Source organism: Aureimonas sp. Leaf427 (assembly GCF_001425485.1).
GTDB lineage: Bacteria > Pseudomonadota > Alphaproteobacteria > Rhizobiales > Rhizobiaceae > Plantimonas.
The window spans coordinates 1-55,509 of sequence record NZ_LMQW01000003.1 but is presented as its reverse complement, the minus strand read 5'-3'; the positions used below and the strand labels follow the sequence as shown (position 1 = coordinate 55,509).

The following is a 55,509-nucleotide window of genomic DNA, read 5'->3' as shown; positions in this document are numbered from 1 at the left end:
CCGATCACCCTCCGGTCCCGCTCGGCCAGACCCTCTTCCGTGAGGGAGAGGCGGCCGAGCCGGTCGTCGACATGGGGATCGACGCCGGCATTGTAGAAGACGAGATCGGGCACGCCCTCGGCCAGCCCCGTTTCCAGCGCGAAGGGCAGGACGGCGTGATAGGCGGCGTCGCCCGTGCCGTCGGGGAGGGGAATGTCGAGGTCGGAGGGCGGCTTCACGTCGGGGTAGTTGCGGGCCGCGTGGATCGAGAGCGTGAAGACGGCGGGATCGTCGGCAAAGATCCTCGCGGTGCCGTCGCCCTGGTGGACGTCGCAGTCGAAGACGAGGATGCGGCCGACATGGCCCTCCGCGACCATGACGCGCGCGGCGACCGCGACGTCGTTGAAGACCGAGAAGCCCGCGCCGCTTGCCGCCGCCGCATGGTGACTGCCGCCGGCCGTGTTGCAGGCGAGCCCCTCGGCAAGCGCCAGACGCGCCGCGAGCACCGTGCCGCCCGTCGCGCAGCGCGAGCGCATGGAGACGCGTTCGTCCACCGGAAAGCCGATCGCCTTCTCGATCGCGGGCGAGACGCGCTCCTCCAGCACCGCATCCACATAGTCCGGCGCATGGGCGAGCCGCAGCCATTCGGGGTGGGCGGGCACGGGCAGGTGGAAGCCGTTCGGCCCGACCACGCCGTCCTCTTCGAGAATCGCGGCGATGCGCGAGAACTTCGACATGGGAAAGCGATGCCGCTGGTCGAACTGCGCATCGAAGGCGGGGTGATGGACGATCGCAAGGCTCATGGCGTGCTGGATATAGGCGATCCTGCTGCGTGGGCGAAGGATCGCGCTTGCATTCGCCGCGACGAGATGGCACGCCTGATCTGGCGGGGAACAAGAGGGGAACATCCGGGATGGGCAGCGGCGATCCGGCGCTTGCGCCACGGCCGTTCGAGGTGACGAATGGCGAGGTCCTGCGCATCGCCGTTCCGATGACGCTGGCCTTCCTCACGCAGCCGCTTCTCGGCATCACGGATACCGCCGTCATCGGGCGCCTCGGGAATGCCGAGCTTCTCGCCGGGCTCGTCGTCGGCGCGCTGATTTTCGATTTCGCCTTCCTGACCTTCAATTTCGTCCGCTCGGGAACGACCGGCCTCACCGCGCAGGCCTTCGGCGCCGAGGACGAGGCGGAGATGCAGGCGGTGTTCTGGCGGGCCGTCATCCTGGCGCTCGTCATCGGCGCGGCGCTCGTCGTGCTCCAGCCTTTCGTCACCGAACTCGGCCTTCTCGCGATCTCGCCGGAGCCGGGCGTTGCGGAGGCGACGCGGGTCTACGTCTTCTGGCGCATGCTGGCGGCGCCGATGTCGCTCATGAACTTCGCGGTTCTCGGCAGCGTGCTCGGGCGCGGGCAGGCGACGCTCGGCCTTCTCCTCCAGCTTCTGATCAACGGCGCGAACATCGTCTTCTCGATCCTCTTCGGGCTGGTGCTGGAGGGCGGGATCGCCGGCGTCGCGCTGGGCACGGCGACGGGCGAGGCGCTGGGCGCGCTGATCGGCTTTCTCGTCGTGACCCGGCGATTCTCGAAGGCGCGGCGGCCGGGCCTTTCGCGCATTCTCGACGCCGAGGCCTTCGGAGCGATGATCGCGGTGAACCGTGACATCATGATCCGCTCCTTCTGCCTCCTCGGCGGATACGCGCTCTTCACACGGCTCGGCGCGGGCCTCGGCGCGCTGACGCTGGCGGCGAACGGCGTTCTCCTGACGCTCTTCATGGTCGGCGGCTATTTCCTCGACGGGCTCGCGAACGCCTCCGAGCAACTGGTCGGCCGGGCCGTCGGTGCCGACTGGCGGCCTGCCTTCGACCGGGCGGTGAAGCTCACCACCCTCTGGGGTCTGGCGCTCAGCGGCGGCCTGGCGCTGCTCTTCCTCGCGACGGGCGAGGGGGTCGTCGCGCTTTTGACGACCGATGCCGCGATCCGCGCGGCCGCCGAGCCCTATCTCGGCTGGGCGGCGCTCTCCTGCTTTTCCGGCGCGCTCGCCTTCCTGATGGACGGCGTCTTCATCGGCGCGACCTGGTCGTCCACCATGCGCAACATGATGATCGTCTCGACGCTCCTCTATGCCGCGCTCGCCTATGCGCTCCTGCCGGTCTTCGGCAATCACGGCCTCTGGTTCGCGTTCCAGGTCTTCCTCTGCCTTCGCGGCTTCACGCTCCTGGCCGCCCTGCCGGCCCGAAGGCGCGCGACCTTCGGGGCCTGATCCGGCGGCCCTGGCCGGGACCGCTGGTAATACCTATTCGGGGCCGGCCGCCAGGATCTCGTCGGTCCGGCGGTCGCGCAGGTCGGCGATGGAGCCGACGCCTTCGAGGTCGAGGATTTCGCGCAGGCCGTTGAGAATGCGCACGGGCAGGCGCGGGCCGCCGTAGACGAGGCCGGTATAGAGCTGGACGAGGTCGGCGCCGGCCTCGATCTTGGCCATGGCGGTCTCGGCATTCTCGACGCCGCCGGCTCCGATGAGGGCCATGTCGGGTCCGAGCGCGCGGCGGAAGGCGGCGAGCGTCCAGGTCGCGCGGCGAAAGAGCGGGCGGCCGGAAAGCCCGCCGGCCTCGTTGCGGTTCTGTGCCGCGTCGGGAAGGCCGTTACGCGACAGCGTCGTGTTGGAGACGATCAGCCCGTCGATCCCGTGCGTCGCCGCCGCGCGCGCGATTTCCGCGATGTCGTCGCGGGCGAGGTCGGGCGCGACCTTCAGGAAGATCGGCTTCTTGGCCGTCGCGGACATGGCCGCGAACCCGTTGCGCGCGCCGACGACGGCGTGGAGCAGCCGGTCGAGATCCTCGCCGGTCTGCAGCTTGCGAAGGCCCGGCGTGTTCGGCGAGGAAATGTTGATCGTGATGTAGCTCGCGACCGGCTCGAAGAGCGAGACGCCGTCGACATAGTCCTTGATGCGGTCGGCCGAATCCTTGTTGGCGCCGACATTGACGCCGACGATGCCGGGCTTGCGGCTGCGCGCCTGGAGCCTTGCCAGCGCCGCGGCATGGCCTTCGTTGTTGAAGCCGAGCCGGTTGATGACGGCGCCCGATTCCGGCAGGCGGAAGACGCGCGGGCGCTCGTTGCCGACCTGGGGCAGGGGGGTGACGGTGCCGACTTCGGCGAAGCCGAAGCCGAGGCGAAGCGCGGCGTCCGGCACCTCCGCGTTCTTGTCGTATCCGGCGGCGAGGCCCAGCGGGTTCGGTAGCTGAAGGCCCGCCACGGTCACGCGCAGCCGATGATCGGTCGGCACGTCGACGCGCGGGAGCATTCCGCGCTTCAGCGCCTTGATGGAGAGCGTGTGGGCGTTCTCCGCATCCATCTGGAAGAGGATCGGACGGGCGATGCGGTAGAAGGGGATCATCGGATGCTGGCGGGAAAGAGGTGGAACCCGTTGGGGCCGATGCGCAGCTCTTCGGCGAAGAGGACGGCGCCGAGATCGAGCGGCCCGTAGAGATGGGGAAAGAGCTGGCCGCCGCGGGAGGGCTCCCATTTCAGCGCCGCGCCGAGCCTGTCCGGGTCGATGCCGACGAGGACGAGATCGGCCTGTCCCGCGAAATGCTTGGAGGCGGTCTCGCGCACCTGGGCGGCCGTCGAGAAATGGATGTAGCCGTCGGCGAGATCGACGGGCGCCCCCTCGAAGCGGCCCTTGTCTTCGGCCTCCCGCCAGAGCGCCCGCGGCGCGATCTTGTAGATGGGTGCGCTGGTCATCGACGGGTGCCCTCGTCATATGGTTCGCGGCCTGCCGCTTCGGTGCGCCGCGAAGAAAACGTATAATCGTCGTGCCGGCCGGTTCGGTTCCCGGCCCGCCCGGTCGAACCGTCCCGCGATCCGGGCGGCCGAGGCGGCGCGCCATTCTCGCCGGATTTGCGCTCTACGACTGCGAAGCCCCGAGCCGGTTCGGTCCGGCGGAGGCATAGCACTGGAGGGATGTTCGATGAAGCCGAGTGTTGCACGTCTTTGGCGGCCCGCCGCCCTTGTCGGCGCCTTAGTCCTCGCGGCCGCGCCGTCCCTCGCGCAGACGCCGCCCGCTGGCGAGCCCGCACCCGGCCGCTACCAGTTCCAGCCGGTCGAGGGCGGTCTGGCGCGGCTCGACACGGCGACGGGCGAGATCACCATCTGCCGGATCGATCCGGCCACCCTGGCCTGCGACATGGAACCTGCGGCCGCCGGCGCCGCGTCGCCGCGCGCGTCCTCCGCGACGGCCCCATCCGTCGAAGGACGGGCTGAGGCCGCTGAGGACGAGGAATTCGAGCGCGCGCTCGGCCGCATGAAGCGCGTGTTCCGCGCTTTCGGCGACATCGCCAAGGAGATCGAGGCCGAGCCGCCGCCCGCCGCCGCGCCCGACCGGACTTGAACGATCAAGCGTCCACTGTCGCGCCCGTCCGGGCGCCGCCGGCGACGGTCTCGGCATAGCGGTGGCGGATGAAGGTCTCGATCTCGGCCATGGAGCGCACGCCCGCGGCCGAGGGAAAGGCTTGGAAGACGTGGCAGCCGGCATTGTGCAGCGACAGTTCCATCCCGTTGCCGGCGGCGAGCCAGCGCTGCGCCATGAAGAGCGTGTCGTCGATCAGGAGATCGCAGGTGCCGACCGTGAAGAGCGCGGGCGGCAGGCCCTTGAGACCGGCATAGAGCGGCGAGACGGCGGCGGAGCGGGGGTCCTCGCCGTTCTTCAGGAAGCGCTGGACGAACTGGCCGATATCCTCCGTGTTCAGCACCAGCCGCTCCTCGCCCCAGGATCGGACGCTCGGCGTCATCGACAGATCGTAGCAGCCGGCATTGAGGTTGGCGGCGCCGAAGGGCGCCAGCCCGTGGCGGTCGCGAAGCCGGATCAGCGTCAGGACCGAGAGATGCGCGCCGGCGGATTCGCCGCCGATGGCGAGGAAGCCGGTGGGAAGGCCGGGAATCAGCCCCGAAGCGAGGGCGAGCGCGACCTCCTCGCAATCGTCGGGCCCTGCCGGAAACGGATGTTCGGGCGCCAGCCGGTAATCGACGGAGGCGACGACGAGCCCGGTCTGCTGGGCGAGGCGGCGCAGGAACGGATCGAACTCGGCGGCCGCGCCGAAGACCCAGCCCCCGCCGTGGAAGTGGAGATAGGTGCCGCGCGGCTCCGTGCCCGCCGGGCGGAAGATGCGCAAGGGGATGGCATGGCCGCTTCGGCTCGTGAAGGAACCGGTCTCGGCGTCCGGGTCGGGCGCCACGGCGGGAAAGGTGCCGCGCCCGTCGCGCCGCGCCTGCCGCACGGTCTCGATCGGCAGCGTCCAGGGGCTGGGCTTGGCCTTCTGCATCGCGATGATGTCGGCATTGGTCGCGATCAGTTCGGGCTCGGCGCGCGAAAGGTCGAAGACGGCGGGGTCGATCGTCAGTCGTCGCATGGCCAAACTCTCCTTCGCGGGCGTTGAAAGGGCATGACGGACCGTCGCACGGAGATCGCGGCCGGCCGGCGCCTCGGTGGCGGCGGCCCCGGTCCGTGTCCCGACGGTCTGTCATGCCCTCCTGTTCCGTCACGCTGATTCGATGCCCGGCGAATCAAGCACGCGACAATGCGCCGTGATTAAGGAGAGACAGGCAAGTGTGCTTGCCCGTCCTTGCGGACGGTAGACGCCATTGCGGGCAGCGGGCGCGGCGTGAGAGAAACCATAAGGGCTCCGCCACGTTCGGCGGAGATCCGGGTCGGCGCTTCTTCTGCGCGGACCGGCAAGGCCGCGAGGGTTGATGCAGTTCATCGAGACATTGGCGATCCGCACCAGGGGGCGGTCGATGCTGGACATTTCGGGAGCCGTCGCCGAGCGCCTGAAGACGTTCGAGGCGGCCGACGGATTGCTCACCGCCTTCATCCGCCACACGTCCGCATCCCTCGTCATCCAGGAAAACTCCGATCCCGACGTGCAGGCCGATCTTCTCGACGCGCTGGATCGGCTCGCGCCGGCCGGTCCCATCTATCGCCATTCGATCGAGGGGGCCGACGACATGCCCGCCCATATCAAGGCGGCCGTCACCTCGACCAGCATCGCCATACCCGTCCTGCGCGGCCAGCTGATGCTCGGCACCTGGCAGGGGCTCTACGTGGTGGAGCACCGCGCCCGGCCGCACACGCGCGAGGTCGTTCTCCACTATTCCGGCACACGCACGGGGGCGGCCGGCGCCAGCGTGGCGCCCGCGCCCGCCCGCCGCTGAGCCCGGGACCCGAAAGGCCGTCGCCATGAACCGCACCTTCATCATCGCCGACGACCATCCGCTCTTTCGCGGCGCGCTCCGCGAGATTCTCTCGGCGCTTCCAGGCGAGCACCAGATCGTCGAGGCCAAGGATTTCGACGAGGCGGCGCTGGCCCTGCAGCGCCACCCGGAGGCCGACCTCCTGCTGCTCGACCTCGCCATGCCCGGCTCGGACGGCCTCTCCGGCCTCGCCCTGATGCGGGCGGAGCATGCGGGCGTGCCGGTGGCGGTGGTCTCGGGCAGCGAGGACAACCGGCTGATCCGCCACGCGCTCGATCTCGGCGCCTCCGGCTTCATTCCGAAAAGCTCCGGCTTCGACGAGATTCGCGAGGCGATCAGCCGCATTCTCGACGGCGACGTCTACCTGCCGCCGCAGGTCTCGCTGGAGGGCGAGGGCGACCCGGAAGTGGCCGAGATGATCGGTCGCATGCGCACGCTGACGCCGCAGCAGACGCGCGTCCTCACCATGCTCGGCAAGGGGCTTTTGAACAAGCAGATCGCCTACGAGCTCGGCATTTCGGAAGCGACGATCAAGGCCCATGTCTCCGCCGTCCTCGGCAAGCTCGGCGTCGATTCGCGCACCCAGGCGGTGATCCGGCTGGCGCGGCTGAACACCGGCCGCGACGGCGCTCCCGGCTGATCCGAGGCCCGCGGGCAGGCCGGTTTCGGCCGCATTTTGGGTGCATCCGACGTTGCCGGCTTCCCTTGCGGAGGTCGCCCGTCGGGCGGCGCGGTGCCGCTCCCGATCGCCTCCCGCCGCCCTCGACGTAGGTTTCGCGCCAGCCTGGAGGCCCATTTTAACGTCTTAGTAACGACGGGGCGCTTCGGTCCCGGCAACCCGGAATTGGCCCCGATGACCGCCGCTCGGCAACCCGTGAAACCCGTCCGCCTGCGCGGACGCTCCTTCCTCGCGCTCGTTCTTTCGCCGGAACTGCCCTTTTCCGATTGGCTGGCGAGCCTCGACGATCTGGCGGCAAGGTCCACCGGCTTCTTCCTCGGCCGGCCGATCGTGCTCGACGTCGACGGGCTGAACAATGACGGGCTCGGCTTCACCGCGCAGGAACTGTCCGATCTCGTCGCCGCGCTCGCCTCGCGCGGCGTGCGCATCATGGGCATCGAGGGCGCCGCGCCCTCGCAGCTCGGCCCCGGCATGCCGCCCGCCATGCGCGGCGGCCGCGAGGCCGGCGAGATTCAGCCGGAAGCCGCCCCGGTCGCCGCCGCGCCCGGTCAGGCGCCCGCGCCGTCCGCCGCCCCCGCCGCGGCGGCTCCTCTTCCGGCCCTCGTGCAGGCCGCACAGAAGTCCTCGCTCGTCATCGACGCGCCGGTCCGGTCGGGCCAGTCGATCATCTTCCCCGAGGGCGACGTCACCATTCTCGGCTCCATCGCTTCGGGCGCCGAGGTCATCGCCGGCGGGTCCATCCATGTCTACGGCTCGCTGCGCGGCCGGGCGCTGGCGGGCTCGGCGGGGCAGACGGATGCGCGCATCTTCTGCCGCAAGCTCGAAGCCGAACTCATCGCCATCGACGGTCTCTACAAGACCGCCGAGGACATCGAGCCGAAACTACATGGCCAATCCGTTCAGATCTGGCTGGACGGGGACAGGCTGAAGACCGTGGCTCTCGCCTGACCCGTAACGAACAAAGGATATCATCTATGACAGTCTTGGTGGTCACATCGGGCAAGGGCGGCGTCGGCAAGACGACGACGACGGCAGCACTCGGCGCGGCTCTGGCGCTCGGCGGACAGACGGTCTGCGTCGTCGATTTCGACGTCGGCCTGCGCAATCTCGATCTCGTGATGGGCGCCGAGCGGCGCGTCGTCTACGATCTCATCAACGTCGTCCAGGGCGACGCGAACCTCTCGCAGGCGCTGATCCGCGACAAGCGCATCGACACCTTGTCGCTGCTGCCGGCCTCCCAGACCCGCGACAAGGACAACCTCACCGTCGAGGGCGTCGATCGCGTCATGGCCGAGCTGCGCGAGCGCTTCGACTGGGTGATCTGCGACAGCCCCGCCGGCATCGAGCGCGGCGCCACGCTCGCCATGCGCCATGCCGACGTCGCCGTGGTCGTGACCAATCCGGAAGTCTCCTCGGTGCGCGACAGCGATCGCATCATCGGCATTCTCGACGCCAAGACGCTGCGCGCCGAACGCGGCGAGCGCATGGAGAAGTATCTCCTTCTCACCCGCTACGACGCGGCCCGCGCCGAGCGCGGCGACATGCTGAAGGTCGACGACGTGCTCGACATCCTGTCGATCCCGCTTCTCGGCATCATCCCGGAGAGCTCGGACGTGCTGCGCGCCTCCAACACCGGGTCGCCCGTGACGCTGGGCGAGCCGACCAGCGCGCCCGCCAGAGCCTATACCGACGCCGCGCGCCGGCTGAACGGCGCCGAGATCGCGATGACCATCCCGGACGACCGCAAGGGCCTCTTCGGCCGCCTGTTCGGACGGAGGGCGGCATGACGATCTTCTCTTCTTTCTTCTCCAAGCGCTCGACCACCGCGCCCGCCGCGCGCGAACGCCTCCAGGTTCTGCTGGCGCACGAGCGGGCGAGCATCGGCCAGTCCGATCTCGTCGCCGTGCTGCGCGAGGAGATCCTCGCCGTCATCGCCAAGCATGTCGCGATCGACCGCGATCAGGTGAAGGTCAAGATGCAGAAGGGCGACGCCGTCTCGACCCTCGAGGTCGACATCGAGCTTCCCGTTCTGGCCAGCCGGGCGAGCGTCGCGGACGCGCCGGACCGCACGAAGTTCGCACAGATCCGCCGGGCCTGATTTCCGGACTTCGGCGGTCCAAGGCGCCGACCGCTGCCCTCAAAGGGGCGGACGGCGCCTCTATCGTACCAGTGGCTTCGATCCCCGACCTGTCGGGATCGGCCGCCGCGCCTCTCGGCGCGGGATGACGGCGGTTTCGATCGGGGCCGCCGGCACGACTGGACCTCAGCCCCCGCGGACGGGGCCGTGAAACGAAGAGGAACGGAACATGACGAGAGCCGAACTTCTGAAGCGACTGAGCGATGTCGAGCACGCGCCGCAGCTCAAGGGCCGCGACGTGAAGACCATTACCGCCATGCTCGGCATGGATGCCCTTCGCAAGCATGTCGAGGTCTGCGAGGCGGCCGCCGGCCGCCGCTGACGGGCCGCTCCGGCCGAGGCCGGACCGCTTCGACGCCCCATCATCCGATGAACGCCCGATCGGCAACGGTCGGGCGTTTTCGTGTCCGGCGTTTTACTCCGCCGCCACGCGCCGCCCGCGCCCCTGCGCCATGGCCGCGCGTAAGGAAGCGGGCTTCACCGGCTTGGTGAGGAGATCGATGCCGGCCTGAGCGGCTGTCTCGCGCAGAGAAGCCGAGCGGTCGGCTGTGATGAGAATGGCGGGAAGGGCGGGGTCGATCGCCCGTCGCAGCTCCGCCACGACGTCGAGCCCGTTGGCCTCGCCGAGGTGATAGTCGACGAGGACGATGTCGAGCGAGGTCGAAGAGGCCCGTTCCAGGGCCTCGGCCGGCGTCGCCGCGAGCGCGACGCGGCAGTTCCAGCCGGTCAGAAGCACCTCCATGCCGGAGCGGATCGTCGCCTCGTTGTCGACGACGAGGACGCGCATGCCGTCGAGCTTCAGCGCCCGATGGACGCGCGCGGCAAGCGGGCGGGGCGGGGCGAGAAGCTTGGAGCCGACCTTCGGCAAGGTCACGCGGAAGCGCGTGCCGCGCCCGTGTTCGGAGGTGACGGAGACCGGGTGATCCAGAACGCGCGCGATGCGGTCGACGATGGAGAGGCCGAGGCCGAGTCCTTCGGCCGTGCGCGTGCCCTCGTCGAGCCGGATGAACTCCTGGAAGATCCGCTCCAGCTGGTCGCCGGGAATGCCGATCCCGCTGTCGACGACGGAAATGTCCACCGTCTTCGCCATGCGGCAGTGCCGGATGCCGACGACGACCTTGCCCTCGCGCGTGTACTTCACCGCGTTGGAGACCAGATTTTGGACGAGACGGCGCAGGAGATTGCGGTCCGAATGAACCGTGACCGTCGTCGGCACGAAGGTCAGGCGCACGCCCTTCTCGGCCGCGAGCGGCGCGAGATCGGTCTGGATCATGGCGAGCAGCGGCTGCAGCTCCACGTCCTCCAGGCGGGAGGGCATGGCGCCGGCATCGAGCCGCGAGATGTCGAGGATCGCGCCGAGGATGGCTTCGACGGATTCGATCGAGGAATTGATGTTGGCGGCGAGCGAGGTGCCGGGCAGGGTGGCATGCTTCTCCTGCAGGGCGGCGGCGTAGAGGCGCGCGGCGTTCAGCGGCTGGAGAATGTCGTGGCCGGCGGCGGCGAGAAAGCGCGTCTTGCCGAGATTGGCGGCATCGGCGATGCGCCGGGCCTCGCCGAGCGCCTCGTTCGCCTCCACGAGTTCTGCCGTGCGCTGGCGCACGCGCTCCTCCAGCGATTCGTTCATGTCGCGAAGGGCAGCGGCGCGGCGAACGCGCTCGGTCATGTCGGAGACGGTGGCGACGAGGCCGCCGCCGGGCATCGGATTGGTGCGGATCTCGATGACGCGGTTGGAGCGCTTCAGGGACATCTGGTGCCGGGCGGGGCTTTCCGTCAGGAACTCGAAGCTGCGCTGCAGCTCCGCCGCGTCGATCTCGTCCTGGGCCCGCAGCTCGTCGAGGATCGCGGTCAGCGGCGTTCCGACCTGGCCGAACTGCTGCGGCAGATCGAGGAGCTCGCGCAGCTGGCGGTTCCAGACGGTCAGGCGGAAGTCGCCGTCGAAGACCGCAAGGCCCTGGTCGACCTGATCGAGCGCGATGCGCAGGATGTCGCGATTGTACTGCAGGGCCTCGGAGGCGTCGTCGAGAAGGCGGATCGCCGAGCGGGTGCTGCCTTTGTGGCGCTGGAGAAGCAGCGACAGGACGAGGCGCGAGGAGGCCGAGCCGATGGCCGAGCCGAGAAGCTGCTCGGAAAAGCCGATGACGCGCCCGTCCGCCTCCAGCGTGTCGGGAAGGGCGCGCCGGTCCTCCGTCTCCAGCGTGCGGAAGGAGCGCTCGGTGCGTTCGGGGCCGAGATAGCGCGCGATCGTGGATTTCAGCTCGCCCACCGTCACCTCCGCCCGCGGCCGGCGGAAGGCTGCGCCGGCGCCGTCCGGCCGCACGAAGATCGAGGCCTGGATGCGCTCGCGCGGCGTCGCCCGCCGGGTCAGCGAGCCGATGACGAGGGCGGCCGAATTGGCGGAGAGGCTGACGAAGACACCGTGCATGAGCTGGTCGAGATCGAGCCCGAACATGGCCTCCGGCCGCAGCCACGAGAGGCCGAAGAGCCCGGAGCCGACGATCGCAGCTTCCGGCGAAACGGCGGGCAGGAGCAGCGTATAGGCCCAGGCTGCGATGCCGATGAGAAGGCCCGCCTTGGCGCCCCGCGCATTCGCCCGTTTCCAGAGAAGGCCGAGGAAGACGGCGGGCGCGAACTGCGCGATGGCAGCGAAGGAGAGGAGGCCGATCGCGGCCAGCGCCGAGCTGCCGCCCGCGACGCGATAGTAGAGATAGCCGAGAAGGACGATGGCGAGGATCGCCGAGCGCCGGATCTTCAGGATCAGCCGCGTCGCGTCCGCATCGGAGGCCGGCGCGTCGCGCTTGAGGATCAGCGGCAGGACGAGGTCGTTGGAGACCATGATGGAAAGCGCGACGCAGGCGACGATGACCATGGCGGTGGCCGCGGAGAGACCGCCGATGAAGGCGACGAGGGAGAGGACGTCGTGGCCCTCGGCGAGGGGCAGCGCCAGGACGTAGAAGTCGGCCTCCGCCGTATCGCCGAGGCGCAGGAGACCGGCGGCTGCGACGGGCAGGACGAAGATGTTGATCGCGACGAGGTAGAGCGGGAAGAGCCAGCGGGCCCGCCTCAGCTCCTCGCGCGTCCGGTTCTCGACCACCGTCATGTGGAACTGGCGGGGCAGGAAGACGATGGCGCAGGCGCTGAGGATCATCGAGGCGACGAAGCGCCCGTCGAGCCCGCCCGCGAAGGCCTCCGCGATCCTCGGGCTCGCGAGCGCCTCGCGCAGGAGGTCGTCCGGCTCGAAGAGGCCGAACGTCACCCAGAGCCCGACGGCGAGGAAGGCGGCGAGCTTGACGATCGATTCCAGGGCGACGGCGAGCACCAGCCCGTCCTGATGCTCGGTCGCGTCGGCGTGGCGCGTTCCGAAGAGGATGGCGAAGATGCCGAGCGCCAGCGCGATGTAGAAGGCGGCGTCGCCGAAGACGGGGGGATCGCTCGGGGCGCCCGGCCCGTAATGTTCGACGACGGTCGCGACGCCGATCGAGATCGCTTTGAGCTGAAGCGCGATGTAGGGCACGGCGCCGATCAGGGCGATCAGCGCCGCGATGGCCGCGACGGAGGTGCTCTTGCCGTAGCGCGAGCCGATGAAGTCGGCGATCGTGGTGATCTTCTCGGCCTTGGCGAGCGTGATGATGCGATCGAGGACGGGCGTCGCGAAGACGAAGACGAGGATCGGGCCGCAATAGATGGCGAAGAAGGCGAGCCCGTCCCGCGCGGCGACGCCGACCGAGCCGAAGAAGGTCCAGGAGGTGCAGTAGACGGCAAGGCTGAGCGCATAGACGCCCGGCCGCCCGCCGGCGCTGCGGGCCCGGCTCCTCCGGTCGCCGAAATGGGCGACGACGAAGAGGAAGAGGAGATAGGCGATCGCGACGACCGCGATGATCCAGCTCTGCACGATCCGCCCCCGCCCCTGCCTTCAACCCCAGCAGGCATCGCCTGTGAATGGTTCGCTTCTCGTATAGTCGAACATGCCCGGCAATGTTACCAAATGGACAGGCGCCGATCGGGCGCGACCTGGAGGGATCGGCATGTTGAAAGAATTCAAGGAATTCGCCCTCAAGGGCAATATGGTGGATCTGGCCATCGGCATCATCATCGGCGCCGCCTTCTCCGGCCTCGTCCAGTCGCTGGTCGCCGATATCATCATGCCGATCGTCGGTCTGCTCACCGGCGGCGTCGATTTCACCAACAAGTTCCTCGGTCTGACCGCCGGCGTCAATTCGGCGAGCCTTGCCGTCGCCCGCGAGCAGGGCGCCGTGCTGGCCTACGGCAACTTCCTGACCCTCCTCATCAATTTCGCGATCGTCGCCTTCGTCCTCTTCATGATCGTCAAGGGCATGAACCGTCTGAAGCGCAAGGAGGAGGCAAAGCCGGTCGAGGCGGCCGACATTCCGGCCGAGCAGAAGCTTCTGGAGGAGATCCGCGACCTTCTCGCCGGCGCCCAGGCGGAGAGCCGCCGCGAGCCCGCGCGCTTCGGCAGCTTCACCGACCCGAGCTGAGGCGGGTTGACGGGCGGGCGCGGAGGAGCGATGCGGGGGCCATCGAAGACCCCGTCATTCTCCCCCGAAGGCCGGCCTCCATGACCCATCTCGATCGCCTGCGCCGCGAAGCCCTCGCTGCGCCGGAAAGCGGCATCGTCGCCATCATGAACTACGCGCGCGGGCGCGAGGGCCTGATCCCGCTCTGGACGGGCGAGGGCGATCTGCCGACGCCGGCCTTCATCTCCGACGCCGCCACGAAGGGCCTTGCCGCCGGCGAGACCTTCTACACGTGGCAGCGCGGCATTCCCGAGCTTCGCCAGGCCATCGCGCGCTATGCCGGGCGCCTCTACGGCATCCCCGAGGTGCCGGAGCGCTTCTTCGTCACGCAGTCCGGCATGCAGGCGATCCAGATCGCCATCACGGCCATCGCGGGCCCCGGCGACGAGATCGCCTTCATCGGCCCGGTCTGGCCGAACTTCGAGGCCGCGCTGGCGCTGGCCGGCGGGGTGCCGCGCGAGGTCTCGCTCGACTGGGGCGAGGACGGCTGGCAGCTCGACATCGACAAGCTGAAGGCGGCGATCGGCCCGAAGACCAAGGCGCTCTTCGTCAACACGCCGTCCAATCCGACCGGCTGGACGGCGGATCACGACATGCTCCGCGCGATCCTCGGCCTGGCGCGCGAGGCCGGCCTCGTCGTCATCGCGGACGAGATCTACAGCCGCTTCCACTACGAGGGCGGCCGGGCGCCGTCGTTCCACGACGTGATGGAGCCGGACGAGGCCATCCTCTTCGTCAATTCCTTCTCCAAGAACTGGGCGATGACGGGCTGGCGCATCGGCTGGATCGAGGCGCCCGCCGAGCTCGGCGACGTCATCGAGAACCTCATCCAGTATTCCAGCTCGGGCGTCGCGGCCTTCATGCAGCGCGGCGCCATCGCGGCCTTGGACGAAGGGGAACCGTTCGTGACGAGCCAGATCGAGCGCGCCCATGTCGCGCGCGATATCTGGACGGAGACGCTGAAGGCCACCAACCGCGTGCGCATCGCGGCGCCGAAGGGGGCCTTCTACTCGTTCTTCGCGATCGACGGGCTGGAGGACACGCGCGCGGCCGCGTTCCGCATCGTCGACGACACGGGCGTCGGCCTCGCGCCGGGCATCGCCTTCGGCCCGGCTGGCAGTCCTTTCCTGCGCGCCTGCTTCCATCGCCGGATCGACGAGATCGAGACGGCGGCCGAGCGGCTGGCTTCCTGGATCGGCCGGCTTTGAGAGCATCATGACGCGGCGCTCCCTCGCGGCTCTCGCGGCGACGCTTCTCATCGCCGCATCGGGCGGCATGCTCGCCTGGCTGGTCGCGTTGCCCGTCGCCTGGCTTCTCGGCTCGGCCGCCGCCGTTTCCGTCGCGAGCCTTTCCGGCCTGCGCACGCATATTCCCCAGACGCTGCGCGACGCGACCTTCTTCGTGCTGGGCGTCCAGGCCGGCGCCGGGGTCACGCCCGACGTGCTCGGGCAGATCGCGCTCTGGCCGGTCTCCTTCGCGATCCAGATGGCGGGCGTTCTCCTCGTGATCCTGGCGACCTACGCTTTCCTGCGCGGGGTCTTCGGCTGGAATTCGGAGACGGCGCTCTTTGCCTCCGTGCCCGGCGCCATGTCCTTCGTGCTCGCGGCGGCCTCGGACACGAAGGCGGACATGACCCGCGTCACGGTCGTGCAGAGCCTTCGCCTGCTGCTTCTTCTCGGCGCGCTCGTGCCGGTGCTCGCCTGGCTGGAGGGCGGCGACGGGATCGTGCCGGTCGCACGCGGCGTCGCGGGCACGCCGGTCCAGTATCTCGTCCTGTTTCTGCTCTGCGCCGGCGGGGCCATGCTCGGCCATGTCTCGCGCCTGCCGGGCGGGCTGCTTCTCGGCGCGCTCATCGTCAGCGCCGTGCTGCACGCAACGGGAGCGGCGCCCGTCGCGGTGCCGCTCTGGCTCTCGGTGCCGGCGCTCGTGGTCCTCGGCGCCACGATCGGCAGCCGGCTGAAATCGGAAAACCGGCGGGCGATGCTCCAGCTTCTGCCGGCTTCGCTCGGGGCCTTCGCCATCGGCCTCGGCATTTCCACGGCTGCCGCCGTCCTCGGCGTCGCGACGCTCGGCATCGATTTCGGCAAGGTCGCGCTCGCCTATGCGCCGGGCGCGCTGGAGGCGCTGACGGTGCTCGCCTACCAGTTCGACCAGGACCCCGCCTATGTCGCGGCCCATCACGTCGTGCGCTTCATCTTCCTGGCGCTGCTCGTGCCGGTGGTCGCCAAGAGGCTGATGCGGGGAGGGGGCGGCGGGGCGGAGGGGTGAAGGGGTCGATCTGCTCGAGGGCGGGGCCTGTCGAGCAGTGTCGATCTCAGGCGTTTTGAAATGGTTGCGCCCTACGGCGCCCCCCTCTGCCTGCCGGCATCTCCCCCTCAAGGGGGGAGATCAGTCCAGTCGATCAACCGTCGAAGCCTCCGATCTCCCCCCTTGAGGGGGAGATGTCCGGCAGGACAGAGGGGGGCGCATCGCGCAGACCTCGGCAGACCACCAAGTCCGCCTGTCTCGTCAGTTCCGTCAGCCGCCTGCCTTCGATACGACCAGCGGCATGAACCCCGCCGAGCGGGCCTCCAGTGCGGGGCGCTCGCCGACGAAGGGAATGCCGATCGCCGTGAAGGTCTCGACCAGCGCCTCGCGCAGCGTGTCGATCAGCGCGTCGTCGTGAAGCGGGGTCGGCGTGATGCGCAGGCGTTCGGTGCCGCGCGGCACGGTCGGGTAGTTGATCGGCTGGATGTAGATGCCGTGCGTTTCCAGCAGATGGTCGCTCGCCTGCTTGCAGAGATCGGCATCGCCGACGAGCAGCGGCACGATATGCGTCTCGGACGGCATGACGGGCAGGCCGGCCTCCGCGAAGACGGCCTTGGCGCGGGCGGCCTGACGCTGCTGGCCGTCGCGCTCGACCTGGCTCGTCTTCAGATGGCGGATCGAGGCGGTGGCGGCCGCGGCGAGGGCGGGCGGCAGGGCGGTCGTGAAGATGAAGCCCGGCGCGTAGGAGCGCACGGCGTCGATGACGGCCTTCGTGCCGGCGATATAGCCGCCGAGCACGCCGAAGGCCTTGGCGAGCGTTCCCTCGATCACGTCGAGCCGATGCGACAGGCCCTCGCGCTCGGCGATGCCGCCGCCGCGCGGACCGTACATGCCGACCGCATGGACCTCGTCGATATAGGTCATGGCGTTGTAGCGCTCGGCGAGCGCCACGATCTCGGCGATCGGCGCGATGTCGCCGTCCATCGAATAGACGCTCTCGAAGACGACGAGCTTCGGCCGGTCGCGGTCGGCGGCCTTCAACAGCTCTTCCAGATGGGCGACGTCGTTGTGGCGGAAGATCTGCTTGCGCGCGCCGGACTTGCGCACGCCCTCGATCATCGAGGCGTGGTTCAGTTCGTCCGACAGGATGAGGCAGTCCGGCAGGAGCTTGGCGATCGTCGAGATCGAGGCCTCGTTGGAGACGAAGCCGGAGGTGAAGACGAGGGCGGCTTCCTTGCCGTGCAGGTCCGCAAGCTCGCGCTCCAGCTCGACGAGCGGATGGCTCGTGCCGGAAATGTTGCGCGTGCCGCCGGCGCCGGACCCCAGCGCCGAGACCGTCGAGGTCATCGCCGAGACGACGCTCTCGTGCTGGCCCATGCCGAGATAGTCGTTGGAGCACCAGACGGTGATTTCGCGGGACTCTTCACCATTGCGCCAGACGGCGGCGGGGAAACGGCCGGCGATCCTTTCGAGATCGGCGAAGACGCGGTATCGCTTTTCGACGTGCAGCGCCTCGATCGCGGATTCGAAGTGACCTTGGTAATCGATCATGGACGACTCCTTCCAGAACGGTTCTAAAAGGCTCGATCGATGAAGTCTACGCTGGGTTTGGGGCGAATTGTCCAAGCGAGCCGCGCTTCCAAAGGCTCCGCCCGCGTGATGAAGGAGTGTTGAACGATGTCCCCTCGAAATTGGTTTTCTAAGGTTCGCTCATGACCGTCCTCGTCACCGGCGGCGCCGGCTATATCGGCAGCCACATGGTTCTGGCGCTTGTCGATCGCGGCGAGGAGGTCGTCGTCGTCGACAATCTCGTCACCGGATTCGACTGGCTGGTCTCGCCCTCCGCCGAACTCGTGCAGGGCGACATCGCCGATGCGGAGCTGGTCGGGCGCGTGATCGCCGAGCGCAAGGTCGATGCGATCGTGCACTTCGCGGGCTCGATCGTCGTGCCGGAATCGGTGTCCGATCCGCTCAAATACTACCACAACAACACGTCCAAGACGCGCGACCTCATCGCCACCGCGGTCGGGGCGGGCGTGCCCCATTTCATCTTCTCCTCGACCGCCGCGACCTATGGCGTGACCGGCGCGGAGCCGGTGACGGAGGACCGGCCGCTTCTTCCGATCTCGCCCTATGGCCGCTCCAAGCTGATGAGCGAGATGATGCTGGAGGACGTGGCCGCGGCGCACGATCTGACCTACGCGGCTCTGCGCTACTTCAATGTCGCGGGCGCCGATCCGCAGGGGCGGTCGGGTCAGGCGACCAAGGGCGCGACGCATCTCATCAAGGTCGCGGTCGAGGCGGCCCTCGGCAAGCGCGACGGCATCGAGATCTTCGGCACGGACTATCCGACGCCGGACGGCACGGCCATCCGCGACTATATCCACGTCTCCGATCTCGCCGCCGCTCATCTCCACGCGCTCGACCACCTGCGCGGCGGGGGCGACAGCATCATCGCCAATGTCGGCTACGGGCAGGGCCTTTCCGTGCGCCAGGTGCTGGACACGGTGCGCGAGGTCTCGAAGGTGGACTTCCCCGTCCGGCTCTCGCCGCGCCGGGCCGGCGATCCGCCGAGCATCGTCGCCGACAGTTCCAAGGCGCGCGCGGATCTCGGCTGGAGCCCGACGCTCGACGACCTGCCGACCATCGTCGAGCACGCCCTATCTTGGGAAAAGCACCTGATGCGGCGCAACGGCTGAGGATCAGACTTCGCCTTCGGGCGGCACGGCCGGGGCCTCGGCTCCGGCATCCTCCTCGGGGCCGATGGAGCGGCGCGCGCGCGCCTGCTCCTTGCGGCGCCTGAGGTTGGCCTTCAGCGATTCCTCGGCCCGGCGGCGTCGGTCTTCCGCCGCCTGCTCGGCTCTCGTCTTCTCCGCCATCGACTGCCCGTCCCTGTCCAGCCCCGTCGGGCGCCCGTCTCGCTGCGATCCAAAGCGCGAAGGAGGGTCTCCCGTCCAGTCCCTCGCCGGGTCCCGGTCCCTCGGCGGGTCGAAGACCGCTGCCGCCTTCTGCGCGCTGCGGCGGGGCGTCGCGCCGGGGCGGGCGCTTCCCAAGAGCGCCGGGAATGTTAGATAGGGCCGACCCACCCGCAGACGCCGCCTTGCGGCCCAGCCGCCAGGACGCCGCCATGACCACGATCGACCGCGTCGGTTTTGCCGCAGAACTCGACGCCCATGTCGCGGCCAAGGGCCCGATCACGGTCGGCCTTGCCGGCGCCGGCCAGATGGGAACCGACATCGTCGTGCAGGCCGCGCTGATGACGGGCTTCCGGATCGGCGCCATCGCCGCGAGCCGCCCGACGCGCCCGATGGAGGCGATCGCCATGGCCGGCTACGAGGCCGGGCATGGCCGCATCGCCTCCGGCGCTTCCGACATCGACCGCGTGATCGAAGCGGGCGGGATCGCGATCACCGACGACATTCTCGACCTCTGCGCCGCCGGGCGGATCGACGTCGTGATCGACGCGACGGGAAGCCCGGATATCGGCGCGCGGCTGGCGCTCGAGGCCATTCGCAACGGCAAGCATATCGTCATGTTGAACGTCGAGGCCGACATCACGGTCGGCCGTCATCTCTCCGCCGAAGCCAAGCGGGCCGGCGTCGTCTACACCGGCTCGGCCGGCGACGAGCCGGCCTCGACGCTGGAGCTCATCGCCTTTGCGCAGAGCCTGGGCATGGAGATCGTCGCCGCCGGCAAGGGCAAGAACAATCCGCTCGACTTCCATGCCCTTCCCGCCGACTACGAAGAGGAGGCGGCGCGGCGGAACATGAACGCGCGGATGCTCGTCGAATTCATCGACGGCTCCAAGACCATGGTGGAGATGACCGCCATCGCCAATTGCACGGGCCTCGTGCCCGACGTGGCCGGCATGCACGGGCCGAACGTGACGCGCGAAACGCTGGCGCAGGTGCTCTGCTCGAAGGCCGATGGCGGCATTCTCTCCCGATCCGGACGTGTCGACTACACGATCGGCACGGGCGTCGCGCCCGGCGTCTTCTGCGTGGTGAAGCCGCGCCACGAGCGCGCGATCGAGCGCATGGCGGACCTGAAGGTCGGCTCCGGTCCCTGCTTCGCGCTCATCCGACCCTTCCATCTGACTTCGCTCGAAACGCCGCTCTCGGCGATCCGCGCGGTCCTCCACCGCCGGCCCGACATGGAGCCGGTGGAGCGGCCCGTCGCCGAATGCGGCGCCGTCGCCAAGCGAGACCTTGCCGTCGGCGAGACGCTCGGCCGCATCGGGGAGAGCGACTATCGCGGCTGGGCCATGACCTGGGCCGAGGGGCGCCGGCAGCACGCGCTGCCGCTCGGCCTTGCCGAAAAGGCGCGGGTCGCCAGACCGATCAAGGCGGGGGACCTCCTGACGCACGAGAACTGCACGGCGGACGACACGCTGCTCGTCACCCGCATCCGCCGCGATCTCGACGCGGCGGACCAGCGCTTCCTCGCCTGACCGGGCAGCTTCGCGTGACCGGCGTGCTGCGCCTCACGAGCTGGAACATCCATGGCGCGGTCGGCGCCGACGGCCGCTGCGATCCCGGCCGCATCCTCGACGCGATCCGGCGCCTGCAGCCGGACATCCTGGCGCTGCAGGAGATCGACGGGCGGACGCATTTCGGCCGGCAGGAGCGGGCCTTCGAGCGCTTTTCCGCCGGCCTCGGGTGCCATGTCGTGGAGGCCCGCACCGTGCCGCGCCCCGGCCGCGACTACGGCCATCTCCTCTGGAGCCGCTGGCCGATCGAAAGCTCGCGCGTGCGGCCCTTGCCCGGCGGCCTTGTCGAGAAGCGCTTCGCCATCGATGCGGTGCTGGCGGTGCCGGGCGGACCCTTGCGCGTTCTCTCCACCCATTTCGGCCTCTTCGGGCGCGATCGACGCCGGCAGGCGGAGGCCTTGCGGGACTGGACGGCGGAGACTGATCTGCCGGTGCTGGTTCTCGGCGACCTCAACGAGTGGCGCCTCGGCGGGCCCGTCGATGCCGCGCTGTCGTCGGCCCTGCCGACGCGCCTGTCGCCGAAGAGCTGGCCGGCCGGCCGGCCCGTCGCGCGGATGGACCGGATCTACGCCTCCGCCGGGATCGAGCTGGAGGCCGAAGCCGAGGACGAGAGCCTCCGGCGCCTTTCCGACCATCGGGCCCTGTCGGCGATCGTACGCCTGCCCATCCCGTCTTGAGCGCCCGCGCCTCTGCGCGACCGGCCTTGCCGGGATCAGCCCCGGGGCGCGCGGATGGCGGCGACGAGATCGTCTTCGTCGAAGGGCTTCAGGAAGACCTTCTCCGCGCCCCAGATTTCGGCGAGCGAGGTCATGGCCTCGATCGTCAGGCGCGGGCCGCCGCCGGTCACGCCGAAGACGCGCATGCCGGCATGGCGGCCGCGGATCTCCTTCAGAAGCCGCAGACCATCGACCTCCGGCATCCACATGTCGGTGACGAGAACGTCGAAGCGGCGTTCCGCCAGCGCCTCCAGCGCCTCTCGGCCATTGGCGGCGGCCACGACATCGAAACCTGCTTCCCGCAGGGCGATGGCGAGGCTCTCGCGCACCATGGGCACGTCTTCGGCGATCAGCGCGGTCGGCAACGAGGCTTCAGTCGTCATCGGTCTCCCCCGGGTTCGGGATCAGGATCGTCACGCTCGTGCCGGTTCCCGGCGCCGAGTCGATGGCGATGCGTCCGTTATAATCGCCGATAATCCGTTGCACGATGTAAAGTCCGATGCCGGTTCCCCGACCATCCGTCTTCGTGCTGAAGAAGGGCTGAAGGGCGCGCATGCGCACATGCTCCGGCATGCCCTGGCCGGTGTCCGCGACGGTCATCTTGGCGACCCGGCCGGTCTGGACGAGATGGATGCGGATGGCGCCATGCCCGTCCATCGCGTGGACCGCGTTGGAGACGAGATTGCCGAGCACCTGGAGCATGTCCCCGACGCGCACCGGCGGATAGAGGCCCGGCTCGCAGACGAGATCGATGGCGACGCCCGACGGCAGGGCGGGGCGGATGCCGTCCAGCGCCTGTTCCAGCGCGACGGAAAGGGGCCGCGCGACATCCTTGCCTCGGTCGCCGCGCATCGTCTGGAGTAGCTCCGAGACGACGCGCGCGGCCTGCCGGCTCGACTGGTCGATGAGATCCAGCATGCGCGCGCCCTCGGGGTCGCCGGCCGAGGAGCGGCGGGCGCGCAGGCGCTTGGTCAGGTTGATCACGGGATGGAGCAGGTTGTTGATCTCGTGCGCCACGCTGCCGGCCAGCTGGCCGAGGGCGAAGACCTGCTGTTCGACCAGCCGCCGGCTTTCCCGCTCGACCTCGTCGGAGACGTCGCGGATCAGCCCGCGATAGACCGAGCCGCCGAAGAGGGCATGCGTTCGATCGAGGATCGGCCGGCCGCTGAGGCTGATCCAGGCTTCTCGGTTGGGATTGTCGGACAGTCGCAGGCGCACGTCGTCGAAGGGAAAGCGGCCGGCGATCGCCGCGCGCACGGGGGCGGCGGCTTCCGGGCTCGTCGCCCGTTCGATGCATTCCACGAAGGCGTCGCCGAGCTTCAGTCGGGCGAGGGGGGCCGGATTTCCCGCCACGAAGGAGATGTAGCCGGTTCCGTCCACCTCCCAGGAGGCGTCCGTTCCGATCTCGGCGAAGGCCTTGAAGCGCTCGGCATTGTGCCGGACATTCGCCTTCAGCCGGGCCTCGCGGCGTTGCACGTCGATCGAGGAAATGACGGCGAAGAGGGCGAGCGAGAGGGTCGTGCCGCTGAGCATCGCCCCGTTGGAAATGGTCTGCGGCGCCCATAGCGGCGCGAAGTCCTGAAGGACGCGCAGCACGACGGCGCCCATGACCGGGGTCCAGGCGAGGAAGAAGCCGCAGGCGCGGGCGGGTCCGCGCGGCAGGACGGCCGCCGCCGCGACCAGCGTGAAGAGGAGAACGGCGATGCGCAGATAGGGCACGAGTTCGGGCATGATGCCGATGTCGAAGAGCCCGTCGATCGTCGCGGCCACCGTTCCCGCTATGAAGAGATTGCCGAGGACGACATAGACCGAGAAGACGGCGGGTGCCCGCGAATGGACGCGCAGGAAGCGCGCGGCGAAGCCGATCACGCAGAGATGGACGAGGAACGTCGCGCCGAGCGTCAGTCCACGCGTGAAGGCGACGCCGCCGGGCAGAGCGGCGAAGTCGAAGATCGTGTTGTTCAGCGCGATCAGGAGAAGAGTGACGCCGACGAAGCCGGCGAGCCAGAGATTGGTGCGGCTCTTCAGCGACAGGCCGAGCGCCAGGATATAGGCGAAGATCGCCACCCGAACGCCGATGACGAGCGTCAGGAGCCGCGTTCCGCCGTCGTAGATGCTGGCGAAGCTCTGGAAATCCGCGATCCGGGGGCTGCCGACGATCGGCCCCTCCGCGCGCAGCGACAGATAGAGGCGGCCGTGCGACAGATCTGCGGGATCGAGCAGGAAGACGGGATAGCGGAAGCCGTCCTCCCCCGCATGGTTTTCCTCGTTCAGCTTTTTCCAGACCTGGCTCTGCAGGGCATCGCCGCCGACGAGAACGAGGCGCGCCTCGCGCACCTGATTGTCCTCGAGCATCAGGACGATGGGCTCTGACCAACCGCGCCCGGCCAAAGCAAGGATCGCCCGTTCGTCGATCTTCATCCAGACGGTCGTCCGGTTCACGCGCGGCAGTCCGAAGCGCGAGGCCGCCGACCGGCCGGGCTGGAAGAGCTGGTCGCGGCGCGCGTCGATCTCCCCGATCGGCAGCGAGCCGTCGGGATCGACGAAGCTCTCGACCTCCGAGACCAGGAGTTCGGACAGCCGCGCCTCCCGCGTGGCGCAGGAGGAGAGCGGCAGCATCGCGAGGATGAGAAGGACGAGAAGCCGAAGCCCGGACATCGGAACTCATATCCGTGGCGTGGGAGACGTGCGCCAAAACGGCGTCATCGTTCGATCGTCGAGCCCCGGCAGGCAGCCGGAGCGTCTTCGGCTCAATGCGGGAACCTTCGAACCAGCATGCCAGAGGATGGAAGCTTCGTCACGAGGCCTCCGCAGCGAGGCCTTCCTCGATCTTGTCCTCGTCCAGAGGCGGCGCTTCCGGCATGGTGGCGCGGATGGCGATCTCGAGCCCGGTGGCCAGCGTCTCGCGATCCTTCTGCGGCAGGATCTCTAGGGCGGCGGCGATCGACTGGAGCGGGTCGTCGGCGAGGATGCGACGCCCGAGATCGGTCAGTTCCAGCTGCTCGGCGCGGCCGCGACCGATCGTGCCGAGTTTGACGAGGAGGCCCTTGGAGATCAACGTGCGCACCGTTCGCGCCACCGCGCCGGAGGCGAGGCCCTGGAAGCGCGCCAGATCGATCGCCGTGCGCAACTGCGGCGGTGCCGCATCGAGATAGCGGATCGCCGCCCACTGGGCGGGAAACAGATCCGAGGCGTAGCCCTGGCTGTGGATGCGTCGAGCCACCTGCTCGAGAAGACTGGCCAGAGCGGCTGCGGATATGGTCTGGGTCTTCAAGGGACCTCCCACGTGATCGTACCGGCATGCGTGCCGTTGACGTAAAAGTGACAGATCATCACTTGAAGAAGGCGCGGAGTTTCGCTCCGATGTCAATCGTCTAAAAGTCCTGTATGTGCAAATGCGAATTGTCAGTCCGACTGATCAAGGGTTTGGGCTTGCGCCGCCATGGGTTCCAGATGATATGACCGGACGGACGTAGATCCGACCGCGACCTTTCGCGCGCGAATCGGATCGTCTCTCCCGCCGGCCTTTTTCCCGTGGCTTCTCCAGCCGGGCAGATCATCGACAGACGGAACTTCATGAGCGACTTGCAGGGTAGCGCCGATGTCGGGCGCATCGACGATGGTCTTTTCGATCTCGCCTCGGGCCATACGCGCCGGCGGACCTTCGCCATCATCTCGCATCCCGATGCCGGCAAGACGACGCTGACCGAGAAACTGCTCTTCGAGAGCGGCGCGATCCGGCTGGCAGGCCAGGTCAAGGAGCGTGGCGAGCGCCGGCGCACTCGGTCCGACTGGATGGAAATCGAGCAGAAGCGCGGCATTTCGATTTCCTCCTCGGTCATGACCTTCGAGTATGACGGCCTTGTTCTGAACCTTTTGGACACGCCGGGTCACGCCGACTTCTCCGAAGATACTTACCGAACCCTTACCGCCGTCGATTCCGCGATCATGGTGATCGACGCCGCCAAGGGCATCGAGGCGCAGACGCTGAAGCTCTTCGAGGTCTGCCGGCTTCGCGATATTCCCATCATCACCTTCGTCAACAAGATCGACCGCGAAGGCCGCGATCCGCTGGAGACGCTGGACGAGATCATGTCCTCGCTCGCGCTCGACGCGACGCCGCTGACCTGGCCGATGGGCATGGGCACGGACTTCAAGGGCATCGTCACGATGAACGAGGGTCCGGTGACGCTGACGCGCAGCAACCGCTCGCGCCAGGACTATGCCGATCTCGCCACGTTCGCGGCCGATCCCGCCTTGGCGAACGATCCGGTCTTCGCCCCCTCGATCGAGGGCATGGAGATCGCCCGCATGTCGCTGCCGGCCTTCGACCTCAAGGCCTATCGCGAGGGGCACCTGACGCCGGTCGTCTTCGGCTCGGCCATGCGCGAGGTCGGCGTGCACGATCTCCTGCGGACCGTCTGCCGGTTCGCGCCGTCGCCGCTGCCCCAGCCGGCGAACCCCGAGCCGATCCAGCCGGCGAACCCGGAAGTGTCCGGCTTCGTCCTGAAGATTCAGGCGAACATGGACCCCAACCACCGCGACCGCATCGCCTTCGTGCGGCTGACCTCTGGCGTCTTCAAGCGCGGCATGCGGCTTCGCAACGTTCGCACGGCGAAAGACATGAAGGTGTCGAGCCCGATGTTCTTTTTCGCCCGCGAGCGCGAGATCGCCGACGAGGCGGTGGCCGGCGACATCGTCGGCATTCCGAACCACGGCACGCTGTCGGTCGGCGACACGCTGACGGAGGGCTCGGAGTTCAACGTGACGGGCATTCCGAGCTTCGCGCCCGAGCTCATCCGCCGCGTGCGCCTGCCCGACGCGATGAAGACCAAGCAGCTGGCCAAGGCTCTGAACGATCTGGCGGAAGAGGGCGTCGTCCAGGTGTTCCGCCCGGTGATCGGCGCGGCCTGGCTCGTCGGCGTCGTCGGCGCGCTGCAGCTGGAAGTGCTGCAATCGAGGCTGATCAACGAATATGGCGTCGAGGTCATGCTGGAGACCTCGGCCTTCGACACCGCACGCTGGGTGGATTCGGACGATCCGGCCGAACTCGAGCGGTTCGTGAAGTCGAACCAGGGCGATCTGGCGCGGGACCGGGAGGACCGCCCGGTCTTCCTGGCGCGCAACTCCTGGGAACTCGGCTACGCCCAGAAGAACTATCCTGCCGTGCGCTTCGCGACGACGAAGGAACGGCACTGATCCACTCGTCGCTTCCAGCTTGCTTCTCCCCTCCTGCGGAGAGACGTGCCGGCAAGCGATGAGGGGTCGGCGGCGCTGGCGGGTTCGCTCGGCTTATGTGCGTCTGCGGCAGGGGGCCCCTCATCCCCTGCCGGACCTTCTCCCCGGAGGGGAGAAGAAGACTCGTTCTGAAAGCTGACGGCCTCCGGCCTGCTTCCGAAAGCTCAGGCCTGCGGCTTCTTCGGGCGGCGGGGCTTGGCATAAGCCTTGTCGCCGCCGGCCGGGCGCGGGGCGCCGCCCGCGGGGCCGTCGCGCTTGACGAAGGGCTTGCGCGGACGCGGCTTGCCGGCCGGAGCGGCGGCGAACTCGCCGCCGGAGGATTCGGGCGCCAGCGTGATCGTGATGTCGTCGCCGTCCGTGCCCTCGGCGCTGGCGAGAAAGCGCTTGGCGGCCTCTTCGGAAATTTCGAATTTCGTCTCCCGGTCGAAGATGCGGATGGCGCCGATCTCCGAGCGCGTGACCTTGCCGCGGCGGCAGATCAGCGGCAGCAGCCATTTCGGATCGGCATTGTTGCGCCGGCCGATATCCATGTGGAACCAGGTCGTCGCGCCGGTCGGGCCGCCGCGGGCGGTGTCGCGCTCCTTGCGGGTGCCCCGCTCGTGACCTTCCGCATAGTCCTTGGCGGGTTTGGGGTCGCGGCCGAAACCGGGATCGTAGACGTCTTCGGGCGCCGGCAGGTGCGAGCGCCAGACGCGGGCGAGCGCGGCGGCCAGATCCTCGGCCGAATGGCGCTCCAGGAGCGCCTTGGCGACGGCCATGTCCTCTTCGCCGTTCTCCTGCGTCAGGATCGGGTCGGAGAGGAGACGCTCCTCGTCGAGCTTGCGGATGTCGTCGGCCGTCGGCGCGCCGCCCCAGGTGGGCGTGATGCGCGCTTCGGCCAGAAGTCGCTCGGCCTTCTTGCGGCGCGAGATCGGCACGAGCAGGACCGAGACGCCCTTGCGCCCGGCGCGGCCGGTGCGGCCGGAGCGGTGCTGGAGGGTCTCGGCGTCGTTCGGCAGCTCGGCATGGATGACGAGGCCAAGGCTGGGCAGATCGATGCCGCGTGCGGCGACGTCGGTCGCGACGCAAACTCGCGCCCGGCCGTCGCGCAGCGACTGCATGGCGGCGTTGCGCTCGGACTGGCCGAGTTCGCCCGACAGCGAGACGGCTGAGAAGCCGCGCTCGACGAGGCCCGAATGGAGATGGCGGACCGCCTCGCGCGTGTTGCAGAAGACGATGGCGCTCGGCGCCTCCGTGAAGCGGATCATGTTGACGACGGCGTGCTCGACCTCGTTCGGCGCGATGCGGATCGCGCGATACTCGATGTCGACATGGCCGGTCGCCCCGCGCGTCGCCTCGATGCGCAGCGCGTCGCGCTGGTAGCGCTTGGCCATCGCGTTGATGGCCTTCGGGAGCGTGGCGGAGAAGAGGAGCGTGCGACGGCTTTCCGGCGTCGCTTCCAGCATGAACTCCAGATCCTCGCGGAAGCCGAGATCGAGCATCTCGTCGGCCTCGTCGAGAATCACGGCGCGAAGGCCGCCGATCTGCAGACGGCCGCGCTCCAGATGGTCGCGCAGGCGGCCGGGCGTGCCGACGACGATATGGGCGCCGGCCTGGAGCTTCTTCTGCTCGGCGCGCGGGTCCATGCCGCCGACGCAGGTGACGATCTTGGCGCCGGTCTCGCCGTAGAGCCACTCGAACTCGCGATGGACCTGAAGAGCCAGCTCGCGCGTCGGCGCGACGACGAGGGCGAGCGGGGCGCCGGCCTCCTCGAAGCGCTCGGCGTCGCCGAGCAGCGTCTTGGCGATGGCGAGGCCATAGGCGACGGTCTTGCCCGAGCCGGTCTGGGCGGAGACGAGAAGGTCGCGGCCCTCGGTGTGCGGCTCAAGGACGGCGTCCTGAACCGGCGTCGGCTCGGCATAGTTGCGCGCGGCGAGGGCGCGTTCGAGGGCGGGGGCGGTCGGTCGGAACGGCACGGCGGCAATCCTTCGGAATGAGGGCGGCCGTACGCGAAAGGACCCGGCCGGAGCCGGCCTCGGTCGGACCGGCGGAGGCACGCACCACGGGATCATCCCGCGGGCAGGAGGCACGCCTCCCGGTATCGTTGCCGATCGCCGGGAAATGCAGTGCCGAGGGTTCATGGGGTCGGAGCCTCGCGAGCCCCTCCCGGACCCAGTGTGCTCCATGGCGATCGCCGCGACCGTTCCCTGCGGAACGAGATCGCGGCCCCATCGCCGGGTCGTCGTTGCGGCGCCCTCGATCGGGCGCCGGTCTTACTTCTTGCGCTGCTTGCGGGCGGCGTAGCGCGCGTCGCGGGCTGCCTTGCGCTCGGCCTCGTCGGCGAGGAGGCGGGTGATGTGCGCGTCGGCCTCGGCCTTCTTGCGGGCCTCCTCCGCGATGCGCTCCTGCTCGCGCTGCTCCTCGAGGAGCTTCTCCTCCTCGGCCTTGCGGGCGAGTTCGGCGCGCTTCTGCTCGGCGCGCGCCTCGCGCGCCTCCGCGATCGCCTTACGCTCGGCGATGCGGGCCTGGACGGCCGGATCGTTCTCGTCGGGCTTCGCCTTGAACTTTTCCAGAAGCGCCTTCTTGGCCTCGATGGCCGTCTTGCGACGATCGGCGAAGTCGTTGTCCTTGGGAGTGCTCAATGCTTGTTGTTACCGCTATTGAAGGAGATAAACGGGAGATTGCCGCCTCCCTGGCTCGGTCGAGCCGGAGAAGCGTCGCAGAATGCGCCGCTCGTCGCACGCTGTCACGAGAGACCTTCGCTTAGCTTCCCCGGCGCCAAAGGTCAAGAAAGGCCCGGCATTCTCCCCGGTTTCCGTTGGGGATGCCGCCGGACGCGCGGACAGGCGTCAGGGGACGAAGAAGTAGTTCACGAGATGGAAGAAGATCGGCGCGGCGTAGGTGACGCTGTCCATCCGGTCGAGCGCGCCGCCATGGCCCTCGATCATCGTGCCCCAGTCCTTGGCGCCGAGCGAGCGTTTGATGGCGGAGAGGACGAGCCCGCCGAAGAAGCCGGCGACGACGATGGCGAAGGCCAGCGCGCCCGCCTGGAGGGGCGAGAAGGGCGTGATCCAGAAGAGGCCGGCGCCGATCGCGGTCGCGCTGAAAGCGCCGCCGATCAGGCCTTCCCAGGTCTTGGACGGGCTGACGTTCGGCGCGACCTTGCGCCGGCCGAAGAGCTTGCCGAAGACGTATTGCAACACGTCGGAAAGCTGGACGACGGTGATGAGGAAGAAGAGGAGAAGGAAGTTCCGGCCCTCGAAGCCCGGCAGGTCGAGCATGAGCAGCGCGGGCGCGTGGCTGATGCAGTAGACCGTCAGCATCAGGCCCCACTGGATCTTCGCGGTGCGCTGCAGGAAGTTCTGCGTCTCGCCGGCCATGACCGAGAGCATGGGCAGGATCAGGAAGGCGTAGACCGGAATGGCGATCGAGAAGAGCGACAGCCAGTCGATGCCGACGAGATAGTATTGCAGCGGGATGAAGACGTAAAAGGCCGCCGCCACCGAGCGGTGGTCGGCCGGACGCGTCGGCGTCAGCGTGATGAACTCGCGCAGGCAGTAGAAGGAGGTCAGCGCGAAGAGGACGAGCGTCACCGTCTGGCCGAAGGCGAAGGCCGCGCCGAAGATCGCGACCATCAGCCACCAGGCCTTCACGCGCTGGTTCAGGTTCTCCACCGTCGCGCGCCCGGCCTCGCTCGTCGTGCGCCGCTTCAGCACGGCGCCGACGAGGGAGGCGACGAGGAGGATCGCGCCGATGCCGAGAAAGAGGGTGAGCGTGGTTCTATCCATGACGGTCCGATCTGTCTTCTCGTGCCGTCCGGCCGCGGGCGCGCATCATGGAGCGACCGGGGCCGCGAGGGCCGCGACCGCATCCCGCGCCCGGCTCAGGAAATCCGCCCGGTCCTCCATCGGCCGGAGCTCGATGGGCGCGCCGAAGCGCACGCTGCAGCTGATCGGGGCGGGCAGATAGGCGCCCTTCGGGAAGGCGCGCGAGAGATTGTCGAGATAGACCGGGACGAGCTCGACATCTGGGAAGGTGGCGGCGAGCGTGTGGAGCCCGCGCTTGAAGGGGCCGGGCAGGGCCTCCGTGCCGCGCGTGCCCTCGGGAAAGAGGATGAGCGAGCCGCCTTCGACGAGCTTGGCATGGAGCGGCGCCAGGGGATCGGCGCCGGCCTCGGCGCGCTTTCGGTCGATCAGGACGCAGTTGAGAATGTCGAGCGCGACATGGCGCCGGGCGCGCGTGGCGCCCCAATAGTCGGCGGCGGCCACGGGATGGGTGGTGCGGCGGAGCATCGGCGGGAGTGCCGCCCAGAGCACGATCGTATCGAGATGGCTGCCGTGATTGGCGAAGTAGATGCGCTGGCGCGTCGTCGGCACCGAGCCGATCCAGCGCGCATGCCCGCCGATGACGAAGCGCGTCGTGGCGATCAACGCCGTGCGCAGAATGCTCGCTGCGATCCTCATGTCCCGCGCTCGCGCAGAAGCGTGCCGAGCCGCCGCAGCCGCCGCAGCCCGGTATAGGCGGTGCCGAGAACGATGACGGCGAGGACGATCTGCAGCGACCAGTGCGAGCCGAGGAACCAGGCTTCCAGTGCGGCGAGAATGCAGGCGAGCGTCACCGCCGCCATGCGCTGGGGCTTGGCCATCGGCCCGCCGAAATCCTGGGGAAGCCCGAGCGAGCCGCCGAGCATGCGCACATAGGCCGTGAAGACCGCGAGGATCGCGGCGACGAAGCCCGCTTCCGGAAGGAAGGCGGCATAGCCGAGGCCGATGAGGATCGCGCTGTCCTCCAATCGGTCCGGCGCCTCGTTGTAGAGCGCGCCGACCGCCGAGCCGCGCCCGCCCTCGACGGCGACCAGCCCGTCCATGAGATTGCAGACGAGGCGAAGCTGCACGAGAAGGGCGGCCGCCAGATAGAGGACGGGATGGTCCGGCGCGGCCGCGAGCGCGAGACCGGCGAGGATCGCGAAGAGGATGCCGAGGACGGAGATCCCGTTCGCGGTGACGGGCGTCGCCAGAAGCGCCTTCAGGAGCGCCGCCGCCCAGCGTGTCTGGCGCGAGGCCAGGGGCCGCCGCTCTCCGCTCGATGCCATGCCTCGTCCTCCCCCGCCGTCCTTCGCCACCGTGCCGTCTTTTGCGCACCGTTGACAATGGGCGGCGGAGCGGCTTCCCAAGGATCGGAGCGGCAGGCGTGGTCTACGCCGAATGCGGCACGCCGCGCGATCGGGAAGGGCGAGACCATGGCGCAGGCGAATGCGGAACCGGCCGAGGGAGCGCTGTCGGGGCTCCGCGTCCTCGATATGTCGCGCATTCTCGCCGGCCCCTGGGCCGGGCAGACGCTCGGCGATCTCGGCGCCGACGTCGTCAAGATCGAGCGGCCGGGCGCCGGCGACGACACGCGCGGCTGGGGCCCCCCCTTCCTGAAGGACCGCGATGGCGCGGAGACGGATGTCGCGGCCTATTTCCTCTGCGCCAACCGCAACAAGCGTTCGGTGACGCTCGACATCGCGACGCCGGAGGGGCAGCGCATCGTGCGGGCGCTGGCAGCCAAGGCGGACATTCTTCTGGAGAACTACAAGGTCGGCGGGCTCGCGCAATACGGGCTCGACTACGACTCGCTGCGCCAGGTGAACCCGCGCCTCATCTACTGCTCGATCACCGGCTTCGGCCAGGACGGCCCCTATGCCGCGCGCGCCGGCTACGATTTCCTGATCCAGGCCATGGGCGGTCTGATGAGCATCACCGGCGGGCGCGAAGGCGAGCCGGGGGCGGGGCCGCAGAAGGTGGGCGTCGCCATCACCGACGTCGTCACCGGCCTCTACGCCACGATCGGCATCCTCGCCGCGCTGAACGCGCGGGAGCGGACGGGCGAGGGGCAGCATGTCGACATCGCGCTTCTCGACGCGCAGATCGCGAGCCTCGCCAACCAGGCGACGAACTTCTTCGCCTCCGGGGTTTCCCCGCAGAGGCTCGGCAACGCCCATCCCAACATCGTGCCCTATCAGGACTTTCCGACGCGCGACGGCGCGATGATCCTGGCAGTCGGCAACGACGCGCAGTTCGCCCGCGCGGCAAGCGTCTTCGGCCATGCCGGATGGGCCGAGGACCCGCGCTTCGCGACCAACCGCGCCCGCGTCGCGCATCGCGCCGACCTCGTGCCGATGATCGCCAAGGCCACGCGCCTGCGGTACACGTCCGACTGGATCGCCGCGCTGGAGGCGGTCGGCGTGCCCTGCGGCCCGGTCAACGCGATCGCGGACGTCTTCGAGGACCCACATGTGAAGGCGCGCGGCGTTCGCGTCGAGGTGCCGCACGAGACGGCGGGTTCGGTCTCGCTCGTGGCCAGCCCCGTGCGGCTGTCGCGAACCCCCGTCAGCTACCGCTCGGCCCCGCCGGCCCTGGGCGGACAGACGGCCGAGGTTCTGGCCGACTGGCTCGATCTCGACGCGGCGGCGGTCGAGGCGCTTCGGGCGGCCGGGACCGTCTGATCCTGCATCGAACGAGCGGCTGCGCGAGGACGCCCGGAACCTCGCGCGAATCCTGCTCTCTCAGGTTGAAGACGTGTGCGATCGCATGGAAGTGCGGAACCATGTCGCGGTTGCAGCGTCTGGACAGGGCCGGCGCTCGACGCATCTTGGATCGAGGCCCAGCGGGAAGTCCTGGCGATCTTGGAGTTGCGTTTTGGAGCGTATCGACGCCGTCGAACTGACCGACCGACTGCATGCCGAGCAGGGCCGTGGCGATCCGTTCGCCGCAGCCGTGCGCGCCACGCGCATGCCGATGATCATCACCGATCCCCGCCAGATCGACAATCCCATCGTCTTCTGCAACGACGCCTTCTGCCGCCTCACCGGCTATGAGCGGGACGAGGTTCTGGGCCGCAACTGCCGCTTCCTGCAGGGGCCCGATACCGATGCCGGCGACGTGGCGCTGATCCGTCAGGCGATCGAGGCGCGCACCGACGTTTCCGTCGAAATTCTGAACCACAAGAAGGACGGCGAGCCCTTCTGGAACGCGCTCTACATCAGCCCCGTCTTCTCCGAATCCGGCGAGTTGCAGTTCTACTTCGCCTCCCAGTTCGACGTGACCGACCGCAAGGAGCGCGAGATCGCGGCGGTGGAGGGCAAGGAGTTCTTCGAGCGCGCCGTGCGCGAGCGCACGGCCGAGCTGGAGGCCGCGCTCGCCCAGAAGACCATGCTGCTCCACGAGGTGGATCACCGCGTGAAGAACAATCTTCAGATGGTGGCCGCCATGATCCGCAACCAGGCGCGCTTTTCGGGCGCGCCGGCCGTGCAGGATTCGCTTGTCGCGACGCTCGCGCGGGTCGAGACGCTCGGCGCGGTCCACCGGCGGCTCTACGAATCCAAGGATATCGCGACCTTCAGCGTCGGCGAGTTCATCGGCGAGATCGCCAGCGGCGTCATCGAGTCGGCGGGTCAGTCGCGCATTCGCCTGGAACTGGATCTCGAGCCCGTCGAAGTCGCCTCGGCCAGCGCGTCGCCGCTCGCCCTTCTCGTCAACGAGCTTCTGACCAATGCGCTGAAGCACGCCTTTCCCGGCGAACGGGATACCGGCCGCATCCGCGTCGCGACGCGCAACGACGGGACGACGGCGACGCTGATCGTCGAGGATGACGGGGTCGGGCTCGGCGCGACCGGACGGACGGAGCGCAAGACGTTCGGCCACCGGCTGGTCGATTCGCTGGTGCGGCAGATCCGGGGCACGCTGGAATGGACGGATGCCCAGCCGGGCACGCGGGCGACCGTCGCCTTTCCGCTTCAGGCCGGCAGGGGACGGCCATGAGCGATCTTCGTCCGCTTCGCGTCCTCATCGTCGAGGACGAGGGCATGATCGCCATGGACATCGAGGCGACCGTCGAGGACGAGGGCCATATCGTGGCGGGCTGGGCGACCTCGGCCGAGGAGGCGATCGCGATGGTGGAGGAGGTGGGCGCGGACCTCGTCTTCCTCGACATCCACCTTCTCAACGGATCGAGCGGCATCGACGTCGCGCATCATCTGCGCACGCGCGGCCGGACGAACTTCATCTTCCTGACCGCCAATCCGTCCATGCTGAAGCCCGACTATTGCGGGGCGATCGGCGTGCTGGCGAAACCCTTCACCCACGCCAAGCTCGTGGGCACGCTGCGCTATCTGCAGGAGGGCGTCCTCGATCCGCCGCCCTCGAACGGGCCGCCGGTCGGATTGTCGCTCGCACCGAGCTACCTTCAGGACTGGGCCAGCTGAAGGACAAGGAGGGCGCCCGCGGGCGCCCTCGTCGTTTCCAGTTTAGATCGACTTCGGGTCCTGCGACCGTTCGGGCGCAAGTTCGTCCCCGCCGTACGCGCTCTCGTCCTCCGCCTCGTCGTCGGGAAGATCCTGGCCGATCAGGCTGTCGTCGCGAACGCCGTTGAAGTCGTTGTCGGTGCGCTGGCTCATGTTGTCGAGAAGGTCGGGCTTGGGCGTGTTCGACATGGCGTCGCTCCTTCGTGCGAGGTTCTCCCGGGCAGGCCGGGATTTCCGGGATGGAAGGGGCGGCGGGCCGGAAGGGTTCCGGCGCCGCGACTCGGCCGTCGCTTTCCGCCCTGCCCGGCGCTGCAGGACTCAGCTCGCCGGACGCGCGGCCGGGCTCGGCGGGCGGCGGGCGAGGAAGAAGCCAAACCGCAGCGGGAGGACCGATTCCGGGTCCTCGAGCCCCAGCTCCCGCGCGGCGCGATAGGCGAAGGCGCTGTCGGCAAGAAGCTCGCGGCCCATGGCGACGAGATCGGCCGAGCCTTCCGCGACGACGGTTTCGGCGAGCTCCGGATCGCGGATGAGGCCGACGGCCATGGTGGGAATGCCGGCTCCGCGCTTCACCTCGGCGGCCAGCGGGACCTGGAAGCCGGGCGTCGGCTTCACGCCGGTGACGCCCGAAGGCCCGCCGATGCCGCCCGAGGAGCAGTCCACGAGATCGACGCCCGCCGCCTTCAGGGCCTTGGCGAGAGAGACGGTCTCCTCGATCGTCGTACCGCCGGCGACGCCGTCGATCGCGGAAACCCGGAAGAGGAGCGGCGCCTCCTCCGGCAAGGCGGCGCGCACGGCGGACGTCACCTCCAGCGCCAGACGCATGCGGTTCTCGATCGAGCCGCCATAGGCATCGGTGCGCCGGTTGGAAATGTCCGCCAGGAAGGCGTGGATCAGGTAGCCATGCGCGCCGTGGATTTCGACGAAGTCGAAGCCCGCCGCCATGGCGCGCCGCGTCGCCGCGCCGAAGGCGGCGACGATATCGCCGATCTCGGCCTCGGTCAGCATCTCCGGCGTCGGGCGCCCTTCGGCGAAGGCGAGGGCGCTCGGGCCCTTGGTCGTCCAGCGGCGCGGGTCGCCCTCGGGCAGGGGGCCGTTGCCCTCCCAGGGCAGCGCGGTGCTCGCCTTGCGGCCGGCATGGGCGAGCTGGATGCCGACGGCCGTGCCGTGGCGATGGTAGGTCGCGACGATCTCGGAGAGGCCGGCAATGTGATCCTCGCTCCAGATGCCGAGGCAGCCGGGCGTGATCCGCCCTTCCGGCACGACGGCGGTCGCCTCCAGAATGGCGCCGCCGAGCCCTCCGAGCGCCAGACGGGCATGGTGCTCCCGATGCCAGTCGCCGACGAAGCCGTTTTCCGCCGCATACTGGCACATGGGCGAGAGGACGAGGCGGTTGCGGAAGGTCGTCCCGCGAAGGGCGAGGGGCGAGAAGAGGTGGCTCATGACAGGCTCCGGAGGATGACGGGCGTCTTCGATCGACGGAGCCGTCCGGGAGCGAGCCGTTCTCCACCGGCCGACGGCGCATGGGAAAAATGCGCCGGGACGAGGGAAGCGATCGCGGGGGACGGTCCGCGTTCGCGAAGATGGGGCATCCGGCGCCGGTTTGCACACCGCGTCCCTCGATGGGCGCCCGATGGGCGTCGCCGCCCTCCGAGCCGCGGACGATGCAGACCGGCTTATCCGCCTGCGCGCGGTCAGGCCGCGAGGGCGAAGTCCGTGGTCAGCGTCAGGTCGAGGAGGATCGCGTGCAGGGCCTTGGCGCCGAGGCGCGCGGGATCGAAGCCGGCGGCGATGCCGACCTCGGCGAAGCGGCGCGCATTCTCCGGGGAGGAGCCGACGAAGCCCATGGTCCAGTCGCCGAAGCTGCGCTGGGCGATCGGCTCCAGGGCGAGAAGCGTCGCATCGCCGTGGCGCGTGTCCTGCCGGATGGCGGCGAAGCTCGCCTCGACCGCCTCGCGCGGGCCTTCCAGAACCTGCGCGAACCAGCCCTTGTGCAGAAGCAGGGCACCGGTGACGCCGGCCAGCGCATTGTTGCGGCGGCTGACCGCGAGAAGGGAGCCGACTTCGGCGGCCACCGCATTCGGCGATCCGGCGATCCGGTTCCGGCTGCAATAGACGAGCTGATACAGCGGCTGTGACATGGCGGGGACGATCCTTTCGGGCGATGCGTGACGGCCGGGACGAAGCTCGGCATTCTACGGATGGTCCGTTAAGAGACTCGTGCTTCCCCGGATTCGCGTGGTGCTTTTCCCAATTTGATCGCGGCGTCAGAACGTCGGAGGCGTGTTGACCCAGAAGATGCTGGCCTGTTCGCGCCCGATATTGCGGTAGTGATGCGCCCGTTCGGAGCGGAAGACGAAGGCGTCGCCCGGCCCGAGCCGAAAGGTCTGGTCCTCGACGATCAGCTCGACCTCGCCCGCCAGCACCAGCCCCACCTCCTCGCCGGCATGGCGGATCGGCCCGGCGCTCTCGCCGGCCGCGTCGATGTGGTGGATGTTGCACTGGAGCATGTGGCCGGCCGAATAGGGGATGACGCGCTCCAGCGAGATGCCCTCGCCGCGCCGAAGCGGGTCGAGCGCGATCAGCGGGCGCTGCCCGGCGCGGAAGACGATCCCCTCCTCGCCGTCGACCTCCTCGAACATCCAGCCGATATTGGTCTCCAGCACCTCGACGAGGCGATGCAGCATGGGGAGGGACGGCGACGCCTTGCCGTTCTCGATCTTGGAGAGCAGGCTTTCCGAACAGTTCGCCCCGAGTGCCACGGCCTTCAGCGTCATGCCGCGTGTCTGCCGCGCCAGCTTCAGCCGCGTGCCGAGCCGCGCGCTGGCGCTCGCGCCTTCCTCGTCCGATGCGGGCGGACGCGCGGCCATCAGTACCAACCGGGCGTGTGAGCGCTGCCCAGCATCTCGCCATAGGCATCGCCGCGCCGATCGCGCAGGACCTGGTTGAAGGCGTTCCAGTTTCGCTTGCGGCGGGCGTCGGCCAGATCAATCGTGGCGAAGAGGATCTCCTCGCCCTCCGGCGCCGCGGGGCCGGCGATCGGCCAGCCGGCGGGGCCGATGATCAGGCTCTGTCCGATGAAAGGCTGGCCGCGCTCGGTGCCGACGCGATCGGCGCAGGCGATGAAGATCGAGTTGGAATGGGCGGCCGCCATAGCGAGAATGTTCGCCATGGCCTCGCGCTTGGGGTCCTGGCCCGGGATCGGCACCCAGTTCGTCGGCACGCAGACGATCTCGGCGCCCTGGAGCGCGGCGAGACGATAGCTTTCGGGAAACCAGCCATCGTAGCAGATGAGGCAGCCGATGCGCCCGATGGCGGTGTCGAAGACGGGAAAGCCGAGATTGCCGGGCGCGAAATAGAGCGCCTCGTCCGCCCAGAGGTGCATCTTGCGGAAACGGCCGACCAAGCCCTCCGGCGACAGCACGACGGCGGAATTGTAGAGGATCGGCCCGTCCGCCTCCGCAATGCCGGCGACGACGTGGAGACCGAGGCGCGCCGCGGCCGTCATCCAGGCGCGGGTCGTCGGCCCGTCCGGAATGGTCTCCGCCAGTTCGCGAGCCTCCGCGCGGCTTTGGAAGACGTAGCCGGTGTTGCAGAGTTCGGGCAGCACGACGAGCCCCGCGCCTTGTGCCGCGGCCCTCTCCATCGCCTCGATGGACCGCGCGACATTGGCCTCCGTCTCGCCGAAGCGCGGTTCCATCTGGATCACCGCCACGGTCAGTCCGGCCTCGGGTCGGGTCGACGCCATGTCGCCTCCTGTCGCTTGCTCATGGCCATGCGATTGCACAGCCGATGAGCATGTTTGCAAGTCGCTTGATATGACTGCAAGTCCATTGACAAGATTTTTCGGGCGGGGTCACTATTCCCCTTGCGAAGCTGCGGTCGGCCCCCGACGCCACGATCGGTGGCCCGACGCGAACAAGGATCTTGCGATGACGCTGACCCGCCGCCTGTTCACGGTCCTTCTTGCCGGCTCCGCCGCCCTCGGCTTGGTCGCTACGGCCACGCATGCCGAAGACAAGCCGCTGACCAAGCTGACCTTCATTCAGGAATGGCCGGTGCCGGACGGCTTCTGGGTCCCCTGGATTCTCGGCGGCGACAAGGGTTTCTACGCACAGGAGGGGATCGAACTCGACATCGTCACGCCGCCGACCGTAGCCGATACGACGAAGTTTCTGGGTACGGGCCGCGCGCAGGTCGCCTTCACAACGGTCATGGACGTGATTTTTGCGCGCGAGCAGCAGGCGCCGGTCACGGCGATCGCCCGCTACGGGCGCGGAAACAACTGGGGCGTGCTCTCTCCCGAGGGGCAGAAGCTCGCGGTGCCCGAGCTCAAGGGCAAGACGATCGGCATCTACAACGACGCCTGGACGACGGCACAGCTGACCATGATGCTGGCGGATGGCGGTCTCACGATGGCCGACGTGAAGACGGTCGCGGCCGCCGACGACACGGTGCCGCTTCTCCTGCAGAAGCGGGTCGACGCGATCACCGGCATCACAAATGCCGAGATGACGGGCATGTCGGTCCTCGGCGGTCAGAAGGCGGAGTTCCTGCCCGCCGCCGAGCACGGCGTGCCCAACACGCCGATCTTCATGCTTGCGGCGAACGACGACTGGCTGAAGGCCAATCCCGAGATCGCCAAGGCGTTTCTGCGCGCGACGCGCAAGAGCATCGACTATGCCATCGCCCATCCCGACGAAGGCCTCGCCGCCTTCGCCGCGCGCTACTCGAAGGCCTATGACCCGAAGTTCATCGACCAGCAATGGAAGGACACGATCCCGCTCTTCGGCGAGCAGGGGCCGGACATGATGGTGATGAACGATGCCGACTGGGTCCAGCTTCTCGCCGCGCTCAAAAAGTTCGACGTGGTGAAGGCGCCGCTGGAGCCGTCCGCCTATTACACCAATGCCTACGTGGCGCCGTGAGCGCGGCGGCCGGCCCGCGCATCGTCCCGCCCTGGACCTATCGTCCGGGGCCGGACGTGGCGATCGAACCGCCGCCGGGTCTCGTCAAGGCGCAAGACCTCGCCAAGGGCGCGGCGGCTGCGGGCATCGCGGCGCTTCTGCCGGGCGTCACCGAGCGAGAGATCGAGCTCGCGATCGGTGCCTATCTCGCCGCCGAGGGCGTCGCCCATGTCTGGACGATCACCAATGTCGGTCTCGGCGAGAATGCCAGGATCTGTTTTCCGACCCATCCGCCAACCGATCTTGCGGCGTCCGAGCGCGATCTCGTCATGATCGACGTCCATCCGATCACGGCGGAGGGATTCTGGGGCGACTGCACGCGCTGCGGCATCGTCGGCGACTATCCGGAGGCCCGCAAAGCGCTGGCCGATCTTACCGCCATTCATCGCGAAACGCTTGCGAAATGCCGCCCGGGCATGCCGGCTAACGTGCTCTTCGGCCTTTCTGAGGAAAGGCTTACCGCGGAGGGCTTCGTGCTGCTCGACCTTCTCGCCAATATCGGTCACTCCCTCACGCCGGGCGCGGCCTACCTTCACCAATTCATCGATGCCGGCAACGATACGGCGATGTGGGGCGCCTGGGCGGTCGAGCCCTTCGTCTCGCGCGACGGGGTCGCGGTGAAGGTCGAGGACCTCGTCTGGTTCGGCCGCGACGCCTGCACAGTTCTTTGAGGATGCCGAGATGACGAAGCCCCGCGAGCCGTCCGGCTTCAAGCTCGTGCTCGATGGCGTCTCGCAGCGGTTCGGAGAGACGCAGGCGCTGGCCGAGACCCACCTGTCGGTCGCCGCCGGCGAGTTCGTCTCGGTGGTCGGGCCGTCCGGCTGCGGCAAATCCACCCTCTTCAACGTCGTCGCCGGCGTCCTGACGCCCTCGACGGGCCGCGTCTTCATCGACGGGCGCGACGTGACTGGCCGCGCCGGCGAGGTCGGCTACATGCTTCAGAAGGATCTCCTCCTTCCCTGGCGCACCGTCGTCGACAACATCGTGCTCGGCGCCATCCTGAAAGGGGGCGCGAGCCGGGCCGAGCGGGCGGAGGGCGTGGCGCTGGCCCGGCGCTACGGGCTCGGCGACTTCATCAACCACTATCCGGCGGCGCTGTCCGGCGGCATGCGCCAGCGCGTCGCCCTCATGCGAACGCTCGCGATGCACCGCGACGTGATGCTTCTCGACGAGCCCTTCGGCGCGTTGGATTCGCAGACACGCCTGTCCATGCAGCAATGGCTCCTCGGCATCTGGGCCGAGCAAAAACGAACTGTTGTCTTCGTGACGCACGACATCGACGAGGCCATTCTCCTCGCTGACCGGGTCGTCGTCATGTCGCCGCGACCGGGCCGCATCCGGGAGATCATTCCCGTACCCCTCGCACGTCCCCGGCCGATGTCGATCCTGACCGATCCCGTCTTCAGCGCGCTGAAGGCGCGCATTCTCGGCCTTATCTACGATACGGCATCCTTGGCCGGGGAGACGGTTCATGCAGCCTGATGAGCGGCGGTCGCTATTCGTCCAGATCGCTTATCCGATCCTGGCTCTCGGTCTCGTCGTCGGCCTTTGGGCGGCGGCCGTCGAGGTTTTCCAGATCCCGCGATACGTCATGCCCTCGCCCGGACAGGTCGCCGAACACATCGCTTTGGACTGGCAGACGCTGATCGAGGGGTTCGTCATCACCTTTACCGAGTTCCTGCTCGGTTTCGTGCTGGGGGCCGGCGGCGGCTTTCTCTTCGCGGTGGCGATGGACGCCTCGAAGACCGTGCGCGGCGTGCTCTATCCCGTGCTCATCGCAAGCCAAGCGGTTCCGATCGTCGCGATCTCGGCGGCGCTGACGATCTGGCTCGGCTTCGGCCTCGCGCCCAAGCTCGTGATCGTGGCGCTCGTCGTGTTCTTTCCCGTCGTCGTCAATGTGCTGGACGGTCTCGCTTCCGTCGATCGCGACGTTCTGAATCTCGTTCGATCCATGGGCGCCTCGAAGCTCGCGACCTTTCGCCATGTGAAACTGCCCGCGACCTATTCGCCGCTCTTCTCAGCTTTGAAGCTTTCGGCGACCTTCTCCGTCACGGGCGCCGTCATCGCAGAATGGACGGCCTCCACGTCCGGCGGTCTCGGCGCCTATCTCCTCCAAGCCAACTCCCGGCTCAATACGGCCGGCACCTTCGCCGCGATCGCATTCCTGGCGTTGCTCGGCGTCGTGTCCTTTCTCCTCGTGGTGCTCGCCGAGAAAGGGCTGACGCCCTGGAAGAGCGCATCGGTCGCTCGCCGCTGGTCGCGCAGCTTCTGGCGCGACGAGGGCTGACCTGCATCGTCCCATGATCCGACCATCGGCTTGACACTTTCCGACGACGCGTGGGACAACTGGCTTGCTGGCCGAACCAGTTGATCAATGCGCGTGGCGCCCATGAACTTCGTCCTCGAAAATGCGCGGGAGCTTCGCGAGGCGATCGTGCGGCGGACCATTCGCGACGTCGTGGCGGAGAAGATCGCGAGCCTCATCGCGGCGGGGCTTCTGAAGGTCGGGGACGATCTGCCGAGCGAGCGCGATCTGGCCGTGGCGCTGCGCGTCAGCCGGGAATCGGTGCGCGGCGGCATCCAGATCCTTTCGGCCAAGGGGCTGATCGCGGTCGTGCAGGGGGCACGCACGCGCGTCGTCTCCGACGAGGTCGGGCCCGAGTTCAAGCAGACGCGCGAACCCCGGCTGATCAACAGCTACGGCCTTTCCGACATCCATGCGGCGCGGCTGCATGTCGAACTGCGCGTCGTCGCCGATGCCGCCCTGCGGATCGACGAGGAGACGCTGCGCTTCCTGTCGGATTCGCTGGAGGCCCAGCGGGCCGCGATCGACGATCCCGTGCGCTTTCTCATCACCGATCGCGAGTTCCATTTCGCGATCTATCGCGCCTGCGGAAATCCCGCGCTCGCCGATTTTGTCATCGATCTCTACGGCTATATGATGGAGCATCGGCGGCGGGCCGTCTCCGAGCCCGGCGCCATCGCGGCCAGCTACGACGATCATCGCCGCATCGTCGAGGCTCTGAAGGCCCATGATCCGCAGGCCGTCGCCGCCGGCTTCGAGGTGCATCTGGAGCGCATCCACCGCACCACGCGCAGCAGTCTCGATGCCGCCGAGAGGGGCGGCTGAAACAAGGACCGGAGGGGGCGGTCGGTCGGCCCGCCCGTTCCGGCAGACCTTTCCGCCCCCGCGAAACATGCGCGGCGGACGAGTGTTCGAAGGAGGAGGACAGGATGAAGATTCTCATTATCGGCGCGGCCGGCATGATCGGACGCAAGCTCGCCGAGCGCATTTCGGCCGATGGCGGCCTCGGCGAGACGGCGGTGGACGAAATGGTGCTCGTCGACGTCATCCAGCCGGAGGTGCCGGCCGGGCGCATTTCGAACGTCCGCACGCAGGCGCTCGACATCTCGGTGCCCGGCGCGTCGAAGCCGCTCGTCGCCGAGCGGCCGGACGTGATCTTCCACCTCGCCGCGATCGTCTCCGGCGAGGCCGAACTCGACTTCGAGAAGGGCTACAGCATCAATCTCGACGGCACGCGCGATCTCTTCGAGGCGATCCGGCTGGAGCACGGCGCCTCCGGCTACAAGCCGCGCGTCGTCTTCGCCTCCTCGATCGCGGTCTTCGGCGCACCGTTCCCGAAAGCGATCCCGGACGAGTTCTTCCAGACGCCGCTGACGAGCTACGGCACGCAGAAGGCGATCGGCGAGCTGCTCCTCTCCGACTACACGCGGCGCGGCTTCTTCGACGGCATCGGCCTGCGCCTGCCCACGATCTGCATCCGGCCGGGCAAGCCGAACAAGGCGGCCTCCGGCTTCTTCTCCAACATCCTGCGCGAGCCGATCGCCGGGCAGGAGGCGGTTCTGCCCGTCGCCGACAGCGTGCGCCATTTCTTCGCCAGTCCGCGCGCGGCGATCGGCTTCTTCCTTCATGCCGCGACGATGGATCTGTCCAAGGTCGGTCCGCGCCGCAATATCAGCCTGCCCGGTCTGTCCGCCACGGTCGGCGACGAGATCGCGGCGCTCGGCCGGATCGTCGGGGAGAAGGCCGTGAAGCTGATCCGCCGCGAGCCCGATCCGATGATCATCCGCATCGTCGACGGCTGGGCGCCCGATATCGAGGGCAAGCGCGCCCGCGAGCTCGGCTTCACGGTGGAAAGCTCCTTCGACGAGATCATCCGGGCGCATCTCGACGACGAGATGGGCGGGCAGGCGAGGGTCTGACATCATGCTGCTCGGCTGCATCGGCGACGATTTCACCGGCTCCTCGGACCTTGCCAACACGTTGGCGAAGGGCGGGATGCGGGTGACGCAATATTGCGGCGTCCCGTCCGGCGCGGCCGAGCCGGGCGTCGAGGCGGGGATCGTGGCGCTGAAATCGCGCACGATTCCGCCGGCGGAGGCCATCGCGCTCTCGCTGGCGGCGGCGGACTGGCTGGAGCGCCAGGGGTGCCGCCGGTTCCTCTTCAAATACTGCTCGACCTTCGATTCGACGCCGGAGGGCAATATCGGTCCCGTCATCGATGCGCTGATGGAGCGGCTCGGCTCGGATCGCACGATCGTCTGCCCGGCCTTTCCCGCGACGGGGCGCTCCATCTATCAAGGCCATCTCTTCGTCGGCGACCGGCTGCTCAGCGAAAGCGGCATGGAAAACCATCCGCTGACGCCGATGACCGATCCCGACCTGCGCCGCTGGCTCGCCCCGCAGACGAGGCACGGCGTCGGCCATGTTCCGGCCCGGGCGGTCTTTGCGGGACCGGATGCGATCCGCGCCGCCGTCGAGGCCGAGGTCGCCGCCGGGCGGCCCGTCCTGGTGGCGGATGCGCTGCGGGACGAGGATCTCGTCGCGCTCGGCGAGGCGACGCGCGACTTCCGGCTGATCACCGGCGGTTCCGGCATCGCCATCGGACTGCCCGCCCTCTTCGGCGCATCGCCGTCGGCGGTGGGGGCGGCCTGGACCGGCAGTTCCGGGCCGGGCGCGATCCTGTCCGGCTCCTGCTCCGCGATGACGCGGGTGCAGGTCGCGCGCTATGCGGCGAGCCATCCGGCGCGCGAGATCCTGCCGGATGCGCTGATGGCCGGGACGACAGATGCCGCCGAGGTCGCCGAATGGGCGCTCGCGCAAGGTGCCGAGGCGCCGCTGATCTACACGTCCGCCGAGCCCGCCACCGTGCGGGCGGCGCAGGAGCGGCACGGGCGCGAGGCGGTGGCCGGAGCGATCGAGGGCTTCTTCGCCGATCTCGCCCGGCGGCTCGCGGCGGCCGGCGTCACGCGCCTCGTCGTCGCGGGCGGGGAGACGTCCGGCGCGGTCGTGGAAGGGCTTGGCCTCGTCGCGCTCGACATCGGCCCGGAGATCGCGCCCGGCGTTCCCGCCGTGAAGGCCGCCGACCGGCCGCTTTGGCTCACGTTGAAGTCCGGCAATTTCGGCGATGCCGATTTCTTCGAGACCGCGCTCGACGTTCTCGGCGACCGTGTCCGGTAAGACGGTAAGGAATGCGACGATGATCCAGCTTTCCGCCAATCTCGGCTTTCTCTGGAAGGACCGGGCGCTGCCCGACGCGATCCGCGCGGCCAAGGCTGCGGGCTTCGATGCCGTCGAGTGCCATTGGCCTTACGAAATGCCGGCAGCCGACGTGCGCGCCGCGCTCGACGAGACGGGCCTCTCGATGCTCGGGCTGAACACGCGGCGTGGGCGGGAGGGCGAGAACGGGCTGTCCGCGATGCCCGGCCGCGAAAGCGAGGCGCGGGCGGCGATCGACGAGGCCTTCGACTACGGCTCGGAGATCGGGGCGGGCGCGGTGCATGTGATGGCGGGCGCTTCGCGCGGGGTCGAGGGCGCCCGCGAGGCCTTCCTCGAAAACCTCGCCTATGCGGCCGATCTCGGCGGCAAATACGGGATGGTGGTCCTGATCGAGCCGCTGAACGCGCGGGATGCGCCGGGCTATTTCCACCAGACGGTGGAAGAGGCGGCCGATATCGTGGGGGCACTGGGGCGGCCGGAGGTGCGCATCATGTTCGACCTCTACCACCAGCAGATCATGGGCGGCGATCTCGTCCGCCGCTTCGAGCGCCATCGCGACCTCGTCGGCCATGTTCAGTTCGCGGCCGTTCCCTCGCGTGCCGAGCCCGACGAAGGCGAGGTCGCCTTCGAGCGCCTGCTGCCTGCGCTCGGATGGAGCGGACCCTTCGGCGCGGAGTATCGGCCGCGCGCGGGCACCGACGACGGCCTCGGCTGGATGCGCGCCTACCGCTGACGCGCCGCCGCATCCTCAAGGATCGTCGCCGCGCCCTTCTCGGCCACCATCATGGTGGGCGCGTTGATGTTTCCGGCGGTGATGGTGGGAAAGATCGAGGCGTCGACGACGCGAAGGCCGGCGATCCCGTGGACGCGAAGGCGGGCATCGACGACGGAGGTCGCAGGGTCCGGCCCCATGCCGGCCGTGCCGCAGAGATGATAGATCGAGCCGCAATTCTCCCGAAAATAGGCGAGGATCTCGTCGTCGGTCGAGACACCCGCCGAGGGCGGCATTTCCTCGGCGGTGACGGCGCGAAGGGCGGGCGCCTGCATGATGCGCCGGGCAAGGCGGGCGCCCTGCACCGCTTCGTCGCGGTCCTCCTCCGTCGAGAGATAGTTCGGCCGGATCCGGGGCGCGCCTTCCGCATCGGGCGAGGCGATCTCCACCCGGCCGCGGCTCGTCGGGCGGCAGGCGTTGAAGGCGAGGAGAAAGCCCGGATAGGGCTCGGCCTTCAGTCCCGCGCCTGGATCGCTCGGAATGCGGTAGGAGAGGGGGTTGAAGTAGAGCTGCAGGTTCTCGCGCGGCTCGGACGGCCGGCCGCGAAAAAACCCGCCGGCCTGGTTCACGCTTATCGCGAAGGGCCCCTTGCGGGTCAGGATGTAGCGAAGCGCGAGCCCGGCCTGGCCGGCGAGGCTGGAGAAGGGTCCGTTCAGCGTCGGCACGGTCGAGCGGTAATAGAGGCTGGCGCAGAGATGGTCCTGCAGGTTCGCGCCGACGGCGGGCAGATGACGGCGCGGCGCGATGCCGAGCCGTCCGAGCAGCGCGCCGTCGCCGATGCCGGACAGCTGGAGCAGCTTCGGCGTCTCGACGGCGCCGGCCGAGACGATCACCTCGCATCGCGCGCGAATCGTGCGCCTCTGGCCCCCTTGCAGGATCTCGACGCCGGTCGCGCGATGCTCGTCGTCGAGGAGGATGCGCGTCGTCCGGGCGTGACGCCGGATCGTGACGTTCTCGCGCTTCAGGGCGGGGCGCAGATACTCGGCGCCGGCGGAGGAGCGAAGGCCCCGGCGCGTGTTCACGTCGTAGATGCCGGCGCCCTCGATGGCGGCGCCGTTGAAGTCGGGCGTCTCGGGAAGCTGGATCTCGCGGCAGGCGGCCAGGAAGGCGTCCGTGATCGGATGCGTCGCGCCGCGCATCGGCGTCACGCCGATCGGCCCGTCGCCGCCATGCCACGGCGAGGCCCCGCCGGCATGGCGCTCCATCCGCTTGAAGTGCGGCAGCACGTCGGCAAAGCCCCAGCCGGGGTTTCCGGCATCGCGCCATCCGTCGAAGTCGCCGGCGGCGCCGCGCACGAAGATCATGGCGTTGATCGCGCCGGAGCCGCCCTGCACCTTGCCGCGCGGCGTGTAGATGCGCCGTCCGCCGAGTTCGGGCTCGGGTTCGGTCGAATACATCCAGTTCACGGCGGGATCGTAGTAGCTCTTGGCATAGCCGACGGGGATCTTCAGCCAGATCGAGCGGTCGTTTCCGCCGGCCTCGATCACGCAGACGCTGTTCCGCCCGTCCTCGCCGAGGCGCGCGGCGACGATCGAGCCGGCCGAGCCGGAGCCGACCACGACGTAATCGAAGGTCTCGTCGCCGTCGCCAACCATGCGTCTCAGCCCTTGGCCGGCGCGAAGTCTTTGACGTCGGCGGGGTTCGGCGCCATCTGGAGATGCAGCCGCTCGCCCGTATAGGGGCTGTGGCGCGCGATGGCGTCGAGATCGAGCTCGATGCCGAGGCCGGGCTCCTTCGAGGGAATGAGATAGCCGTCCTCGAAGACGAGCGGGGTTTTCAGGATCTCCGCATGGAAGCCGGAAAAATCCATGATGGCCTCGTGGATGAGGAAGTTCGGCGAGGCGGCGGAGAGCTGGATCGAGGCGGCCGCGCCCACCGGGCCGTTGTAGAGATGCGGGGCGATCTCGGCATAGAAGGCCTCCGCCATGCCGGCGATCTTCTTGGCTTCGAGAATGCCGCCGACGCGGGCGACGTTCATCTGGAGAATCGAGGCGGCGCCCGTCTGCAGCACGCGCTGGAACTCGTATTTGGTCGTCAGCCGCTCGCCGGTCGAGACGGGAATCGTGGTCTTGGCGGCGACGCGGCCCATCGCCTCTTCCTGGCCCGGCGGCACCGGCTCCTCCAGCCAGAGCGGATCGTATTTCTCCAGCCGCTTGGCGAGCCTGATCGCGGAGGCCGGAACCATCTGCCCATGCGTGCCGAAGAGAAGATCGGCGCGCGAGCCGACGGCCTCGCGAACCCTCGCGCAGAAGGTCTCGCAACGGTCCATCACGCCGAGCGACAGATGGTGGCCGGAATAGGCGGTGTAGGGGCCGGCCGGATCGAACTTGACGGCCGTGAAGCCGAGGCGCTCGACCATGTCGCTCGCGCAGGAGGCGGCGAGATCGGGATCGTCGTAGTCGTATTCGCCGGCCGCGTTCTTCGGATAGAGGTAGGTGTAGGCGCGCAGGCGCTCGTGGACCAGCCCGCCGATCAGCGCGTGGACCGGCTTGCCCGCCGCCTTGCCGACGATGTCCCAGCAGGCGATCTCCAGGCCGGAGACGATGCCCATCATGGTGGGATCGGGGCGCTGGGTGAAGCCGCTCGAATAGGCCGCGCGCCAGAAGCGCTCGATGTCGTGGGGGTCGTGGCCGAGGAGATGGCGCTCGAAGACGTCCGCGATCGCGGGCTTCAGGGCGTCCGGGTGAAAGGCCGTCGCGTAGATTTCGCCGACGCCCTCGATGCCGCAGGCCGTGTGGAGCCGGACGAGAATCCAGTACATGCCGCCCAGATGAGGCGGCGGGACGGCGACGACATGAATGTCGAGCGATGCGATCTTCATGGGGCGCGGCCTTGGTCGGAGGCGATGGCGCGATTTCGCCCCAAGCTTCCGCCCGTCGCCAGCCTGAAAGCGACGCCCGACCGGGCATTCGCGATGAAGGCGATCAGCCGCGCAGTTTGCGGGCGATGGCCGCGTCCGTGTAGTCGAGCAACTGGCGCATGGCCTTGCGCGCCGCGTCCGGCCGCTGGAGACGGATGGCGCGCTCGACCGATGCGTGCAAGGCGGTGACCTTCCCCAAATCGACGTCGCTCGGATAGAGAAACAGGAACAGCTGGCGCAGGGCCGAGTCCACGATGACGCCGAGCGGCAGGAGAAGGTCGTTCCCCGAGCCCGCGAGAATGGCGAGATGGAAGCGGATGTCGGCCTCCATCCAGATGTCCCGCGATGGGGCCGCTTTCATCTCGCGGCAGGCGAGAGACATATCGGCCATCTGCGCCTCGCTCCGGCGCGTCGCGGCGAGCGCCGCCGCCTCCGGCTCCACGAAATGGCGGAACTCCTGCACCTGGGCGAGGAAGCGGGCACTGTCGGGCACCGCGGAGTACCAGTCGAGCACGTCGCGATCGAGCAGGTTCCAGCGCGCGCGCGGTTCGACGCGGCTGCCGATCTTCGGCCGCGATGCGAGGAGGCTTTTGGCCGTCAGCATCTTCACCGCCTCGCGCACCGCGGACCGGCTGACCTTGAAGATTTCGGCCCACTTGGCCTCGTTGGGGAGGATCGAGCCCGGCGGGTACTCGCCCCGCACGATCCGCTGGCCGATCTCGACCGCGATGTGGACATGCACGCGTTCGCCCTGAAGGCGCGAGACATTGCCGATCGGGCTGAACTTATGGCCGCTCGGAACGGCGTCCTCCAGCGGGACGAGAAGCTTTTCCATTGCCCGGGCCGTTTCCATCCTGCAAAGCGTCAATGGTTTCCGAAAGCGAAACGCGCCGTCGAGACGCCGTTGCACCTTCAGTTCTGCTACTCTCGGATGCAAATGTCGATTGCATCTTTCGGAGGATTGTCCCGAAAGGCGGCGTCTCCGTAACTGGTACGCCTACCTTTGATTTTACCGGTGCCAAACCAGGTCGCCTCGCGACCTGCTTCCTCCTGCCAGCATCCAGTTACCGTTTTGGCACGGCCGAGCCCACGAGATCATCGTGTTTCGTTCATCCGTCCCCCGCCAATCACGGTTGGTTGATAGACGTACGTCATTCCGCACCCTGTATCCATCGCCGTAGATTGCAAGGAAAGAGGACCTTATCTATCCGGCGAAGTGATAAATGGAGGATGGGTGCAAATGTCCGCCATGTCGATGGGCATCATGCGAAAGAAGATCATTTCGCTTTTGTATCCTGCGATCTCTTGTACTGCCTGTTCGCGTCACCACCTGTCATCCAAGTGGATGGTAAGAGGATGGTAGGATGCCCCGGAAGTCGGCTTTGCAGGAGCGGGGAGGCGAGAGCGAGAAGCTGACGCTGAACCTCGGCTATGTCGATCTCGGGGGCATCGATCTCCTCGTCCGCGAGGGATTCTATGCCCATCGGAGCGACTTCATCCGATCGGCCATCCGCCGCCAGCTCGACCTCCACGACGATCGGCTCCGCAAGTCGGCGGAGCATCTGTCCCTCGATCTCGGCCTTCGCCGCTACGGGCGCGCCGATCTCGAAGCCGCCCTCGCGGCGGGAAGAAAGCTCGACATCCGCGTTCTCGGCCTCGTCACGATCGACGAGGACGTCTCACCGGATCTTGCCCGTGAGACGATCTCCTCCATCACGGTTCTCGGTGCGCTTCAGGCGAGCCGCGAGCTGAAAGCGGCGCTTGCCGACCGCATCCGCTGAAAGGACCGCCGCCATGACGAAAACCTTCTCCGACCTCATGCGGGATGCCCGCTCCCTCGTGTCCGTCCGCCGTCTGGAGGACGCGACCGCCGTGATCCAAGAGGCGCTCGGCGGACGCAAAGGGCCGACGGGTGCGGCACGTCATGACGGGCCGAGCATCGAGCTGAAGGCGGGCGCCGGAGAGACGTCCAGTGACCGCTCGGCCAAGCCCGGCCCCGCAAAGTTCGGCGGGGTCGAGGCGTTCGCGCCGTTCCTCGCCACGCGTCCGCGCTTCAGGATGCCGGCCGCCCAGCCGGTGCCCGCGCCCGTGCATCTGCCCGACGGCGCCCGTTTCGAGACGCATGTTTACGAGGGTCCCGAGGGCAGCCGAAGCTTCAGGCTCTATCTGCCGTCCTCGCTGCCGGCAGGTCCTCGGCCGCTGATCCTGATGCTGCACGGCTGCACGCAGAACCCGGACGACTTCGCGCGGGGAACGCGGATGAACGCGGTGGCGGAGGAAGCGGGCCTTCTCGTCGCCTATCCCGAACAGCCGCAATCGGCCAATGCGCGCCTCTGCTGGAACTGGTTCGAACCCGCGCACCAGAAGGCCGAGCGCGGCGAACCGGCGATCCTTGCCGGCATCGTCCGGCAGGTCGTCTCGACGCAGACCGTGGACGAAAGCGCGATCTTCGTGGCCGGACTGTCCGCGGGCGGGGCCATGGCGGCCGTGCTCGGCGCCACCCATCCGCAGCTCTTTGCAGGCGTCGGCGTGCATTCCGGTCTTCCCTATGGCGCGGCCACGGATGTCGGCTCCGCCCTGTCGCTGATGCGCAGCGGCAAGGGCGGCGTCGCGCCCGGCGCCCGGGGGGGCCCCGCGCCGCGTCTCATCGTGTTCCACGGCGATGGGGACCGAACGGTCCACCCGTCGAATGGCGGGGCCGTGGCAGGCCCGTCGAGGCCGGACGAGACCGTGGAGCGCGGCGTCTCGGGCGGGCGGGGCTATGCGCGGCATCTGCGCGCCGGAGGCCCTCTGCCCGAGGTGGAGTACTGGACCGTCGAGGGTCTCGGCCATGCCTGGTCGGGCGGCGATGCCGGCGGCACCTATGCCGATCCGGCCGGCCCCGACGCGTCGCGCGAGATGGTTCGATTCTTTCTCGGCCGGCCCCGCCAGCCCTGAGACCTGCCCGAGCCCTCGACGCCGGTCCCCGACCCGAGAAGCCCGCTCCGCGCGAAGGATTTTGCGCGGGGCAGCTCCGCGGCGGACGATCGTTCCTTTATCGGTCTACTCCGCTGATGGATAATCTGGTCCAAGATGTTTCTGGCGCGCCGCTGCGAGCGGCGTGTCGACGAAGGGCCGGTCGATGACGAAGCGCGAGATCATGACGACCGTCCGCGACTGGGGCGCCCTTGTCGGGGCGATCGCCATGGTGGGCTTCCTGACCTTCGTCCCGCAGCACGCCTCCACTCCGAGCGACCACGCAAGCGTGCGCCATGCGGCGGCAACCGAATGGCCGTCGCGCACGGCGGAAGCCCGCCTCGCCGGACAATAGCTTCGCCGAGACGTTCGAAGCCCTCGGGCATACCTTAGCCCGATTGTAACCTGCGCCCATTACGAGATGGCCGCTCAGGACGCGGACTTGTCGCGTGGCGGCGAGGTCTCGAGCTTGGTTTCAGTTACCGACCAGTTGGCGGTTCTCCAGGAAGAAACGGATGCGCTGATCGCGGTCTACGATCCCGGCGATCGGCTTCGCTATGCCAATCGCGCCTTTCGATCCGCCTATTTCATCGAGGACGACGAGACGCCGCTCTGGCGGGACATCATGCGCCGGAACCACTCGGCGCAGCGGGGAACGATGATCGAGACCCGGGATATCGAGGTCTGGCTCGCGTCCGTCACCTCCCGGCGCGGCAAGGTCGCGAGCCGGACCATCGAATCCAATCTCTACGACGGACGCTGGCTCTGGATCGTCGAGACGGTTCGGACGGACGGCTGGATGATGTTCGTGGGAAGCGACATCACAGAGCTTCGCCGGTCCGAGCGCACGATACGCCAGGAGTGCGACCGGGCGCGGAAGGCGTCCGTCACGGACGATCTGACCGGCGTCTCGAACAGACGGCATGTCATCGCCGCGCTCGACGCACTTCTCGAGCGCGCGGACGATCGAGGCGCCGAGCCGTTCACCCTTTGCCTTCTCGACCTCGATCGCTTCAAGTCGGTCAACGACATCTTCGGGCATCCCGCAGGTGATCTCGTGCTGGTGAGCTTCGCTCAGCTCATGCGCTCCGGCATCCGGTTGAAGGACCATTTCGGCCGCGTCGGCGGCGAGGAATTCCTCCTGATCCTGCCCGAGACGGATGCCGGGGCGGCGAGGGGGATCATCGAAGGCGTCCTCGACGAGGTCCGTCGCAGCCGCCCGCTCCTCGCCCATCCCGATTTCACCTATACGTGCTCGGGCGGACTGGCCACGTCGCGCTTGGGCGACAACGCACAATCGATCTACGCCCGCGCCGATCAGGCCCTCTATTGCGCCAAGCGCGAAGGCCGCAACCGGATCGTCGAGAGATGACGGGTTCGCCCGAGCCGGCCGATCGGCCGGAGCTTTCCGGCGGTCCACAACAGAAGACGTGGCAGTTCCGACGGGATCAGCCGGACCTTCTTGGAAGCATTCCAATCGATTGAAATGATGGTTTTTCGCCATCGTCATGTCGCGCGACGCTCCTATCTTAGCCCTCGAAGAGAGGGACGGTTCCATGAGCGCGACAGCCAAAACCACCATCGATGCCACGAGCGGAGACACGAGCGGTCTTGCGATCGACACGATCCGCACCCTGACGCTGGACGCGGTTCTCGCCGCGCATTCGGGCCATGTCGGCGCGCCGCTCGGCCTGGCGCCCGCCGGCCACACGCTTTGGACGGAGTTTCTGCGCTACGATCCCGAGCGGCCGGACTGGCCGAACCGGGACCGTTTCGTGCTCTCGGTCGGGCACGGCTCCATGCTGCTCTACGCGCTCCTGCATCTGGCGGGCGTGCGCGAGATCGATGCCGAGGGACGGCCGACCGGCAAGCCCGCCGTCTCGCTCGACGACATCAAGGCCTTTCGCCAGCTCGATTCCAAGACGCCCGGCCATCCCGAATATCGCATGACGACGGGCGTCGAGACGACGACCGGCCCGCTCGGCCAGGGCTGCGCGACCTCGGTCGGCATGGCGATCGCCGAGCGCCAGCTCGCGGCGCGCTACAACAGGCCGGACGCCACGATCTTCGACCACGACGTCTACGTCTTCTGCGGCGACGGCGACATGATGGAGGGCGTCTCGGGCGAGGCTGCCTCGATGGCGGGTCACCTCAAGCTGTCCAACCTCTGCTGGCTCTACGACAACAACCACGTCTCCATCGAAGGCTTCACCGATCTCGCCTTTTCCGAGAACGTCGCCGAACGGTTCCGCGGTTATGGCTGGAAGACGCTTTACGTCTCCGACGCCAACGATACCGCCGCGATCGCCAAGGCGCTGGCGGAGTTTCGTGCGACCGACGACCGGCCGACGCTCATCGTCGTCGACAGCGTCATCGGCTACGGGCTCCAGAAGCAGCAGGGTACGTCCAAGGCTCATGGCGAGGCCTTCGACGCCGAGGACGTGAAGGGCGCCAAGCGCGCCTATGGCTTCCCGGAGGACCTGTCCTTCCATGTGCCGGACGGGGTGGCGCAGTCCGTGCAGGCGGCCGTCGCAGGCCGGGGCAAGGCGCTGCGCGAGGCCTGGGAGGCGACTTACGCCGCCTATACGAAGGCGAACCCGAAGCTCGCCGCCGAGATCGAGGCGATGCGCCGTGGCAAGCTGCCGGAGGGCTGGGACAGCGCGATCCCGAGCTTCGAGGCGGATGCCAAGGGCCTCGCCTCGCGCGATGCCGGCGGCAAGGTGCTGAACGCCATCGCCGCGAACGTGCCGTATCTCACGGGCGGCTCGGCGGATCTGGCGCCCTCCACGAAGACGCTTCTGACCTTCGAGGGCGCCGGCTCTTTCGAGGTGAAGGACTATGGCGGCCGCAATCTCCATTTCGGCATTCGCGAGCACGCCATGGGCTCGATCGCGAACGGCATGGCGCTCTCCTATCTGCGCCCCTACACGGCGACCTTCCTCGTCTTCTCCGACTACATGCGCCCGCCGATCCGGCTGGCCGCGATCATGGAAATCCCGGTCGTCTTCGTCTTCACGCATGATTCCATCGGCGTCGGCGAGGACGGGCCGACCCACCAGCCGATCGAGCAGCTGGCGAGCCTTCGCGCGATCCCCGGCCTCAACACGATCCGTCCGGCCGATGCCAACGAGACGGCGGAGGCCTGGAAGGTCGCGATGCGCCAGAGCCACGAGCCCACCGCACTGATCCTCTCGCGCCAGCCGCTGCCGACGATCGACCGCTCGACATACGCGGCGGCCTCGGGCCTCGAAAAGGGCGCCTATATCCTGGCGGGCAAGGCGGAGGAGGTGTCGGAGGTCATCCTCATCGGCACGGGCTCGGAAATCTCGCTCTGCCTCGAAGCGCACGAGCGGCTGCTCGGCGAAGGCGTTTCCTCGCGCGTCGTCTCCATGCCGTCCTGGTTCCTCTTCGAGAAACAGGACGAGGTCTATCGCGACAGCGTGCTGCCGCCCGACATCATGGCTCGCGTGGCAGTGGAGCAGGGCGGAACGCTCGGCTGGGATCGCTATGTCGGCGCCAAGGGCGCGCATGTCACCATGTCCACCTTCGGCGCCTCCGCCCCGATCGCCAAGCTCCAGGCGAAGTTCGGCTTCACCGCCGACAATGTCGTGAAGCTCGCCAAGGAGCAGATCGCCAAGCGGGCGTCGCAAAAGCAGTCCTGATTTACTTTTGCGCCGGACGAAGTCCGGCAAGGGGCTCAAGCGCCGCTCGGCTCGGCATACCCCTCCACCGGATTTTCCCGGAGTCGGGGTATGCCAGCCGCCGGTGGCATCTCCAGACGGAGCCGCCGGCGTCGATCGTTTATGGAATGGCTCGCCCCTTTTCCTCGGCGCATGATCTGCGCCGTTTGAGACTGGCAAGGAGGCGAGGCGATGAATGAGATCAGGGTTCTGGGCGTCGATCTTGGCAAGGACATT

General features: G+C 68.5%; 54 protein-coding genes (1 of these 54 only partly in view). 31 read left to right on the top strand and 23 right to left on the bottom strand.

Annotated elements, in window-relative coordinates; translation table 11 throughout:
- Positions 1-782: the 5' portion of a histone deacetylase gene (locus ASG62_RS04155; RefSeq protein WP_056699950.1), read on the bottom strand. It extends 121 nt beyond the left edge of the window; 782 of the gene's 903 nt are visible here — the first part of the coding sequence; its start codon is at positions 780-782; the stop codon falls past the left edge of the window.
- A 110-nt stretch (positions 783-892) separates the two neighbouring features.
- Here ASG62_RS04155 and ASG62_RS04150 point away from each other — a divergent pair, with 110 nt between their 5' ends.
- Positions 893-2,236, top strand: coding sequence for an MATE family efflux transporter (locus tag ASG62_RS04150; protein ID WP_056699947.1), 1,344 nt, complete (start codon positions 893-895; stop codon positions 2,234-2,236).
- Positions 2,237-2,269: 33 nt separating this feature from the next.
- On the opposite strand, the gene ASG62_RS04145 is transcribed toward ASG62_RS04150, so the two are convergent.
- Together ASG62_RS04145 and ASG62_RS04140 are read right to left on the bottom strand one after the other, a co-directional pair.
- Entirely contained in the window at positions 2,270-3,367 is a 1,098-nt protein-coding gene (locus ASG62_RS04145; protein ID WP_056699945.1) for a quinone-dependent dihydroorotate dehydrogenase, read from the bottom strand.
- Positions 3,364-3,714, bottom strand: coding sequence for a DUF952 domain-containing protein (locus tag ASG62_RS04140; RefSeq protein ID WP_056699942.1), 351 nt, complete (start codon positions 3,712-3,714; stop codon positions 3,364-3,366). Before ASG62_RS04140 ends, ASG62_RS04145 begins: the two co-directional genes overlap by 4 nt.
- A gap of 226 nt (positions 3,715-3,940) precedes the next feature.
- Here ASG62_RS04140 and ASG62_RS04135 point away from each other — a divergent pair, with 226 nt between their 5' ends.
- On the top strand, positions 3,941-4,360 hold the full coding sequence (locus ASG62_RS04135; protein WP_056699939.1) for a hypothetical protein: 420 nt from the start codon (positions 3,941-3,943) through the stop codon (positions 4,358-4,360).
- 4 nt (positions 4,361-4,364) lie between these two features.
- On the opposite strand, the gene ASG62_RS04130 is transcribed toward ASG62_RS04135, so the two are convergent.
- A complete protein-coding gene (locus ASG62_RS04130; RefSeq protein ID WP_056699936.1) occupies positions 4,365-5,378 on the bottom strand; it encodes an alpha/beta hydrolase in 1,014 nt (337 codons plus the stop codon).
- Between the two features lie 340 nt (positions 5,379-5,718).
- Here ASG62_RS04130 and ASG62_RS04125 point away from each other — a divergent pair, with 340 nt between their 5' ends.
- The 6 genes from ASG62_RS04125 (at position 5,719) to ASG62_RS27120 (ending at position 9,357) form a co-directional block, all read left to right on the top strand.
- Positions 5,719-6,180, top strand: a complete 462-nt coding sequence (locus ASG62_RS04125; protein WP_056699933.1) for a secondary thiamine-phosphate synthase enzyme YjbQ — start codon at positions 5,719-5,721, stop codon at positions 6,178-6,180.
- A 25-nt stretch (positions 6,181-6,205) separates the two neighbouring features.
- Positions 6,206-6,859, top strand: coding sequence for a response regulator (locus ASG62_RS04120; protein WP_056699931.1), 654 nt, complete (start codon positions 6,206-6,208; stop codon positions 6,857-6,859).
- 213 nt (positions 6,860-7,072) lie between these two features.
- A complete protein-coding gene (gene minC / locus ASG62_RS04115) occupies positions 7,073-7,846 on the top strand; it encodes a septum site-determining protein MinC (protein ID WP_056699928.1) in 774 nt (257 codons plus the stop codon).
- Between the two features lie 26 nt (positions 7,847-7,872).
- Positions 7,873-8,685 (top strand): septum site-determining protein MinD, encoded by an 813-nt coding sequence (minD, locus tag ASG62_RS04110; protein ID WP_056699925.1) that lies wholly within the window; start codon positions 7,873-7,875, stop codon positions 8,683-8,685.
- Positions 8,682-8,996 carry a cell division topological specificity factor MinE gene (gene minE / locus ASG62_RS04105; RefSeq protein WP_056699921.1) on the top strand — a complete coding sequence of 105 codons (315 nt, stop codon included), beginning with the start codon at positions 8,682-8,684 and terminating at the stop codon, positions 8,994-8,996. The genes minD and minE overlap by 4 nt, the downstream gene beginning before the upstream one ends.
- 208 nt (positions 8,997-9,204) lie before the next feature.
- The gene (locus ASG62_RS27120) at positions 9,205-9,357 is read left to right on the top strand and encodes a hypothetical protein (RefSeq protein WP_164470486.1); all 153 of its coding nucleotides are present in this window, start codon (positions 9,205-9,207) and stop codon (positions 9,355-9,357) included.
- 93 nt (positions 9,358-9,450) lie between these two features.
- On the opposite strand, the gene ASG62_RS04100 is transcribed toward ASG62_RS27120, so the two are convergent.
- Positions 9,451-12,924: a PAS domain-containing hybrid sensor histidine kinase/response regulator gene (locus ASG62_RS04100; protein ID WP_056699918.1), complete on the bottom strand. Its 3,474-nt coding sequence runs from the start codon at positions 12,922-12,924 to the stop codon at positions 9,451-9,453.
- A 133-nt stretch (positions 12,925-13,057) separates the two neighbouring features.
- Here ASG62_RS04100 and mscL point away from each other — a divergent pair, with 133 nt between their 5' ends.
- The 3 genes from mscL (at position 13,058) to ASG62_RS04085 (ending at position 15,835) form a co-directional block, all read left to right on the top strand.
- A complete protein-coding gene (gene mscL / locus ASG62_RS04095; protein WP_056699915.1) occupies positions 13,058-13,528 on the top strand; it encodes a large conductance mechanosensitive channel protein MscL in 471 nt (156 codons plus the stop codon).
- Positions 13,529-13,608: 80 nt separating this feature from the next.
- On the top strand, positions 13,609-14,775 hold the full coding sequence (locus ASG62_RS04090) for a pyridoxal phosphate-dependent aminotransferase (RefSeq protein ID WP_056699912.1): 1,167 nt from the start codon (positions 13,609-13,611) through the stop codon (positions 14,773-14,775).
- A gap of 7 nt (positions 14,776-14,782) precedes the next feature.
- Entirely contained in the window at positions 14,783-15,835 is a 1,053-nt protein-coding gene (locus tag ASG62_RS04085) for an AbrB family transcriptional regulator (protein WP_056699910.1), read from the top strand.
- A 249-nt stretch (positions 15,836-16,084) separates the two neighbouring features.
- Here ASG62_RS04085 and hemA read toward each other — a convergent pair whose 3' ends face one another.
- Positions 16,085-17,362, bottom strand: coding sequence for a 5-aminolevulinate synthase (gene hemA / locus ASG62_RS04080; protein ID WP_056700185.1), 1,278 nt, complete (start codon positions 17,360-17,362; stop codon positions 16,085-16,087).
- A 164-nt stretch (positions 17,363-17,526) separates the two neighbouring features.
- Between hemA and galE the strand changes: the two genes are divergently transcribed.
- On the top strand, positions 17,527-18,513 hold the full coding sequence (galE, locus tag ASG62_RS04075) for a UDP-glucose 4-epimerase GalE (protein ID WP_056699907.1): 987 nt from the start codon (positions 17,527-17,529) through the stop codon (positions 18,511-18,513).
- A gap of 3 nt (positions 18,514-18,516) precedes the next feature.
- Here galE and ASG62_RS27115 read toward each other — a convergent pair whose 3' ends face one another.
- A complete protein-coding gene (locus ASG62_RS27115) occupies positions 18,517-18,693 on the bottom strand; it encodes a hypothetical protein (RefSeq protein WP_164470485.1) in 177 nt (58 codons plus the stop codon).
- A gap of 248 nt (positions 18,694-18,941) precedes the next feature.
- Between ASG62_RS27115 and ASG62_RS04070 the strand changes: the two genes are divergently transcribed.
- Both ASG62_RS04070 and ASG62_RS04065 read left to right on the top strand, forming a co-directional pair.
- Positions 18,942-20,264: an NAD(P)H-dependent oxidoreductase gene (locus ASG62_RS04070; RefSeq protein ID WP_056699904.1), complete on the top strand. Its 1,323-nt coding sequence runs from the start codon at positions 18,942-18,944 to the stop codon at positions 20,262-20,264.
- A 14-nt stretch (positions 20,265-20,278) separates the two neighbouring features.
- On the top strand, positions 20,279-20,980 hold the full coding sequence (locus tag ASG62_RS04065; protein ID WP_056699901.1) for an endonuclease/exonuclease/phosphatase family protein: 702 nt from the start codon (positions 20,279-20,281) through the stop codon (positions 20,978-20,980).
- 35 nt (positions 20,981-21,015) lie between these two features.
- On the opposite strand, the gene ASG62_RS04060 is transcribed toward ASG62_RS04065, so the two are convergent.
- The 3 genes from ASG62_RS04060 to ASG62_RS04050 form a co-directional block, all read right to left on the bottom strand.
- Positions 21,016-21,402, bottom strand: coding sequence for a response regulator (locus ASG62_RS04060; protein WP_082537526.1), 387 nt, complete (start codon positions 21,400-21,402; stop codon positions 21,016-21,018).
- Complete coding sequence (locus tag ASG62_RS04055; RefSeq protein WP_056699894.1) at positions 21,392-23,677, bottom strand: sensor histidine kinase; 2,286 nt, start codon at positions 23,675-23,677, stop codon at positions 21,392-21,394. The genes ASG62_RS04060 and ASG62_RS04055 overlap by 11 nt, the downstream gene beginning before the upstream one ends.
- 139 nt (positions 23,678-23,816) lie before the next feature.
- Positions 23,817-24,293 (bottom strand): MarR family winged helix-turn-helix transcriptional regulator, encoded by a 477-nt coding sequence (locus ASG62_RS04050; protein WP_056699889.1) that lies wholly within the window; start codon positions 24,291-24,293, stop codon positions 23,817-23,819.
- A gap of 302 nt (positions 24,294-24,595) precedes the next feature.
- Here ASG62_RS04050 and ASG62_RS04045 point away from each other — a divergent pair, with 302 nt between their 5' ends.
- Complete coding sequence (locus tag ASG62_RS04045) at positions 24,596-26,218, top strand: peptide chain release factor 3 (RefSeq protein ID WP_082537525.1); 1,623 nt, start codon at positions 24,596-24,598, stop codon at positions 26,216-26,218.
- 203 nt (positions 26,219-26,421) lie between these two features.
- Here the strand turns inward: ASG62_RS04045 and ASG62_RS04040 are convergent, their stop codons facing one another.
- The 5 genes from ASG62_RS04040 to ASG62_RS04020 form a co-directional block, all read right to left on the bottom strand.
- Positions 26,422-28,212, bottom strand: coding sequence for a DEAD/DEAH box helicase (locus ASG62_RS04040; protein ID WP_056699886.1), 1,791 nt, complete (start codon positions 28,210-28,212; stop codon positions 26,422-26,424).
- 297 nt (positions 28,213-28,509) lie between these two features.
- The gene (locus tag ASG62_RS04035) at positions 28,510-28,878 is read right to left on the bottom strand and encodes a DUF6481 family protein (protein WP_056699882.1); all 369 of its coding nucleotides are present in this window, start codon (positions 28,876-28,878) and stop codon (positions 28,510-28,512) included.
- 207 nt (positions 28,879-29,085) lie between these two features.
- The gene (locus tag ASG62_RS04030) at positions 29,086-30,024 is read right to left on the bottom strand and encodes a phosphatidate cytidylyltransferase (RefSeq protein ID WP_056699878.1); all 939 of its coding nucleotides are present in this window, start codon (positions 30,022-30,024) and stop codon (positions 29,086-29,088) included.
- Positions 30,025-30,069: 45 nt separating this feature from the next.
- Positions 30,070-30,681 carry a lysophospholipid acyltransferase family protein gene (locus ASG62_RS04025; RefSeq protein WP_056700179.1) on the bottom strand — a complete coding sequence of 204 codons (612 nt, stop codon included), beginning with the start codon at positions 30,679-30,681 and terminating at the stop codon, positions 30,070-30,072.
- Positions 30,682-30,695: 14 nt separating this feature from the next.
- Positions 30,696-31,328 (bottom strand): CDP-alcohol phosphatidyltransferase family protein, encoded by a 633-nt coding sequence (locus ASG62_RS04020; protein WP_056699876.1) that lies wholly within the window; start codon positions 31,326-31,328, stop codon positions 30,696-30,698.
- 147 nt (positions 31,329-31,475) lie between these two features.
- Here ASG62_RS04020 and ASG62_RS04015 point away from each other — a divergent pair, with 147 nt between their 5' ends.
- From ASG62_RS04015 to ASG62_RS04005, 3 genes are all read left to right on the top strand, one after another.
- A complete protein-coding gene (locus ASG62_RS04015; RefSeq protein WP_056699873.1) occupies positions 31,476-32,723 on the top strand; it encodes a CaiB/BaiF CoA transferase family protein in 1,248 nt (415 codons plus the stop codon).
- Between the two features lie 193 nt (positions 32,724-32,916).
- Positions 32,917-34,038: a PAS domain-containing protein gene (locus tag ASG62_RS04010; RefSeq protein ID WP_056699870.1), complete on the top strand. Its 1,122-nt coding sequence runs from the start codon at positions 32,917-32,919 to the stop codon at positions 34,036-34,038.
- Positions 34,035-34,481: a response regulator gene (locus tag ASG62_RS04005; protein WP_056699867.1), complete on the top strand. Its 447-nt coding sequence runs from the start codon at positions 34,035-34,037 to the stop codon at positions 34,479-34,481. The genes ASG62_RS04010 and ASG62_RS04005 overlap by 4 nt, the downstream gene beginning before the upstream one ends.
- 42 nt (positions 34,482-34,523) lie before the next feature.
- Here ASG62_RS04005 and ASG62_RS04000 read toward each other — a convergent pair whose 3' ends face one another.
- From ASG62_RS04000 to ASG62_RS03980, 5 genes are all read right to left on the bottom strand, one after another.
- Positions 34,524-34,709 carry a hypothetical protein gene (locus ASG62_RS04000; protein ID WP_056699865.1) on the bottom strand — a complete coding sequence of 62 codons (186 nt, stop codon included), beginning with the start codon at positions 34,707-34,709 and terminating at the stop codon, positions 34,524-34,526.
- Between the two features lie 129 nt (positions 34,710-34,838).
- Positions 34,839-35,960, bottom strand: a complete 1,122-nt coding sequence (locus tag ASG62_RS03995) for an NADH:flavin oxidoreductase/NADH oxidase (RefSeq protein ID WP_056699862.1) — start codon at positions 35,958-35,960, stop codon at positions 34,839-34,841.
- Positions 35,961-36,211: 251 nt separating this feature from the next.
- Entirely contained in the window at positions 36,212-36,658 is a 447-nt protein-coding gene (locus ASG62_RS03990; protein ID WP_056699860.1) for a BLUF domain-containing protein, read from the bottom strand.
- 126 nt (positions 36,659-36,784) lie between these two features.
- A complete protein-coding gene (locus ASG62_RS03985; protein ID WP_056699858.1) occupies positions 36,785-37,387 on the bottom strand; it encodes a cupin domain-containing protein in 603 nt (200 codons plus the stop codon).
- The gene (locus ASG62_RS03980) at positions 37,387-38,265 is read right to left on the bottom strand and encodes a nitrilase family protein (RefSeq protein ID WP_082537523.1); all 879 of its coding nucleotides are present in this window, start codon (positions 38,263-38,265) and stop codon (positions 37,387-37,389) included. The genes ASG62_RS03985 and ASG62_RS03980 overlap by 1 nt, the downstream gene beginning before the upstream one ends.
- Before the next feature lie 184 nt (positions 38,266-38,449).
- On the opposite strand from ASG62_RS03980, the gene ASG62_RS03975 reads away from it, so the two are divergent.
- The 8 genes from ASG62_RS03975 to ASG62_RS03940 all read left to right on the top strand — a co-directional run bounded on the left by ASG62_RS03975 (position 38,450) and on the right by ASG62_RS03940 (position 45,738).
- On the top strand, positions 38,450-39,445 hold the full coding sequence (locus ASG62_RS03975) for an ABC transporter substrate-binding protein (protein ID WP_056699855.1): 996 nt from the start codon (positions 38,450-38,452) through the stop codon (positions 39,443-39,445).
- Positions 39,442-40,155: a M24 family metallopeptidase gene (locus tag ASG62_RS03970; protein WP_056699852.1), complete on the top strand. Its 714-nt coding sequence runs from the start codon at positions 39,442-39,444 to the stop codon at positions 40,153-40,155. Before ASG62_RS03975 ends, ASG62_RS03970 begins: the two co-directional genes overlap by 4 nt.
- Positions 40,156-40,165: 10 nt before the next feature.
- Positions 40,166-40,966: an ABC transporter ATP-binding protein gene (locus tag ASG62_RS03965; RefSeq protein WP_056699849.1), complete on the top strand. Its 801-nt coding sequence runs from the start codon at positions 40,166-40,168 to the stop codon at positions 40,964-40,966.
- Positions 40,956-41,771 (top strand): ABC transporter permease, encoded by an 816-nt coding sequence (locus tag ASG62_RS03960; RefSeq protein ID WP_056699846.1) that lies wholly within the window; start codon positions 40,956-40,958, stop codon positions 41,769-41,771. The genes ASG62_RS03965 and ASG62_RS03960 overlap by 11 nt, the downstream gene beginning before the upstream one ends.
- Positions 41,772-41,873: 102 nt before the next feature.
- Complete coding sequence (locus ASG62_RS03955) at positions 41,874-42,614, top strand: FadR/GntR family transcriptional regulator (RefSeq protein WP_413814174.1); 741 nt, start codon at positions 41,874-41,876, stop codon at positions 42,612-42,614.
- Between the two features lie 104 nt (positions 42,615-42,718).
- Positions 42,719-43,708, top strand: coding sequence for a D-erythronate dehydrogenase (gene denD, locus ASG62_RS03950; protein WP_056699838.1), 990 nt, complete (start codon positions 42,719-42,721; stop codon positions 43,706-43,708).
- A gap of 4 nt (positions 43,709-43,712) precedes the next feature.
- The gene (otnK, locus tag ASG62_RS03945; RefSeq protein WP_056699834.1) at positions 43,713-44,966 is read left to right on the top strand and encodes a 3-oxo-tetronate kinase; all 1,254 of its coding nucleotides are present in this window, start codon (positions 43,713-43,715) and stop codon (positions 44,964-44,966) included.
- A 19-nt stretch (positions 44,967-44,985) separates the two neighbouring features.
- Complete coding sequence (locus tag ASG62_RS03940) at positions 44,986-45,738, top strand: hydroxypyruvate isomerase family protein (protein ID WP_056699831.1); 753 nt, start codon at positions 44,986-44,988, stop codon at positions 45,736-45,738.
- Here ASG62_RS03940 and ASG62_RS03935 read toward each other — a convergent pair.
- The 3 genes from ASG62_RS03935 to ASG62_RS03925 all read right to left on the bottom strand — a co-directional run bounded on the left by ASG62_RS03935 (position 45,729) and on the right by ASG62_RS03925 (position 49,472).
- Entirely contained in the window at positions 45,729-47,372 is a 1,644-nt protein-coding gene (locus tag ASG62_RS03935; protein WP_056699828.1) for a GMC family oxidoreductase, read from the bottom strand. The genes ASG62_RS03940 and ASG62_RS03935 overlap by 10 nt on opposite strands.
- Positions 47,373-47,377: 5 nt before the next feature.
- Positions 47,378-48,598 (bottom strand): mandelate racemase/muconate lactonizing enzyme family protein, encoded by a 1,221-nt coding sequence (locus ASG62_RS03930; RefSeq protein ID WP_056699826.1) that lies wholly within the window; start codon positions 48,596-48,598, stop codon positions 47,378-47,380.
- A gap of 103 nt (positions 48,599-48,701) precedes the next feature.
- Positions 48,702-49,472 (bottom strand): FadR/GntR family transcriptional regulator, encoded by a 771-nt coding sequence (locus ASG62_RS03925; protein WP_082537522.1) that lies wholly within the window; start codon positions 49,470-49,472, stop codon positions 48,702-48,704.
- Positions 49,473-50,001: 529 nt separating this feature from the next.
- Between ASG62_RS03925 and ASG62_RS03920 the strand changes: the two genes are divergently transcribed.
- The 5 genes from ASG62_RS03920 (at position 50,002) to tkt (ending at position 55,254) form a co-directional block, all read left to right on the top strand.
- Complete coding sequence (locus ASG62_RS03920; RefSeq protein WP_056699824.1) at positions 50,002-50,418, top strand: hypothetical protein; 417 nt, start codon at positions 50,002-50,004, stop codon at positions 50,416-50,418.
- A gap of 13 nt (positions 50,419-50,431) precedes the next feature.
- The gene (locus ASG62_RS25270) at positions 50,432-51,574 is read left to right on the top strand and encodes an alpha/beta hydrolase family esterase (protein WP_082537521.1); all 1,143 of its coding nucleotides are present in this window, start codon (positions 50,432-50,434) and stop codon (positions 51,572-51,574) included.
- A gap of 184 nt (positions 51,575-51,758) precedes the next feature.
- Positions 51,759-51,947 (top strand): hypothetical protein, encoded by a 189-nt coding sequence (locus tag ASG62_RS03910; protein WP_056699821.1) that lies wholly within the window; start codon positions 51,759-51,761, stop codon positions 51,945-51,947.
- A 114-nt stretch (positions 51,948-52,061) separates the two neighbouring features.
- Positions 52,062-52,964 carry a GGDEF domain-containing protein gene (locus ASG62_RS03905; RefSeq protein WP_056700165.1) on the top strand — a complete coding sequence of 301 codons (903 nt, stop codon included), beginning with the start codon at positions 52,062-52,064 and terminating at the stop codon, positions 52,962-52,964.
- 184 nt (positions 52,965-53,148) lie between these two features.
- Positions 53,149-55,254: a transketolase gene (gene tkt, locus ASG62_RS03900; protein WP_056699818.1), complete on the top strand. Its 2,106-nt coding sequence runs from the start codon at positions 53,149-53,151 to the stop codon at positions 55,252-55,254.
- The last annotated feature ends 255 nt before the right edge of the window (positions 55,255-55,509 follow it).

Coding starts and splice junctions, on each gene's coding strand:
- minD (WP_056699925.1), top strand. CDS start 7,873: ATGACAGTCTTGGTGGTCACATCGGGCAAGGGCGGCGTCGGCAAGACG.
- ASG62_RS27115 (WP_164470485.1), bottom strand. CDS start 18,693: ATGGCGGAGAAGACGAGAGCCGAGCAGGCGGCGGAAGACCGACGCCGC.
- ASG62_RS03960 (WP_056699846.1), top strand. CDS start 40,956: ATGCAGCCTGATGAGCGGCGGTCGCTATTCGTCCAGATCGCTTATCCG.
- ASG62_RS03975 (WP_056699855.1), top strand. CDS start 38,450: ATGACGCTGACCCGCCGCCTGTTCACGGTCCTTCTTGCCGGCTCCGCC.
- denD (WP_056699838.1), top strand. CDS start 42,719: ATGAAGATTCTCATTATCGGCGCGGCCGGCATGATCGGACGCAAGCTC.
- ASG62_RS04125 (WP_056699933.1), top strand. CDS start 5,719: ATGCAGTTCATCGAGACATTGGCGATCCGCACCAGGGGGCGGTCGATG.
- ASG62_RS04090 (WP_056699912.1), top strand. CDS start 13,609: ATGACCCATCTCGATCGCCTGCGCCGCGAAGCCCTCGCTGCGCCGGAA.
- ASG62_RS04135 (WP_056699939.1), top strand. CDS start 3,941: ATGAAGCCGAGTGTTGCACGTCTTTGGCGGCCCGCCGCCCTTGTCGGC.
- tkt (WP_056699818.1), top strand. CDS start 53,149: ATGAGCGCGACAGCCAAAACCACCATCGATGCCACGAGCGGAGACACG.
- minE (WP_056699921.1), top strand. CDS start 8,682: ATGACGATCTTCTCTTCTTTCTTCTCCAAGCGCTCGACCACCGCGCCC.
- ASG62_RS04030 (WP_056699878.1), bottom strand. CDS start 30,024: ATGGATAGAACCACGCTCACCCTCTTTCTCGGCATCGGCGCGATCCTC.
- ASG62_RS03930 (WP_056699826.1), bottom strand. CDS start 48,598: ATGAAGATCGCATCGCTCGACATTCATGTCGTCGCCGTCCCGCCGCCT.
- ASG62_RS03995 (WP_056699862.1), bottom strand. CDS start 35,960: ATGAGCCACCTCTTCTCGCCCCTCGCCCTTCGCGGGACGACCTTCCGC.
- ASG62_RS04070 (WP_056699904.1), top strand. CDS start 18,942: ATGACCACGATCGACCGCGTCGGTTTTGCCGCAGAACTCGACGCCCAT.
- ASG62_RS04005 (WP_056699867.1), top strand. CDS start 34,035: ATGAGCGATCTTCGTCCGCTTCGCGTCCTCATCGTCGAGGACGAGGGC.
- ASG62_RS04020 (WP_056699876.1), bottom strand. CDS start 31,328: ATGGCATCGAGCGGAGAGCGGCGGCCCCTGGCCTCGCGCCAGACACGC.
- ASG62_RS27120 (WP_164470486.1), top strand. CDS start 9,205: ATGACGAGAGCCGAACTTCTGAAGCGACTGAGCGATGTCGAGCACGCG.
- otnK (WP_056699834.1), top strand. CDS start 43,713: ATGCTGCTCGGCTGCATCGGCGACGATTTCACCGGCTCCTCGGACCTT.
- ASG62_RS03965 (WP_056699849.1), top strand. CDS start 40,166: ATGACGAAGCCCCGCGAGCCGTCCGGCTTCAAGCTCGTGCTCGATGGC.
- ASG62_RS03955 (WP_413814174.1), top strand. CDS start 41,874: ATGAACTTCGTCCTCGAAAATGCGCGGGAGCTTCGCGAGGCGATCGTG.
- ASG62_RS04060 (WP_082537526.1), bottom strand. CDS start 21,402: ATGACGACTGAAGCCTCGTTGCCGACCGCGCTGATCGCCGAAGACGTG.
- ASG62_RS03935 (WP_056699828.1), bottom strand. CDS start 47,372: ATGGTTGGCGACGGCGACGAGACCTTCGATTACGTCGTGGTCGGCTCC.
- ASG62_RS03980 (WP_082537523.1), bottom strand. CDS start 38,265: ATGGCGTCGACCCGACCCGAGGCCGGACTGACCGTGGCGGTGATCCAG.
- ASG62_RS04145 (WP_056699945.1), bottom strand. CDS start 3,367: ATGATCCCCTTCTACCGCATCGCCCGTCCGATCCTCTTCCAGATGGAT.
- ASG62_RS03910 (WP_056699821.1), top strand. CDS start 51,759: ATGACGAAGCGCGAGATCATGACGACCGTCCGCGACTGGGGCGCCCTT.
- ASG62_RS03940 (WP_056699831.1), top strand. CDS start 44,986: ATGATCCAGCTTTCCGCCAATCTCGGCTTTCTCTGGAAGGACCGGGCG.
- ASG62_RS03985 (WP_056699858.1), bottom strand. CDS start 37,387: ATGGCCGCGCGTCCGCCCGCATCGGACGAGGAAGGCGCGAGCGCCAGC.
- galE (WP_056699907.1), top strand. CDS start 17,527: ATGACCGTCCTCGTCACCGGCGGCGCCGGCTATATCGGCAGCCACATG.
- ASG62_RS03925 (WP_082537522.1), bottom strand. CDS start 49,472: ATGGAAAAGCTTCTCGTCCCGCTGGAGGACGCCGTTCCGAGCGGCCAT.
- ASG62_RS04085 (WP_056699910.1), top strand. CDS start 14,783: ATGACGCGGCGCTCCCTCGCGGCTCTCGCGGCGACGCTTCTCATCGCC.
- ASG62_RS04055 (WP_056699894.1), bottom strand. CDS start 23,677: ATGTCCGGGCTTCGGCTTCTCGTCCTTCTCATCCTCGCGATGCTGCCG.
- ASG62_RS04130 (WP_056699936.1), bottom strand. CDS start 5,378: ATGCGACGACTGACGATCGACCCCGCCGTCTTCGACCTTTCGCGCGCC.
- ASG62_RS25270 (WP_082537521.1), top strand. CDS start 50,432: ATGACGAAAACCTTCTCCGACCTCATGCGGGATGCCCGCTCCCTCGTG.
- ASG62_RS04000 (WP_056699865.1), bottom strand. CDS start 34,709: ATGTCGAACACGCCCAAGCCCGACCTTCTCGACAACATGAGCCAGCGC.
- ASG62_RS04150 (WP_056699947.1), top strand. CDS start 893: ATGGGCAGCGGCGATCCGGCGCTTGCGCCACGGCCGTTCGAGGTGACG.
- mscL (WP_056699915.1), top strand. CDS start 13,058: ATGTTGAAAGAATTCAAGGAATTCGCCCTCAAGGGCAATATGGTGGAT.
- ASG62_RS04140 (WP_056699942.1), bottom strand. CDS start 3,714: ATGACCAGCGCACCCATCTACAAGATCGCGCCGCGGGCGCTCTGGCGG.
- ASG62_RS04015 (WP_056699873.1), top strand. CDS start 31,476: ATGGCGCAGGCGAATGCGGAACCGGCCGAGGGAGCGCTGTCGGGGCTC.
- ASG62_RS03920 (WP_056699824.1), top strand. CDS start 50,002: ATGCCCCGGAAGTCGGCTTTGCAGGAGCGGGGAGGCGAGAGCGAGAAG.
- ASG62_RS03990 (WP_056699860.1), bottom strand. CDS start 36,658: ATGTCACAGCCGCTGTATCAGCTCGTCTATTGCAGCCGGAACCGGATC.
- ASG62_RS04045 (WP_082537525.1), top strand. CDS start 24,596: ATGAGCGACTTGCAGGGTAGCGCCGATGTCGGGCGCATCGACGATGGT.
- ASG62_RS04120 (WP_056699931.1), top strand. CDS start 6,206: ATGAACCGCACCTTCATCATCGCCGACGACCATCCGCTCTTTCGCGGC.
- minC (WP_056699928.1), top strand. CDS start 7,073: ATGACCGCCGCTCGGCAACCCGTGAAACCCGTCCGCCTGCGCGGACGC.